The following is a 57,671-nucleotide window of genomic DNA, read 5'->3' as shown; positions in this document are numbered from 1 at the left end:
AGACACTTGATTTCTCAAAGCAGGCAATAAATACACTCTACAATGCAAACACAAAAAAGGTTGTAGAACAACTCTTTGTCAATTACAAGCCTCAAGTCATTGCATCTAGTACGAGCACAAGTGATTCTAAAACGATGATATGGTATTGGGTCATTTTACTAGCTGCTGTTCCCTTGATTGTTTTAGCGATTTTCTTAGGACAAAAAAATGCCCAAAGGAGGTTAAGAAAGAAAAATGAGCGAACGCATTGATATAAGTATTGAGTTAAATGGGCAACAGTTGGATTTCTGTATTCCCACAGAAATAACGATGGGGCGTTTTACAGAACTCATGCATCAAGTGCTTAAGGGTGGAGTAATGCCCCAAAATTGGACGCTTAAATTGAAGGATAAAAACATAAAAGTTGATGATACTGATTTGATAAAAGAATTGCCAATAGGGAGTGGGGATGTTTTTTGCATTCTTCCCACACAAGAAAGGCAGGAGAATTTGAATGAAAATATCTAACAGTAAAACTAGTCTTGAGTTTGAAAGAAATAAAGATTTTTTTCAAGTACGCTTAGAAAGTACGCAATTTAAGGAAGCCGTACTTAAAGAACTTTCTGACAAAGTTATTGTCAATGAAGACAATGAGACATGGGTACTTTCTTACCCTGTTCCTGAAGCTGCTAAAAGTCTTGCATCTGCTACTCGACTTGCAAAGACGCGTCTTGAAAGATTAAAATTGGCACAAAAACTTGCTACACTTTCTGGTCTGGAAAATCAATTCAAAATTCCTTTTCTTCATCCAGAAAATATACTATTGATGGGAGAAACACTATTTGTTGTTCATTTTGGTTTGCATAAGCTTCTTGCCCCATTTGATATGACTCCAGTGGACTTTTTAAAATCGTATAAAGCCCTTATTTTTTACATATTTAATTCTAAAGTACCATTTGAGTCACTTGTTTCTGGCTCCCTGGCAATGAATGATAAGTTCAGTCAAACCATTAATAGTTTTGAGAGCACCCAGGAAATAGCTGAATTTATTGATGAGGAGTTACAAAAAGAAACAGAAAAAATCAATCGAAATATCGCTTTTGTATCCAAGGGACGCTATCGTTTCTTTAAATACTTTGGAACTTTGGCGATTATTCTTGCACTTGTTTTAGGTTGGTTTACTTACTATTATTACAGTAACAGTCAAAAGCAAAATGCAATTATTACTGCGCAGACTGATTTCTTGACAAATAACTATGACAAAACGCAGACCGATTTGCAAAACTATTCTCCTAGTAAACTGCCAAAATCAGCACGTTATATACTAGCTGTAAGTTCTGTCAATTTATCAGATTTAACAACGACGCAGAAACAAGCTATATTAAATAATATTTCAACCAAATCGGATGATAATACCTTAAATTACTGGGTTTATAGTGGTCGTGGAGATTTTAAACAAGCCTTGAACCTTGCACAAAATTTAGGTGATGTTCAGTTGACATTATTAGCATATACTAATCTTTACGAGACGACCAAGCTTAATACCACAATGGATGGTGCGAAGAAACAACAACTTTTGGATGAGTACAATAAGAAAATTCAGGAGCTAACAAAAAATCTTGGAAAATAGGAGGTACTTATGAGCAGTAAAGGTTTTGAAATCGGAGAAGAGATAAAAGAACAAAATTTCTTTATTGATAATAGACTTGATGCGAGCCAGCTCTTCTTTGTAATTTATCTTTTAGGAGAGAAGCTCCATACCATTAGTTTGTCAGAGGAACGTCCGTCTATTAGGTATGAAGGGTCACTCTTTGGTGTGATTGGTGGTACACTGTTTATCAATGGTACGACCGTTACTACAGGATACTCTAAAGTGGGAGAACTTGAAGTCTTAGTAGTTTCTCCGCAAACTGCTGAGACAATGTTTTTCTTAATTAACAAAGAGGATTATTTTGTTCTGGGATCAGACACAATTGCAAGTATACAAACCCAAGGAAATGCGCAAGTGGTCATTCACGAGGACACCTTTATAATTGATGACAATGAAGAATTTGTTTATTTCAACAATGCTCCAATCAAGGGGCATCATTATGTTAAAGGAGTTCAAATAGGGGATCAAATATTAACCCATGATTTTTTGCTTGAAAAGCGTAAAGAACAATGGAAATTAACTACATTTTCAGAAACTGTTGTTTTTAACCAGGAGAGCTTTTTAAGACAGCTTCCCGCGGTTGAATTTCCAAAGGATTTTCCTAAATACAGACGTAGTCCGCGGCTTCGTTTAGAGCCTCCTTCTGATAAATTTAAGATTCAGAAAATCGGAGAAGCTCAAAAGCCAAGTAAAAATGGAATTTTAAGAGCAATTGTTCCGCCGCTTGGTATGCTTGCTGCGACGGGGGTTACAAGTGTTCTTTCTGGACGTAATCCTATCATGATGTTAGGAATGGGCTCCATGAGTGTTATAACGGCTACTTTCACAGTTTCTCAGTATATAAGTGAGAAGAAGGAGCATAAGATTGAGGATCAAAAGCGAAAGGAAGACTACGAGCAATACCTTATCAAGGCGGTAGCTGAAATTTCTGATAAATATGATGAAGAAACAGAAGTATTGCATTTTAGAAATCCCTCACCTGAAAAGTTAGCTGAAATGATTGAAACTTACAATTCTCGAATTTATGAGAGGATGGCAAGTGACAAAGATTTCTTAGTGGTTACGCTCGGCACTGGAAATCAAGCATCTAATTTATCTGTTGATTCGGATATTAATGATCGAGATAATGATGAGAAGTCACTGCGTGTTAAGCACCTTGTTGAACACTTTTCGACGCAACGAGAAGTACCAATAACTCTTAATTTGAGCACGCAAACTTTGGGATTGGTTGGAACCTATCCTGTACTAAAAACCGCAGTTGCTAATTTATTACTACAAGTGGCTTTCTTCCATTCTTATAGAGATGTCAATTTCTTGAGTCTTGTGCCAGAGAAAAGTTATCGAAAAGATTGGATACAATGGCGACTTCTCCCTCATTTCAAAATTCAAGAATTGAATATGCGTGGTATTGTTCATAATGCCCATACACGTGATCTTCTCTTAAATTCTTTCTATCAGATTTTGAACAAGCGTAAACAAGTACTAAAAGACGCAGGGAAAGAAAAACCAAAATTTGTACCACATTATATTTTTACGATTTTTGACGACTCTTACCTATCAGGTCATGGTATTAACGAATTTTTGGCAGAGGATATGAGTGAGCTTGGAGTGACAGTTATCTGGTGTAAGGAAGATCAAAAACTTCTTACTGAAACAGTTACTGCACTTGTAGAATACAAAAACCAAAGTGCAGGCGAAATCATTAATGATAATAAAATCTATGTGGCCAAATCTTTCGAACCATACGGAGATGTACCATTACTTGAAAAGAGCCTTCGTAAGCTCACTAATTTAGAGCACGTTGAAGTAGAGAAAAATGCGATTCCCGAAAGTTTAAGTTTGCTTGACCAATACGAAGTTAAAAAGGTTGAGGAATTGGATATCCAGGAGCGCTGGGCAAGCGCTGAGCCTAATAAGTCAATTAAATCTCTTATTGGTTGGCGTGGAAAATCGGAATATATGTATTGGGATTTGCATGAGAGGGTTCATGGACCACATGCTTTGGTGGGTGGTACTACAGGTTCTGGTAAGTCTGAATTCTTAACAACTTACCTAATCGGACTTGCTATTAACTTCTCTCCAGAAGATATTGGAATGCTCATCATTGACTGGAAGGGTGGAGGTATCGCTAATACCTTGGATAAACTCCCACATTTCATGGGATCTATTACAAACTTGGATGGAGCAGGAACTGCCAGAGCATTAGCAAGTATCAAGGCTGAAATGGATAAGCGTATGAAAGAATTCGCTAAGTTCGGAGTGAATAACATAAACGGCTATATGAGTCTTTATAAGAGCCGCTTAAATCCTAAACCTGATACGAAATATCCTGAAAAACCGATTCCACATTTGATTTTGGTCTCTGATGAATTTGCGGAGTTAAAATCAAATGTTCCCGAGTTCTTAGATGAGTTGACTTCTGTGGCACGTATCGGACGTTCTCTTGGAGTACATTTGATTTTAGCAACTCAAAAGCCAAGTGGCGTTGTCAATGACCAAATAGAAGCCAACTCAACGAGTAAAATTGCTCTTAAGATGGCAAGTGAGCAAGATTCTAATGAACTTTTAAAAACACATGATGCAGCACATATAACGCAGCCGGGACGTGGATATATAAAGGTTGGTGAAAACGAGGTCTATGAGCTTTTTCAAAGTGGTTATGCAGGAGTTCCTTATGATCCAGATGACACTACGGTAGAAACTGTCGATGAGCGTATTTATCAAATTAACGGTATTGGTCAAACGGAACTGGTTTACGATCCAGGCGAGGAAGTGGTTCAAGGACATGACACAAGTGACTTACCTACACAACTTGAAGCTGTTATTTCGGAAGTCAATCGTGTGTTTGAGGCATCAAACTTAACACTTCCGGCTAAACCTTGGTTACCTAATTTGGAAAGTAAGATTCCAACACCAGAGGTAACTCAAACAGCAGAACTCAATACAAAAATTCCATTGGGTCTCCTTGATATTCCAAGCAAGCAGACTCAAGAGAACTATACTTTTGATATTACGGATTCTAGTCATACGGCTATCTTTTCAAGTCCGGGCTATGGTAAATCAACTGTACTTCAAACAATTGTCATGAATTTGGCAAGGCAAAATACACCTGAGCAGATTCAGTTCAATCTTATTGATTTTGGGAATAATGGCTTATTGCCACTCAAGGAATTGCCGCATGTAGCAGATATCGTGATGTTGGAAGAGGTAGAAAAGCTTCAAAAAATGATGGAACGAATTTCTTCTATATTATTCTATCGAAAGAGCTTGTTTAAGAAAGTAGGAGTTGCATCCCTTTCTCAGTATGAGGCAAAAACAAAAGAAAAGCTTCCTATCATTATCACTATATTAGACAGTTATGATGGCTTAGGGCAACAAGACCGTAGGAAAGAAGATATTGATAATTTACTCATTCAACTATTGCGTGAAGGGGCAGCCCTAGGACTATACCTTATCATGACCGTAGGACGAGTAGGCGCAGTGCGCATGAGCATGATGTCAAATATCAAAACTAAGATGGTGCTTTATCTAAATGATGAGTCTGAAGTGGTTGCAGTGATGGGACGAGAGAGAGTGACTCAAGAAGAAATTGTTGGACGTGGGCAAGTGATGCTGGATATTCCAACAGCAATTCAATTTTATTTGCCAACTCACGATGGGAATGATGTTAAACTTCTTGAAGCTATTGAAAATGATGTGATTAAAATGGATAAAGCGTGGACCGGAAAACGCCCTAAAAAGATTCCAATGACACCTGAAGAATTAAGCTTGGAGATTTTTGAGGAATATTCAGAGGTTATGCAGTGGCAAAGAGAACAAAAGATACCAATGGGAATGTCTTATCAAACAACAGAAATTCTTGGAATTGTACCAAGTGCTCAGCCGTATTTCTTGTTTGCACCAATGGATGATGATCAGATGTTACTTTTCCAAGCCCTTTTATTGAAACAAATTGCTAAAATCAAGACAGGTGTCTTGTTGGTTGATTTTAATGAAAGTTTTGAGGAAGTACTTGCTCATCACTCTTTAACGGAAAATGTCACACTCATTACAGATAAAAATGATGCTAAAGATGTCATTGCAGGTATGGTTGGTTATGTGAAGCTTGCAAAAAAGCATGAAAATGGCGAGCCGATGCTTCTTGTGATTAGCAATCTTCAAGATTTTATTCAAAAGACAAACCTTCCTGCCAGTGATTTTGTTTTAGCCTTGAAAAATGTTTACAAAGCAGGCTTAGATGTGTTGATTTTTGCTCCGCATGAATATATAGCGAAGAGTTTTGACGAAGTACCAAAAGCTATTAGACAATTGAAATTTACAGGAATGATTGGTTCAAGAGCTTATGATACTCCTCTAATCAAAGGTACAAGCAGTTCTAGAGAACCTGAGCTTTCAATTCAAGATGCTTACTTTGTGTTAAGAGGTGGCTCTAGTTTTGATAAGATGAAATTGCCGGAGCTTACGAAAGGAGAAAATAATGACTAAAAGTTCACCAGTATTATTACCCCTAGGGACGGCAGTAAGAATAAAAGACGATGATAGTATCTATATTATCATTTCAAGAGGCTTTCAAAAAAGGGGAGAGGAGACCATTGCGGGCTATCGCGGTGTTCCTCACCCTTTTGGAGAAAATAGCAAATATAAGACACTTGTGATTTCAAGCAAATCCATTACGGAAGTGGTTCAACGAGGTTATGAGGACAAGCTAGATGAAAAGTTTATAGATGAACAGCTAAAAAAAGCCCTTGACGCTCCGACAGCCTCTAAAAAAAAAGAGCCTGTAAAAGAGCCTGTCAAAATCGTGGAAACTGCTATGCCAAAGGCTGAAGCGGAAGTAAAGAAGGTTCCTAAAAGTACTCCAGTAAAAAAGGAGCCTGAAAATCCTTATGATCCATTTTATAAACTCAAACATAAAGGAAAGGAAGTTAAAAAATGATGGAAGAAAAAAGTTTTTTACCACTTGGAAGTATTGTAATTCTTAAAGGTGCAATCAAAAAATTGATGATTGTCAGCAGAGCAAATGTAGTCAATAACAATTATTTTGATTATGGTGCAATACTTTATCCTGAAGGGATGATTGATGAAAATGTAGCTTACTTTAATGGCAAAGACATCTTGAAGGTGGTTTCAGAAGCATATACAGATGATGATGATGCCTTGATGGTTGAGCAACTATGTCAAGCTAAAGAAGAGTACTTAGCGTCTAGCGTAGAAATTAAAGAAAATGTTTCAGCACCAGAAACAGCCGCAGCAGAGGAAGGAAACTTTGACGATGATCCTTTTGCAGCTGTGAGAGATATGGAGGATGACGATGAGTGATTCAGAAAAATATAATAAAGTCATACGCCTAAAGGGTTATGTTAATCGACTTTCGAATTTGTTAGATGATACTTATGGCTTGGATTTTACGCAATTCAAAACAGCTGGAACAACGAATTGGTCGGGAAAAGTAAAAAAAAGTCAGTTTGACGATGAATATAAAAAAGCTAGTGACGAATTAGCAAGGACAGCACCAGAAGTTGAAGAAGCGATTTCAACATGTAAGAGTAAGATGTACAGTTTAGCTTGGTCCATTGATGATAAATGGATGAAGACAAAAGCCCTTGCCATTACAGCTTTTTAGGAGGGGGAAAGATATGGGAAACGAGGTATCAGTTAATACTAACAAACATAAAACTCAAGTTATGAAGGTTGGAAAAATTGCATCGAAGGTAGCAGGAGTTAGAAATGGTTTAGACAACAAATATGATCACCTTAAAGTTGATAAAATACATACCATTTTCAAAATTTACGATGATCTCACAAAATTGGTGAGTTCTTATGGAGAAATGGCAGCACATGACTTAAAGGAGTTTCGCCAATTGGGTGTCAATATTGAAAATACTGATAATCAGGGGGCAAAACGATGAGTAATAGTGAACTATATTATGAGGAACTGACCGACCTTTCTGTTCGAATTGCACTAGGAATTAAAAATAGGACAGAGCCCCTTGATGAATTGAGTCAGGCAATGACTCAATTAAGCCAAACTAATGCCATAAAAGGCAACGCAGCTAATGCAATGAAAGCTTATATTAACGAAGTACATATGACCTTGATTCAAACCCTTGAGCTTCTCCTTAACAATTATGAAATGGCACTTGGAAAGTATGTTAAAGGTTATTTAGAAGTGGATAGTGACGAGAGTTTCAAGCTCATTAAAGAGGATTTTGATGCCCATGAGAATAATCTAAGCTCACACCAATCTGATTTTACTTCTATTGGCAATAAGTTAAAAGCTATTTCAGATGAAGCAGAGGATATTATATCCCTAAGAGGAGCAGGCAGCAAACGTCTCTTCAATGTTGCTAAAGGTATGAAAGACATGGAAAAAACGGTGAGCGATCTCAATGATAAATGGAATAAATACGAAAGTTCATATAAAGACTTTGATAATGTTCAAGATTTAATTGCACAGACAACATCTCTCTTGAAGAGTACGCTTTCGGTTCCACGTGGATATTCTTATAGTCCGGGAAGCTTTAGCAAGCTTATAAGTAAGGATTTTGTGAATGCTTTTAAGGTTAATGCCAAGTATGTACAAGATAATCAGAAAGACTTTAAGGCTAATTGGGATAGAATTGGTAAGAACTATAAAGTTGACCAGGATCGAATGGAAGAGGCGGCAAAGGAGAAAGCCAAGAAAGGACTTATTTGGGATGCACTGGAAGTTTGTGCAGGAGTAGTCCTTGTCGCCACAGGAGTTGGATCGGAATTTGGTGTTATGCTTATTGTTGGAGGTGTTAATGGTGCTATCAATCATGCTTCAATAGCAACAACTGGTAATAGTTTTAACATATTGGGAAGCTTGACAAATGGAGCTGAGCAATGGTATAACAAGAATATTGGGGAGCCTTTAGTAAAAACGGGAAATCCTGCTTTGCAGTTTGCAGCTGGTTGTGGCGATGCTGCTATTCAATTTGTTGGAGCAAAGTATCAGCTCGACGTATATGACATAGGTGACACAGTTCATACTTTATGGACTAATCCTGAAGCACAAGCACAATTCAAAGCAGGAGTTGGAAACTATTGGAACAAACTTAGTAGTGGAAATGCTTATACTATAGGACAAACAACTGGGACGGTTTTAAGTTTCGTTGTTAATCCAGGAGATATAGGAGCTGCGGCTGGTAAGGCAAGCAAGGCGGAAAGTTTGCTTGGTAAAGTAGGTACGTTCTCGAAATCCATCGCTGTTTCAAGTGTAGAAAATGCTAAGAATATAGCTACTTCACCATGGAGAACCGTTGATAACCTTGGTAGTAAAGTTGCAGATTTGCGTACAGTATTTAGTGAAGGTAAGGGCGCTATAGGTGATTTAACAAATTCAGTCGTTGTTTCAAGTGCAAAAAATGCGGAGAATATAATTAATTTAACAGGAAGAACACTTGGTAATCTTAGGAGTAAGTTTGCAGATTTGAGTACAGCACTTAGTCAAGGTAATGGTATCAGATATGCATTTCAGGTTGCAGGCGATGATGGCTCAATTTTCAGCAAAATAAGTAAGCAAAATATAGAACATGTAGATGCAGACAAAATATGTCAAGATAGGTATGCACAATGGATTAAAGGTAAGATGTCTGAGGTGGAGACAGAAGTTGAGACTATTCCACCAGAAAAGTTATTGGGAATAGAACATGACCCAATACCTCATCCTAGAAGTGCTTTAAACGAAAAAATTCCTAGAAGCAAAGGGGCACATACTAATAGACCTGGACATCGATTAACGAAAGAAGAGAAGCGATTAGCTAATCAGCATTTAAATGATCTTATTGCTAGAAGAAATGGGGATAGTGCTGCAGCTAATAGATTATCAAAATATAGAGAACATCCATTATTTGATAAAAGAACTACTGGAGGAGATAATTTTGCAGGATGGACTTCACTAGACCTTTCAGCTACTAACAATTCATCAAACATAATGAGATTACTTTATAAGGAAGATGAAAATGTCATAGAGTGGAAAATAATTCAGCAACATTAATAAGGAGTGAAGAATTAAGTGAATATAATAGAAGTTATAATAAATTATACAGTTAATAATTATTCTGAAGAAGAGTGGTGTATTTATGATTCATTAAAATCAGTAAGAGAATATAGTCGTTTCGAGTGTATAGAGGGGGAATCAATTAGTAAGTTAGTTAATCTATTGCCTATGGTAAAGGATAGTTTAACTAAAAGAATACTTATTGAAATTATAGTAAATTATTTATATTGTAAATATGATGAAGGGGAAGAAGTATTATTATTTGATGATAATGAAAAATTACTTGATAAATATATAGATGCACTTGCTGAAGATGAAATTAGTATTAATATTCAGGATGCACAGGATTGCCTTAAGTGTTTTATTGCCTTAGGCATAGAAAAAAATAAAATAATCCATCAATTATTGAAAAAATTAGATAAAAAAATTGCAATAAAAATACTTATATTTTTGATAGATTATGATGATGAAAAGATACTACAAGAATTTAGTGAAATATGTGAAGATGTTAAAACTGCACATAGGATATATGATCGTTTAAATATTTTATCGACATTTATACTAATAGTTCATCCTTTGTGTTCAAAATATGAAAGTATATATTGTGTGTCGACTCAGTATTCAGATCTTATTAACGCAATTGACGATTGGGGATGGAATACACCAGGTGGTGCTAACTATCTAATTGAGGAAAAAGTATTTACTGAAAAAGAGGGAAGAATTTTAGAACACTTAGGTGAGCTGTTATGTAAAAATGTAGATATAAATTCAAAAGAGATAAGAAATTTATATTATGAATTCTTTGAAAATAAAGATCCTTATGATGTTATGTTCACTTTACCGTAAATGATGGAATCTTAATTAATATTTGTACTGAGGTAAATACAGTTGACGAAGAAGGAAAATTTATTATGCAAGAATATAAAAGTGCTGATATTGCTCCATATACTTCAAATGAATAAAAAGGATTTCTAATTGTAATAATGCAGTGAGAAGATCAAATGAACTAGCTGAAAATTGAGTAGGCTAGTTCATTGCTTTTTATAGTAGTAAATCAAGGAGATATAGGTGCTGCGGCTGGTAAGGCAAGCAAGGCGGAAAGTTTGCTTGGTAAAGTAGGTACGTTCTCGAAATCCATCGCTGTTTCAAGTGTAGAAAATGCTAAGAATATAGCTACTTTGCCATGGAGAACCGTTGATAACATTGGTAGTAAAGTTGCAGATTTGCGTACAGTATTTAGTGAAGGTAAGGGCGCTATAGGTGATTTAACAAAATCCGTTGTTGTTTCAAGTGCAAAAAATGCAGAGAATATAATTAATTTAACAGGAAGAACGCTTGATGATGTTAAAAAAGCAGCAGGATTTGTAAATGGAAAGCTGTTACCAGCGTCAGGAGAAGCAATAAAAGATTTTGGCAAGGTATTAAAAAATACAGGAAAAGATTTAAAAGGATTAACTCGTCAAGTAGAAGTTGAAATGCCCGGTGTAGGTCGAGTTAGTGTAGGACCTAATATAGAGTTTAGTGAAGTAGTGAAGAATTTTAAAAATGGAGTTGGAGATATTAAGGATAACTTTGTGAAGGCCGTTAAGAGCGAAGATAAGGTGATGGGTAATCCTAGTGGAGAGGGTAATTACTCTACGGAAGAGTGGTATAATTATTTGAAAGAAAAATATGGGGAAGATAATGTTTATTTATGTACTGATGAAAAATCATTAATAAATTCTGTATCTGAAAAACTAGATAGTTTTAGAAAAAATATAAATGGTGATGTTTATGGAAAAACTGCTGTTGCATATGGTGAAAATTTGGACACAGTATCTATGGCAACATCAAATAGTCATCAGTATAATCCAACTATATTAACTGATGGTGAAAAATTTGATAAAAATATGTATAATAAAATACTTAAAGAGTATGGAGATGAATCAGTTGCTTATTCGAAATATTATGAGCATACATTAACAGAAGATTATATAAAAACATTGCCAGATGAATATTTCACAAGTAAAGGTCTTGTAAAAGATGATGTTATTTCTGAAATGAAGAAATTGACAGATGCTATTGAAAATACTAAGAATGAGGCTAGAATAGCTGGTAAATTTAGCAAATTAACTGGAGAACCTTCTTTTAAAGATTGGAATGTAGAGAATTGTGCAGAAGTATGGAGTACTAGAAAAGCAATACTAAATGGTGCTAAATTTGATGATATAAGTTTCAAATGTGTAGAAACTGGTTCAGGGAATTATGCTAAACCATGCGAAAATTGTAAAAGAACATTTAGAAATTTAAATAATGTAGGAAAGGTGAAATAATATGTTAGAAGAAAGAGTAAAAAAGATATTGAAAAGATCAGGGTGGATTGAAAACCAAAAGATAGATATAACAAATCAGGTTAAAATGCTTGAAAGTGAAGGGTATGAAGTATTTGAGGCTGCAAGAAAATTTATGGAAGAGTTTGGTGAAGTCCATATTATAGCTAAATATATAGATTCTTTTGGAGACGAAGATTATGATGAACATTCAACATGTTATGAAGATATGAAATATTATTATGAACATAATGCAAATTATGATGAAAAAGTTGGAGAACGAACAATTCCTGTATGTAAATTATATCAAGGTGAATATATTGTATGTATTTCTGAATCTGGCAAATTCTTTGTTAGTGAGGGAATGTGGGCAGAAGATAGTGACAACTTTTGGAATGGACTGTTAGGTGAATATAAAAGTGGTTTTTTAAACTGGATAGATTATAAGGCAGGAAAAAAGTTTCAGCGCTGTTCCAAATATAAAAATGAAGAATATTTCTAAATTATAATAAATAGAACAGTCATTAGGTTGAGTCCTAATGACTGTTTTTGATAAGTCAGAGGCTATTTTAGATGAGATTGATATTAAAATACTGGAGAAATATAATTCATAAAAATGCAGAAACTCACTACATAAGAAAGACTAATATAAATTTGTAGTAAAGTTAATAAACATTATAGGTTAACTTACTACATTATATTAATAATGCAGTGATAAATGAAATGAATCAGCTGAATTTAAGTAGGCTGATTCATTATTTTTTAGTATTAACATACGCTATAAATACATTTTTTAAAAGAACTACATTAAAAAGCAACAATAATACCTAAGAAAACAGAGATTTAAAGAACTGTGAATGAGAGTGGCATTTAAACTTAAAAAGTGTCGAATAAAGCCTAAAGATACTGATTTAATAGGTATTGATAAACAATTAAAATCTTTTTAACAGTTGTACAAGTATAAGCATATGATAAAGGACTCCCTGGTTAATTATAACAGACATCTTTAGGATTCAGTAAAACGAACATAGAAGATATGCGTAGCCTGATAAGCTAGGAAGATCTGGGTTCGATAATTCTACTTAAAAGTTAATGAAATTGGGAACATATAACTGATATAATTATAAATAATCAATTAATAAATGGATATAATTGTTATAGGACAAACAACTGGAGTTGTTTCAAGTGCAAAAAATGCTAAGAGTGTATTGACTAAAATAAAAGGAACAGTAAGTGACTTTGGGACTGCTTCAGCTGCATTCGCAAAAGCTTTTGGAAAAACTTACGTGGAGGAAAGTTGAAAATTTGTTTAAATTGCCAGCAAACATTTAAAGAATTTTTACATTCAGGAAGATGTATTAGTGATTAGGTAGGTGATATTTAATGAAAGAAAAAACTATTGAGATATTGAAAAAATCCGGGTGGCATCCAAATAGAAAGATTGATATAACAGATTTAGTTGTATATTATGAAAAAAGAGGATTTGAAATATTTCCAGAAGCAAAAAAGTTTTTGGAGGAATTTGGAATGATAGATGTGTACTGTCCAATCAATCCTAGAATACCAGAGGAAGATATTAAAAAATATCATTTCAATAGATATGATTTATATACTACTAATATGATAAAAAGTTTGAATGGTATGTTATCAAGAGATTGTATTAGCGAGTATGAAGAAGAATATGTTGAAGAAAAATTAGTTGTTGTTGGATCATTAAATGGGAACCAATATTTAATGATTTCTGAATCAGGAAAAATGTTTACCGAACATGGATTTTTTGGTAATAATGCGGAAGAATTTTGGGATAGAATTCTTAACTATGATATTGTGACAAATTGGATGCAATGGGATGGATTTATTTAATAATTAAGAATTAATAGGTAATAAGTAAGTATTGATTGTAAAATTAAAAGATACTTATTTAAATTATAAGTACTAATCTAAATAGATTGGTACTTTTTTAGAATAATAAAATAATAATAGACGTTGAAAATAGTCAAATCTACCACTAAAAGATAATAAAACAGGCTCTATCCCAGATGGTGTCAGAAGCTCAGGATATTTTACCAGAAAAGTTATTGATAGTAGTGTTGCAAATGGAATAAGTAAAATTTGTTCAACTGCGGATTTAGGAGATTTAAACTTAAAAGGTGAAGCCGGAAGTGGTATTTGGAAATATAACCCAACAATAAAAGATTATACAGGAGTTGATCCTAGAAAGTTTTGTAAAACACCTGAGGATTACACTAAATATTATAGAAGTTTATTATCTGATGAGCATTTAGAAAGTTTACCTGATAGCTTTTGGGTTGGAAAAAATAAAGAGTTTGTTAAAGAAGATATGGCTAAATTAAGAGCTGATATTGAAAGAGTAAAAAAGGCAGCAGCAGATGAAGGTGAATTTAATCAGTATGGTGAACCAAGCTTTGAATATCGATGGAATGTTGACAATTGTGCAGAAATTTGGAGTTCAAGAGATGCAATATTAAAAGGTGCAAGATATGATGATTTGGTTTATCGTACTGAAAATTTATATGGTGGATTCGCAGAACCATGTGACAATTGCCAAAGGACATTTAAAGGAACTTATAACATTGATAATTAGGGGGTATTAAAATGGAAATATCAAATAAAACAATAGAAGTATTAAAGAAGTCAGGATGGTATGAGGGAAGAAAAATAGATATATCAGAAAATGTAAAATTTCTTGAAGAAAGAGGATTTGAAGTTTTAGAAAGTGCTAAAAGATTTATGGAAGAGTTTGGAGAATTAAAAATAAATGTTGAGAAGAAGAGAAAAGACGGGTCTACAAAAACATCTAAACATACTACTTGCATTAAAGAAACGGTAGGACTTGGAAATAGCTTTAACTTTGGGCTGGAGGATTATGTGGATGAAAAAGTTATGCTTATAGGTTCGCTTTATGATTTTAATATATATCTATATATATCAGAGTCAGGAAGGATATTTGATTCAACAGCGTGGGTAGGAGATAGTGTTTGGGAAGCCTTTGATAACATTATTAATGAAAAAGGAACAATAGTTTGGGGCAAATTTAAAGAGTAAAAACATTATATTTAATGCAAAGCTATGTGTAAAATTAATGTAGTATAAACGATTGTAAGGTTATATTGGTATATTAAAAGAACAAATTAATATGACAAATTTTCAATCTAGAGAAAATATATTTTGTTTGATAATAGTCTCAAGTTAAAGTGAGGCTATTATTTTTAGTGCGCCCAGCATGGGAGGAAACTTGGCAGTGAAAATCTGCTGTGGGTTTGATGGTATGAGAGGAGAAAAATAAAATAAATATTTTCCTCATACTCCATTGGTTTTTAGCTATAAGTGTACTTTAAGCATTATTGATAAAGAATGCTTGTGTTGTTATAATATAATGGAAAAAAATTAAGATACAAAAAAGTAAGACAAAGGAAGATTTAAATGAGTAAATTGATAAAGTGTAAAGCATGTGGTAAAGAAATAGCAAAGAGAAGCATATGTTCTAATTGCGGTAAAGATCATAGGAATTTTTTTGTAAGACATAAGATATTGACAGTGCTAGCATTATTAAGTATGGTGATTGTTGGACTCCTTACAAATGCTTACACGTTAGGACAATCGGTTCCGGTTATATTAGTAATCTTAGCAGCCCTTGGTTACTTTGTTGATATGGTAAAACCTAATAAAGTCAGAGTGTCAGATAAATCTACTTCAACTATTAATGCTGATAGTTCTAAGTTAAAATAGACAACTTTATAATCAAAAAAGAGGGTCTAATAACCCTTCATTATAATTCCGCTAACTTCTATACATACCTCTTTTCAAAATAGAAACCCAAACTATTCTATTAAGGATTTCATGAATTAACTGCAAGATAATGTATAGTAATTAATAGTTGGTTACAATAGTAAAGATACAGTTATATGACTGTATCTTTACTGATTTTTAATGGTTAAATACTTTTACACATCATAGCATGGACTTTTCTATAATTAAAATAAGCTGAACCATGCAAAGCGAATTACAGCTCTCATAAACAAGACTGTAAACAAAAAATTAAATATTCCAGCTATAAAAAAAACAACTGGAGAGAAGTATTGATTACTATTTAAAAGCATCCTTTTAACCATGAGAAGTTAACCAAGAAGAAGAAATCGGAGATATTGAAAAATATCTATAAATATTTGCAGAAAAATGATAGCTTAGGAGGAGTTTTGCTATATAATAAAAGAACTACTTGTTATAGGAATATTTGGCAACATTGATAATAGAAAAATTTTAAGCTATAATATTGTAACTAGTGAAACTTTTTGAAAAACCAGTGTATAACAGACATTAAAGGAGAATAGAAATGCGAAATAAAACAAAGATGACAAATTCTAAGAGTTTTTCGGAAAAATTTGATAAGAAAATGAAAAAGTCTCGTCTGATTGAATCAGGTGTTATCCTTTTTCTGCTTGTTTGTGTGGCTGGTCTTACGTTTTTGCTGAATAGGAATCTTCATAAACAAGTACAAACAGTACAAACTACAAAGCCGATTATTGCTCTAGTTAATGAAGATCAGCCCCAAACGTTTAATGGCACAAATTATAACTTTGGTGAAACCTTCGTGAACCTTGTGTCGAATGACAATAAGTATAATTGGCAAGTCCTGTCACGCTCGGTAGCAAACAAAGCCTATGCTGATGGTTCTGTTGATGCTGTTATTTATCTTCCACAAAATTTCACGCACAATATTTTAACACTTCAGGCATTAAATCCTCAAAAAGCGGAGCTAGATTATAAAGTACTTGCATCTAAGTCACAGCTGAACAATAAACTCTTGCAAGATAAGATCGTGAATGTGCTTTATGATTTCAATACTTCCATTGTCAAGATGTATTATGCTTCTGTGGCAGGAAATGTCGCAAATGCACAAACGAATATGGGCAATGTTGTTAAGAGTCAAGGCACGCTCCTCTCATCACTTAATGATAATGTGTATGGACCTTTTCAGACAACCAACGAGTCTTATAGTTCAGTTGTTTCCATTGCAAATGGTTTGAAATCTGAAAATGATAGTTGGATTCAAGAACAAAACAGCTTTACCAATTCAGTCGTTAATCTGTTGAACGAAAGTAGTTCTTCATTCAACGGAATGCTACCAAATCTAACCAATTATTTTGATACCCAAAGGAAGATCACTGATATTAACCTTACAAATGCCAATCAGGGTATTACTAATCAAGCAAACTCGGATAAAAGCTACTATTATGACCAGTACACAGCAGCATATAATAAGGCGGTGCAAGCCGTGCAGCAGTTTCATAATACGGATGCTTCTGGCAATGAAACAGGTGTCTATGCAAAATTAAAAAATCAAATTTCGAGTTATAACACTTTGATTAGTGGGGTACATGACAACATTGGTACACAGATTGATAGTTTGACAGGCAAACAAACAACACTATTAAATCTTGAAAAAGATATGTATTTACGATTCTACGGACAAGATATTAGTCCAACACCAGATAAAACTGATTTTACTAGTCTTGAAACAGCAGATAATGCAAGAAGTGCAATGGCTAAAATGATTGCAACTTCCTTTGGCAAAAGAGATAATATCTCGGGAACAGCTTATCCTAAAACGATAAACAATCTCTTGAGTAATTTGTCAGTAAATGTGGGGGACTATGATACTCTCTTAGCTACACTAGTGAAGAATGGTTCTTTGACGCCACAACAAAAGGATACCTATGAAGCTAAGTTGGGGGTTCTAAAAAATTATGCTACAGCATTTGGAATCAAAACAGCTACTGCAGATTTTAGTGCTGCTCCAACGGTAAATAATAGTAATGAGAATTTTACAAAACAAATTACAATTACCGTACCCAAAGCTACTGAATATACTTTAAAACTTCAGGCTTCAAATGGACTTTCTAACTCAGGGATTTCTATAGTTGGAAAACCTACGGGGACAGGTGCAATAGTTAACCCAGATAATTCTGTGACTTTGGATAATCGAACAACAAGTATAACCGACAGTAAAGGTAATGTCACGACTGCACCGACAACTAGTCCGATGACTTACGTTGTTACATATAAAGTGGATTTAGGACAAGCAGCAAGTGGAACGGTAACAGCGAGCGTTGATAATGGTTCAGGTGGTACAGATTCGTCTGTTGAAAATTTTGGTCTTATTCCTGCAAATGCAATTTCTGAATATGCAGGAGGCAGTCAGTTTGGCTATATCTCGACCTTACTCAATAATATTGATACTGCAAGTAGTCTGATTACTTTCCTTTATGGAGCACCAGGGGCAACTTATTCTGATATAAAAAGCTGTACTAAGGTTTCTGACTTTCAAGAAGCAAGTCAACAATCTATTTTCAAGATGTATGGTAATATGGACGTCACTCAAATTATGAGTCGATTGAGCGATGATGATGTGAAGCAATTCATGAATTATGGAAAAGCCAACATTAAAAATGTTACGGATACTCTGACAACGTTGAATTCAAATATTGCAAGTATTCAAAAAGAGAAAGCAACCTTGAGCGATAATTTGCCAAGTAATTACTTTAGTCAAGTGTCAAGTGATTTGCAGGCTTGGTATAATCAAACAATGGATACGCTGAATGCAGAATACAAAGCGTGGACAACAAATAATACAATATTACTTCAAGAAAAACCTTGGAAGGAATATAACCAAAACGATCTTGTTCTTTGTTATGATAAAGAAGGTGGGGATTCACTTTATAGCACTATTTCTGACATGGTGAATTCAACTGCGAAACAAGCTGAAGATACGGCGGCAAGTGCACAAATCATCAAGAGTAATGCAGCTGAGTTCGATCAAATGGTGGATACGGTCACCAAGACACAGAATGATGCAAAGAAGGTCATTGATAATACGAATAATCTGTTAAGTACAGGGAACGATGACTTCAAAAATAGTCAAAACTACTATAAAAACTTTGCAGCTACTTTATCTAACACAAGGACAGATGGTGTAAAGGCGGATAATATCTTTAATTTCTTTGCTAAGCCATTGTCCACAAAAGATATTACCCCAAAATTAGCTAATATTACTAAGGACTTTGATTGGCGATGGGTTGTTATCTTCGTGATAGGACTCCTTGTTGGTGCCTTAGGTAAGACTTGGATACGACATAAGCCAAAGTTTGAAGAAAAATAAACAAAGGATGGGAAAATGACTCCCATCCTTATATTTTTTATCTCTCTTATAAGAATAATTTCTACATAATCTCATTAAATGCAAATAGGCACAGTAGCAGCATGACTTTACATATTATTGAAGAAATGCTATACTGTAGTAAAAAAATTTTGTTACCATATTGAGGAAGTGATAAAACTATATGACTAGCATTTTAACAATTGGAGAAAAAATAAAGAAATTAAGAAGTGAATATAAATTAAATCAAGATGATATTGTAGGTACAGAACTCACACGTAATTTAATTAGTCAGATAGAACATGGAAAAGCCAACTTAACAAGAAGTACAGCAGAACTTATTATTAGAAATACAAAAGATATATTAGAAAAAAGAGGTGAAACTCTAGATGAGGGTATAAATGTAGAGTACCTTTTGGAAACAGAAGAATCCCAAGCTAAAAAGGTGATCGCCTCATACATACAGGACCTTAAGGAAATCAGTGTGTACAAGGATAATCGTTTTAATGTTTTGCTTGAAAAAATAGAGAATTTATTATCGTAAATGGGAATTGCCAGATTTAAAGATTCAAATATGCGAGATTGCAGGGGATTACTACACAAATGTAAATAATCACCTCAAGGCGTATATATATTATGAAAATGTAAAATATTTAATTGGATGTCAAACTGATATGAGAAGAGTAATTTCTATATTCCGTAAGCTTTCCGCAGTATATTGTCATACGGGTAATTTTGCTGAGGGAATACGTGTTTGCAAATACGCACTTGGAAGATTTACTGAAATGGAGGATAAATATAAATGTATATTTACCTTCAACATGAGTCTATATTATAACTATCTTGGGGAATATGGGAAGGCGTTAAATGCAATTACTGGTTTTGAATCTGTAATAAAAGCTACATATGAAGACAGATATTATAAAGTATTGTTATTAAAAGCGGATTGTTATTATGGGGCAGAGCGTTATGCTGAATCTTTAAGTATTTACAATAAGTTGATAAGTATTACTTTAAAAGATGATTTTAATAATTTATGTGTTTACTATAATAACATGACGCAGGTTTATTTACGTATGGGTAAAAGAGATATGGCTGTAAATTGTATAAATACAGTTATAAATAATCTTCATAATATTTCTGATGATTTTGAAGCTTTACCACAAATATATGCTGAATTAGGTAAAAGTTATCTTATGATGGCTGATAATGATAAAAGCATTAAGTATTTGACAATAGCTTTAAAGCTATCAAAGGATTTCAAATACTATAGTGTAACGAAAGATATACTCAATGAACTTTCCAAGATAAAAGGGAATAGTAACAAACTAAAACTTAAGGATGAATTTATTATATTAACTGAAAATATGGGTAGATCCTATGATAGTCTTAATCATAGTTTGGTATTCAATATAATACAATATTATACTAGGTTGGGTGATGTCGCATCGATTAATGAACTTTGTGAGTATTGTAAGGAAAGGAAGGTTGGGTAATATGAACTCGAGGGTAAAAAAATTATTGTTTTTGGTACTTTGTTCCTTTATTATTATAGGTTATTTATCTGTTAATCACATTTCGGTATTAGCCAGTTATCCTGGTTGGAGTTGGTAGTTAATTTAAATGAAAGTACTGATTACATATATCGGTACTTTTTACGTTTACCATTAAGCAGGCATAGTTTACCTATTTACAAAGAGTTTGACTTTTGGTAAGCTATAAGCTTTACTGCGAAAATATTCATGAATGACTTTATACTTCATTTGTATTTACTTACAATAATTACAGTAATATAATAAATTACGTTGTGAGTGTCCTTCCTAACCCTCTAAAACGGTATTGAGAATTAATTGGGTTACTATAGTTATTCCTTGACACTCACAAATAAATTCTATCAAATATTATATAAAAAAGTTATAGCATTTTAACAGCATCAGGGAATATTAAAAATAATCTAGGATAATGAAATATTTAGTGATGAGGTATGAAAAATGTATAATAAAAAAGCACTGATGTCTTTAATTATTATTTTCATAGTGATTTTCTCTGGATGTAATTATAGTAAAAAAGCAAATATATTAAATCCAAATAATAAACAAAAATCTAATAATACTTTTAAAAATAATTCAATAGACCAATTTTTAAGCAAACAAAAATTTGATATTTCACAGGATATAAATAAGAAAATACTATATGTATATCTTGGAAAAGAAAAAATTAAAAAGTATACAGTAACTAATAATAGTTTTGTAAATATAAATGTTGATACAAATAAAATGTTTGTTATATCATTACATGAAAGTAGTATTATTTGTGCTAAGTGGAGATTACAAAATAGTATGGATAATTCAAACGTTGAGCTTTTAAAGAATAAAAGAATGAATATTCCATTTAAAAATTCTAATGATTTAGTTGGAATAGATTATACTAGAAGAAATTTTTATTTTACGACATTAAAAAAGGGGTTTCAAGCTATTACGTTTAAGTATGTTAATAGGAATGCATCAGTTTCAGAATGTTTTACAGTGACAATTAATCTTAATATAAATTGAATACTTAGTTGTAATATTGGCAATTAGAAAATAATATAGAGGAATTATTTATTCTTTCTCATTTCCTCTAATATTAGAAATGTTGATACGGCTACCACACTAGCTAGAAACAATACTGAAAATGTTATTATGTATGAACGTGCATTTTCAACAGAATCTCCATCGAAAAATTCACCTAGATTAGCAGAAATAATTGCACCACTTAAAAAGACTAAGAAACCTATTAAGAATGATTTTATATGTTTTGAATTCATTAAAAGCCTCCTTGGTTGGTAAAATATAGTGAAAAACTTGTGTATGAATTATAACACAAAATAGCCTTTTTTTCTACATAGTTATATTGCAATAGAATAAGCCAGAAGTAAAATAAGAGGACTTAAAACAAAAGTGTTCATAACGATAAGTTAAAGCGTTATGAGCACTTTTTATTTTAATTAATAAAATTCATAAGGATAATTCAATTAAATAGAGGATATATTAACAAAAGAACTACATAAAGAATATAAAAGCAGAGGAGATGATTAATATAGCAGTAGATAATAGTATAAAAATAACTATAGAAACCACTGTTAATGCTCCTATAGATATGGTGTGGGAGGCTTGGACAGAACCAGAACATATAAAGAGTTGGAATCATGCCTCCGATGATTGGCACACTACAGAAGCTAAAAATGATTTAAGAGTGGGAGGAAGGTTTGTTTCTAAAATGGAAGCAAAGGATGGCAGCTTTGGGTTTGATTTTGGCGGAACATATAATAAAGTAAGGTTATATGAGTTTATTTCCTACATAATGGATGATGATAGGAGTGTTGAAATTACTTTTAAGCCAGAGAAAGATAAAACCTATATAGTTGAAAGCTTTGAAGCAGAAAAAAGTAATCCTATTGACCTGCAGCAAAAAGGTTGGCAAGCGATTTTAGATAATTTTAAAAAATATGTTGAGGAAAATAAGTTAAGAGGAAGGGAGAAATAATGGCAATACAAGCGTATATAAATTTCGATGGAAACTGTCGTGAAGCTGTTGAATTTTATGCTGAAGTTTTTGAAACAAAGAAACCTAAAATTATGGTATATGGTGATATGCCTCCTAAAGAAGGGGCTAAATTTAATGAAGAAACAAAAAATTTAGTACTTAATGCTGCGCTTGAAGTAAAAGGAAGCACTATAATGTTTTCTGATATTGTTCCAGGTATGAAGTTAGTTGTTGGAAATAATATAAGCCTTGTAGTTATAATCAATGATATTGATGAACTTAAGTTGATTTTTAATAGGTTAAAGGAAAAAGGCACTGTATTGATGGAGCTTCAAGAAACTTTTTGGAGCAAGTGTTATGGATATGTAGTAGATAAGTTTGGAATAGAGTGGCAATTAAGCTATGAAGAATAAAATTAGGGACATGAGTAATAAGAGGGGTGAAAACGTTGACAAATAACGACAAAAATTTTGTTAAGTTAAGCCAAGTAATTAAAATGTATTAGTTATTTTATATAAAAGACGATAAATCTCCTATGGGCAATTAAAAATTAGGAGGAAAAATACATGAAGAGGATTTTTTACCCCGGAATTAGGCTTATGAATAAGTTAAAGTATTCTAAAAAATTTTTGTTGATTTTCATGGTATTTTTGGTACCACTTGTTGCAATACTCACTTTTCTTATTAATCAGCTTAATAATGATGTTACAGTAAGTGATAAGCAAATTAAAGGACTAAACTATATTAATGAAACAACCCTTTTATTAAAGCATGTACAGCAGCACAGAGGCTTAACTCTGATGTTCATAAATGGAAACGTAACAGTTAAGGATAAGATAATTGCAAAAGAGGCAGAGGTAAAAAGTGACATAACAGCTATAAATAAATTAAATGAAGAATATAAAACTAAAATTGATGTTAATGATGAATGGAACAACATAAAAAATGATTGGTCTTTACTGAAAATAGAAGATACGAAATACAAAGGCAAAGAGGTTATTGACAAGCATATTGTTTTAATAAACAAAATAATGCAGCTTAATTATGATATTTCAGATAGGTCAAATTTAGTACTAGAGAAAAAGATAGATAGATTTTATTTGGTAGATACGATAGTAAATAGACTACCGATGGTAGCTGAAAACATGGGATTAGCAAGAGGTGTGGGAGCAGGTGCAGCAGCTAAAAAATCAATAACAAGTGAAGAAAAATCTAAACTTCTATATTTATCTCAAGCTGCAACAAATAATTTGAATTCTTCCATAAGAGGTATGGATATAGTATATAAAACCATGCCTGAATTAAAGGAAAAGTTGAGTTCAGAGACAACAAAGGTATTTGGTAGTTCAAAAAGTTTAATTAATATAATAAATAATGAATTATTAAATAAAAGTGAAATAACTATAGATTCAGAAGAATATTACAATACGGCTACTAAGACTGTAGAAGATATATACTCATTAATAGGAAATGAATCTTCTGAGCTAATGAATGCATTAAAGTTAGATAATAGTTTTGCTAGAAATGTACGAACTTTTGTATTATTGATTTCGGTTTTAACAATGCTTGTGTTAATTTATCTATTTATATCCTTCTATCAAGGTATAAAAGGAACAATAAAATTAATCGAAGAAGGTACAAGCAGAATTGCAGAAGGAAAGTTAGATGAAGGTATAGTACATGATACTAAGGATGAAACAGGTCTTATAGTAAACGCATTAAATAATATGCTAAAGTCTTTTTCTTCTATGATTATGGCAAGTAAAGATGTTTCTAGTGAGGTTATTAATTCAACACAAACTTTAGCTAAGACCACAGAAGAAACAGCTAATGCTGCAAATGATGTTGCAAATTCAATTCAAAATGTTGCAGAAGGAGCAGATTCACAGCTGCAAATTTCAAAAGATGCCTTTGAAGCAATTGAGAAGATGTCAAAGGATATAGAGTATATTGCAGAACAATCAAATAAAGTTCTATTTGCTTCAAATGAAATGAACGAGTTTGCTATAAAGGGTAATGAATCTGTGCTTGAAACAGTTAGCATGATGAATAATATAAATAATTCTGTTAAGGAATCTAATTCTACTATTTATAGTTTAGGAGAGAAATCAAAAAATATAGGACAAATTATCGATACAATTACAGATATAGCAAATGAAACTAATTTATTAGCGCTAAACGCATCAATAGAAGCAGCAAGGGCAGGGGAAGCAGGTAAGGGTTTTTCTGTTGTTGCTGATGAAGTAAGAAAGTTAGCTGAACAGTCGTCTTCTTCGGCAAATAAAATTTCAGAAATAATACATTTGATACAACAGGAAAGTGCTGATTCAATAAGTAAGATGGATGTTGTTACAAAGAATGTTAATGAAGGCTTAAAGGTAGTAGGTGAGGCAGGAGAAGATTTTAAAAAGATACTAGAAGCTATAAGAAGTATAACAGATCAAATAAAAGGTGTGACAGGAGTATCAGAAACTATATTTAGTCATTCTGAGAAAGTAACCACTACAGTTAAGGAAGTAAGACGAATAGCTGGAGATTTTTCAACTAGTGCACAAGAAGTAGCAACAGCTTCACAAGAAGAGCTTGCAGCAATGGAACAAGTGTCTTCCTTAGCTAGTGTACTTAACAAAAAAGCCGATGAATTAGAGCTTCTTATAGAAAAATTTAAAGTTTAGATAAATGCTAAAAGTAAACATATATTAACATGGAATTAACCTTAAGCATCATTTTGTTAAAACGGATGTAACATTTAGGCTATATAATAATAAGTGAAATGAGCCTAGTTAATTTTGTTGATTTATAAGTGTAAAGTTATTGTTGTTTCTCCTTTGATGAATTTATGAAGACATATCTTGGTAGCTTCCGTCTCATAAATTCAGCAGCATCAAGAATAGAGAAGAAATCAAGGTAAGAGTAATCTTACACATGATTTTCCTATATCTAGTGCTGCATTTTTTTATGCATTAATATAGCTTTTTATCATTGATATCAGTTCTTTAATTAGAGTTTCTTTGTTCAAATTAGTGTCTGTTGAGAATGTAATTACGTGAACTGTATTTTCAATTGTAGTATATATAAGAAATAGAGCTTCATTAAAATTAAGATTTTTAAATTCATTTTTGTAAGGTTCAACTAGTTTCTTAAAAGAATCAAACTTTACCTTCTCATAACCCACAATTAATTTCTTTATATCATCATCAGCTAACTCCATTATGTTGACTTCCCTATGAAATTCAGGATGGTATTCATGAGCCTTAAGCGCAATTTTTATGGATTCATACAAAAAATCATCGAGGTTAGAGATAGTGCCGTTTATATTTGAAAATGATATTTTTGATATGTTATCATAGTAATCTTTTAAAACCTCTATAAAAAGTTGTTTTTTATCCTTAAAGTAAGAATAAAAGCTTCCTATTGCAACCTCAGCTCTTGAAGCAATTTCATTAGAACTTGTGCCAGTGTAACCTTTCTCTGAAAAAAGTTCAAAAGCTGCGTTTATTATTTTACTTTTAGTCTGTTTTCCACGTGTTTGTTTAGGATTTCTCAATTTAAATTATCCTCCAATTGTTAGGTTTCTATGCGAATATTTTATCATTAAGGTATATCATAGTCAATATAATGTGAGCTTGTATTCATATTATATTGACTGAATGGAAAGAGAAGAGTATACTTAAAATATGAATATGAGCTCGTATTTTAAATGGGAGGATGATTATATGATAACAACTAAGTTAAAGTTAAGTGTAACCAATGACTACCTTTTGAGGATAAATGAAAATAGATATGTTTTGATTGATACAGGATACAAAGAGGATTGGAAGCTTTTTCTCAAAAGACTAAAGGAAAATGGTATTAAAATTAATGAAATTTCATATGTAATATTAACGCATCATCATGATGATCACGTAGGATTTTTAAATAAATTGGTAAGTGAGAATAAAGATATTAGGGTTGTTATGTCGGATAAAACAAACGAACTTATTAAAGTAGGGGAAAATGATCAAACACACGGAGGAGGACTTATAAATAAAAGAATAGAGTTTTTAATTAGATATAAGAATATGTATGTTTCAAAGGTTTTGGGAGTAAAGAAAGAAAATAATCTTAAGTTTCCACCATATGAAAGTAGAAATAACGATATTATTTTTACAGGAGAGGTTACTTTAAGGGAGCTTGGCATAGATTTGCCTGGAAAGATTATTGAAACTCCAGGACATACTATTGATTCAATTTCTATATTATTTGAAGATGGAGATTGTTTTGTAGGGGATGCAGCTGCCAATATGCTTAAACTCTGTGGTACTAAGAATTGTGTTATTTTTATCATGGATAAGAAACAGTACTATGAAAGTTGGGACAAAATGATAAAAGTGGGAGTTAAAAAGGTATATCCGGCTCATGGAGGAGAGTTTTCTGTAGGTAGATTAAAGAAAAATATTTGGCGAAATTTATAGAGGGGGAGTTTTTATGAATTTTGAGGGGATTATAATTGCGGCAATTTCATTTTTTATTATAGGAATATTTCATCCTATTGTAATTAAATTGGAGTATTATCTAACAAAAAATATATGGCCATTGTTTTTGATTTTAGGGATTATTTTTATAATAATATCTCTATTTCAAAAGCAAACTGTAGCAGCTGCAATAATGGGCATAATTGGGGCTACTTGTATATGGAGTATTAAAGAGATATTTGAGCAGGAGAAGAGAGTACAAAAGGGATGGTTTCCTAAAAATCCTAGAAAAAAGTAAGGAAAAAGGATTAACAGAATAGAAAGAATACGTATGGCATAGTTAAGTAAAGGTATTCTTATAGTAATAAAACTATGTCATTTTTAAAGAACTTGAATGAGAAATTAATAGTTAGTAAAATGTAGTTACAGTACCAAATTAAAGGAGGAATTTAGAATGTTAGGGAAATATAAATTACAAGCAATATTAGCTGCCACTGCGTTGTTATTTAACGTTTTATTTGTTAACGTTAACGGGAAAATTGTTAGAGCTGCTGATACTAGTAATGTACCTCAAAATGTTATCGTTCCTGATTTAGGTTATTCAGATAGTTCTATTACGTTAATATGGGACAAACCAACTGACTACTCGAAGGTTGTAAGTTATGATGTGTACGTAAATAATTCTTTAGCTGCTAATACAAAGAAGCTAAATTATACGGTTACAAATTTAAAGCCTAATACAGCGTATTCATTTAAGGTTAGAGCTAAGTATTCAGATAGTACAGAGTCTGAAGATAGTTCAGTAATAACACAAAGCACTACACCAACCTCTCAAATTTTTGATGTAACCAAATATGGAGCAGTGGGAGATGGAAAAACTTTAAATACTGATAAGATTCAAGCTGCAATAAATGCTTGTACAGACGGAGGCACTGTTGTAATTCCACAGGGAACTTTCCTATCAGGAGCAATTTATTTAAAGAGTAATATGTCACTTAGAATAGATGGAACACTTCTTGGCAGCGATAATGTTAATGATTATGCATTTACAAGTAAGAGGTTTCCATATTATACTACGAGCAACTATATGGGTTTAATAAATGCCTATACAACTAACTATGGAAGTATTTCTAACGTTAAAATATACGGAAATGGCACAGTGAGCGGAGGAACCTATACAAGTGGAAAACTCACTAAGCTAGGACAAGCTCAAACAAACTTAAAGGGAGATAAGGCAAGAGGCGATTTAATAACAGCAAAAGGGGTAACAGGTCTTTATCTTGGTGGAGTTAATATAGTAAATCCATCAGAGCACTCTATATTTATAAGCTATAGTAAAAATGTAACAGTAGATGGGATTTCAGTTAAAACCTATGGTATACACAACGCAGATGGTATAGATATAGCTAATACTAGTGTAGCAAACATATTCAATAGCTATTTTGATAACGGAGACGACTGTATAAACCTTAATGCTGGATATGGGGCTGATGCAGTAAAAGAGAATATTCCTGATAATAATATAAGAATATTTAATTCTAATACTGGACGTGGACACGGAGGAGTAGTTTTTGGTAGTTATACTGGAGCCTGGATTCAAAATGTTTCAGTTGAAGACTGCGATTTCAATGGAACTAATATAGGACTTAGGTTTAAAACAAGTAAAGAGATAGGCGGAGGAGCTAGAAATATAACAGTAAGAGATGTTACTATGGAGAACATTGTAAATGATGCAATATCTTTTGATAGCAATTACGGTCTTACAGATGTTGATAATCCTGCACCAGTACCTGGATATTTTCATGATGTAACTTTATCTAATATAATGTGTAAAAAAGCTGGAGGCTACGGAATATGGGTTAATGCTCTTCCATCACAATATAATGCAAACTTAAGTTTAAACAATATTACATTAAATTATTGTAAAAAGGGAGCATCTATAAATTATCTTCAAGATAGTACTTTTACAGGAGTTAAATTTGTTAACAGTGGCAATACACCATGGGCAAGCTCAAATACCACTAATGTTAAATACATTAATTGTACACCTCAGCCCTAGTAAAAATTAGCTTTTCAAGCTGTATATCGCATAAAAAATAGAGTTTTAGCACCAAGTGCTAAAACTCTATTTTACTATTTACCGAATTGCTGAAATATTGATTTTACATTAGGTACAACATAACCACTGCCGCCTTTTCCTTTTACATTTTCGTACATTTCAAGTACTAAAAGCTTTGGATTGCTTGGATTTACAGCTATAAACCATCCATTTTCTGTTCCTGTAGTATCTGTTTGAGATTTCTTTATCTCTGCGGTTCCAGTTTTACCTGCAAGAGGTAAATCAGGCATGTATGCACCATGGCCTGTACCTTCTGGATTAGAAACAACTTGTGTAAGATCATTTATTATGGTATTTATAGTATCAGGTTTAAAAGCATCCTTTATTAAAACCTTGCTTTGAGTTCCCTTATCAGAATTTAAATAAGGCGCAACTATATTTCCATTGTTTACAAATGCGGTATAAATTGAAGCAAGCTGTACTGGATTCATAAGAACTTCGCCTTGTCCGTAGCCTGAATCTGCTAGTTGAATATCATCTTTTATTGAACCGTTTGAGGTTATTTTTGAGGTTTCAAGTCCATATTCGAAAGGCAGATTTTGTCCAATACCAAGCTTCTTTGTTTCTGATAAAAAGGCGTCCTTTCCAATAGCAAGAGCTGTTTTAGCAAAGTATATATTATCTGAGTGCACAAGAGCATTTACAAGATTAGCAGGTTCTGAGTAAGCTTCATCCCTTGTGACAAAATAATTTCCCCAACTGCTGTTTTCCTGCCATTTTAATCCTGAGATTTTTTTATCTTCATCTATATTTAATTTTCCAGCATCAAGGGCAATAGCTGCTGTTATTGGTTTAAAGGTTGAACCAGGTGCAAAGGTAGTCTTAAAGCGATTTAAAAGAGGTTTATTAGCGTCATTTTGAAGTGCGTTCCACTTATCACTAGGCATACCTAAAACAAAATCATTAGGGTTATAAGAAGGAGCACTTACAAGAGCGAGAACTGCTCCAGTTTTTGGATTTAATGCAACAGAAGCTCCGGAATCAGCTTTGTATTCATCGTACAATGAACTTTGTATATTAGTATCTATAGTTAAGTTAACATCTTTTCCGTTCTTAGGAGCTTTTTTAGCTATGGTTTTAATTTTTTTATCATAATTACTATCAATGTAAATTTCAGCTCCATCAGTTGCTTTTAACTGCTTCTCATATATTTTTTCAAGACCAGCTTTTCCAATTACATTGTCTCTGCTATAACCTTTAGTTTTGAGCTTTTTTAATTCATCTGCACTTATGTTTTGAACATAGCCTGTCAGCATTGCAGCTTTTTCTTTCAGAGGATAAACTCTAGCAGGTGTTTTAGTAATCATTATCCCTGGTATTTTTAAGAGGTTTGACATCTTGTCCGTATCATCTGTAGATAATTTGGCAATTGATATAAACATATCTGGCTGAACATAAGAGGCTGAAAGCTTTTTACTTATGCTGTTAACATCTACTTGTAAAATATCTGCAATCTGCTTTTTTGAAGCTTCAGTATCTCCAGTAAATTTATTAGGAACTATACCAACATTCTCTATATATCCATTTTGAGCTAGATATGAACCATTTGTACCTTTGATTTCTCCTCTTTTAGCAGGAGTTTTCTCAATTCTTATTTTATATCCTTTTTTTAAATCAGGATGAATCATTTCGCTGCTCCAATTTAAATACCAAGTATTATTGGATTCTTTAAAAGAAGCAGTGTCATTAAAGGTTACTTTGCCCGCAACTGTGTTCATTGTGACCTTAAAGGGGATAGGTACATTTCCCTTGGAATCTTTCTTATAGGAGCTTGGATACTCTGGCATAACAGAGATTTTGTTTAATTCGATACCATCGTAAATATTCTCGTATCTTGATACAAAATCTTTTTGAGAAATAGATTTTTTACTATCTGTACTCAAGATACTATACATGGTTTTATAGTCATTTTTATTCCAAGCATTTATGTATTTTTCAAAAGAGGCTTTTGGAGTGTCAGAAGAACTGCATCCAAATGTAAATGAAATTGTTAAAAGAAGGGTTAAAAGCAACAAGTATTTTCTTTTCATAATTTATCTCCTTGATAATTAAATATTTTTTATATTGATAAAAAGCTTTTCATAGGTATACGGTACTTAATATAAATGTATAGTTTATATACAATAATTATAGTATTATATTTTAAAATTGGGAATAAAAACTTGTTTTGTTATTTAATAAACCTGAAAGATATATGTAAGAGCTTCTTAATTTGCACAGAGATAATATATTTCCTGGGAAACAAGAATAGTTTTTAATAATTAAATGAAATATCAAGGGAAGATAAAGTGGAATTTTATCTTCTCTTTTTTGCGTAAAAGCTTGAAAACATTATCATTTGAAATCTTTATACTTTCTTAACACCTGCTCTTAAAATCTTAACTCAAATTTTATATATATGGTGTTAAGATGAAGGCATAAGCGATAAGAGGAGGGATAGATATGCTTGATGTTATTTTTCTAGTATTAATAGTTCTAGGCTTTTTATTTTTAAGGTATTTTATAAACTGGTGTGAAGGAACCATAAATAAGAAGTAGTTTTTAAGGGGGATTCAATATGATACTTTTAGCTATTATAATCATTTTTCTATTTATATATTTGTGCTATGCATTATTTAATCCTGAAAAATTTTAGGTAACGAGGAGGTTAAGATATGGAAATATTACAAATAGCAATTATTCTTATTGTGTTCGTACTTCTTTGTATACCTATAGGAAGATATATGTACAAGGTTTCAGAGCACAAAAAAACTTTATTAGATCCAGTATTAGATAAGATTGATGGCTTTATATATAAGCTTTCAGGTATACAAAAAGAAGAGGAAATGAACTGGAAGCAATATATTTTTGCACTTTTAATGTGTAATGCAGTTCCAGCAATTATAGGGTATATAATTTTAAGAATTCAAGCAGTAGGTATTTTTAATCCTAATCATGTAAAGGGAATGGAACAAGGACTCACCTTTAACACAATAATAAGCTTTTTAACTAATACAAATCTGCAAGATTATGCAGGAGAAACTGGAGCCTCTTATTTATCGCAAATGATAGTAATTACATTTTTTATGTTCTTTGCTGCTGCAACAGGAATAGCAGTTGCATTAGCATTTATAAGAGCACTTTCAGGCAAGAAGAAATTAGGAAACTTCTATGTTGATCTTGTAAGAATTACAACAAGAATATTACTTCCTCTATCTATAATTGTCGCTATATTTTATATTGGACAGGGAGTACCACAAACACTTTCGGCAAATAAGACAGTTACGACAATAGAAGGAAAGCTTCAAAATATTCCACTTGGTCCAGTTGCAAGCCTTGAAGCAATAAAGCTTATTGGAACAAATGGGGGAGGCTTTTTTAGTGCTAATTCATCTCATCCTTTTGAAAATCCAACACCGCTTACCAATTCAGTGCAGATAATAACCCTGCTTTTACTAGCAGGATCAATGGTAGTATGTTTTGGACACATGATAAAAAAGAAAAAACAGGCAGTAGCCATATTTGCAGCTATGATGGTACTACTTTTAGCAGGAGCAGCTATATGTTTTTCCGCTGAGAAAGCAGGAAATCCAGCACTCTCACGTATAGGCTTAAGTCAGAGCATGGGAAACCTGGAGGGGAAAGAAGAGAGGTTTGGAATAGCAGGGTCTAGTTTATTTACCACAGTCACAACGGATACCTCCTGTGGAGCGGTTAATAATATGCACGATTCGCTAACACCAATTGGAGGAGCTGTACCTCTTATAAATATGATGCTAAATGTAATTTTTGGAGGCGTTGGAGTTGGCTTTATGAACATGATAATGTACGCCATTTTAACAGTTTTCCTCTGCGGACTTATGGTAGGAAGAACTCCAGAGTTTTTGAATAAGAAAATTGAAGGCAAAGAAATAAAGCTAGTAGCTTTTGCTATAATTGTGCATCCATTTTTAATATTAATGTCTTCAGCTTTGGCGCTTACAACAAAACAGGGACTAGCAGGAATATCGAATCCAGGTTTTCACGGACTTACACAAGTTTTATATCAATTTACCAGTTCAGCAGCTAATAATGGTTCTGGATTTGAAGGGCTTATAGATAACACGATGTTTTGGAATGTCTCAGCAGGTGTGGTTATGTTTCTAGGAAGATATTTATCTATAATAATACTTTTAGCAGTAGCAAGTTCTTTTGCGGCTAAAAGAGCAGTACCGGCAACGCAAGGAACCTTTAAAACCGACAACACTATTTTTACTGTAACGTTAATAGTTATTATAGTTATAATTGGAGCACTTACATTTCTTCCAGCAGTTGCACTTGGACCTATTTCAGAGTATCTAACGCTATAAAGCATAAGGGGTGAGGTCATTATGAAAAGTAAAAAGTCAAAATTTATTACAAAGGATATATTAAAGGAAGCCATAATTGAGTCTTTTAAAAAATTAAACCCTAAATATATGATGAAAAATCCGGTTATGTTTGTGGTTGAGGTTGGATTCTTCGTTACAATTTTATTAACCATTTTTCCAAGTATATTTGGAGATAAGGGACACAATTTAAGAGTATATAACTTAATTGTAACAATCATTTTATTTATAACGGTGCTATTTGCTAATTTTGCAGAGTCTGTAGCTGAAGGACGCGGAAAAGCTCAAGCAGATGCACTTAAAAAGACCCGTAAGGATACAATAGCAAAGCTCATAGGAAAAGATGGTAGTATAAAAACTATAAATGCAAATGAGCTTAAAAAGGGTGATGTAGTTCTTGTAGAAAATGGAGATGTAATACCAAACGACGGTGAAGTGGTTGACGGAGTTGCATCTGTAGATGAATCAGCAATAACAGGAGAATCAGCACCTGTTATGAAGGAGCCAGGAGGAGATTTTGCATCAGTTACAGGAGGAACAAAGGTTGTAAGCGATTGGTTAAAGGTTGAAATAACAGCAACACCAGGAGAATCCTTCCTTGATAAAATGATTAATCTTGTAGAAGGTGCTTCAAGGCAAAAAACTCCTAATGAAATTGCACTTAATACAATACTTGTTAGTCTTACTTTGATATTTTTAATTGTCTTGGTTGCACTTTACCCTATGGCAACATACACAGGTGTAAAGATTCCTATGTCAACCTTGATAGCACTTTTAGTTTGTCTTATTCCAACAACCATAGGAGGACTTTTATCAGCAATAGGTATAGCAGGAATGGATAGAGTTACAAGATTTAATGTAATAGCAATGTCAGGAAAAGCAGTAGAGGCTTGTGGTGATGTTGATACAATGATTCTTGATAAAACAGGAACTATAACCTATGGAAATAGACTAGCAGCTGATTTTATAACGGTTGGAGGTGCAGATAAACAAAAATTAATAGATTACTCCGTTATGTGTTCTTTAAAAGATGATACCCCTGAGGGTAAGTCAATAGTTGAACTTGGAAAACAGTTAGGTATAACAATAGATACTAAAAAATATGAGAGTATAGAATTTGAAGAGTTTACAGCTCAAACAAGAATGAGCGGAATAAAGCTAGAAAATGGAACTGCAGTTAAAAAAGGAGCATATGATGCCATAAAGAAAAGAGTACAGGAGTTAAAAGGAGTTATTCCTAAAGATTTAGATGAAGCTGTAAACAAGGTAGCAAAGCTTGGAGGAACGCCACTTGTAGTATGTGTTGATAATAAAATTTATGGAGTTATATATCTTAAGGATACAGTAAAGCCAGGCTTAGTTGAGAGATTTGAAAGGCTTAGGGAAATAGGTATAAAGACAATAATGTGTACAGGGGATAATCCTTTAACAGCCGCAACTATAGCAAAGGAAGCTGGTGTGGATGGATTTATAGCTGAGTGTAAACCTGAAGATAAGATAGAAGCTATAAAAAAGGAACAGGACGAAGGAAAACTTGTTGCAATGACAGGTGATGGAACTAACGATGCACCAGCACTTGCTCAGGCAGATGTTGGTCTTGCAATGAATAGTGGAACAACCGCAGCTAAAGAGGCTGCTAACATGGTAGATTTGGATTCGGATCCTACAAAAGTGCTTGAGGTTGTAGAAATCGGAAAGCAACTTTTAATAACAAGAGGGGCGCTTACTACCTTTAGTATAGCAAATGATGTTGCTAAATATTTTGCTATAATACCAGCTATATTTACAATAGCAATACCAAAAATGCAGCTAATGAATATAATGCACCTGTCTACTCCTTATAGTGCAATACTATCGGCACTTATATTTAATGCGATAATAATACCGGCATTAATACCTATTGCAATGAAGGGTGTAAAGTACAGACCTATGAAATCAGAAGCTCTTCTTTTAAGAAATATGATTGTATTTGGTTTTGGTGGAATTATAGTTCCGTTTGTTGGAATTAAGATAATTGATATGATAATAACCCCAATGGTTAGAATCCTTAATTTAGGATAGAAGGAGGCATGGTTTAATTGATGAAATATTTTAAAAGTGCTCTTAGATTAGGTATTGTTTTAATAATAATATGTGGACTTATATATCCACTTTTTATAACGGCAGTAGGGCAGACAGTTTTTCATAATAAAGCAAATGGAAGCATAGTTACCTTTAAGGGTAAGGAGGTTGGCTCTGCTCTTTTAGGACAAAACTTTACGGATAAAAGATTTTTTAGAGGAAGAGTTTCTTCTGTAAATTATAATACCTACACTAAAAATGACTCAAATAAGGATGAAGTGGCCTCTGGTTCACAGAACCTAGCTCCATCCAATAAGGATTTAAAAAATAGGGTTAAAAAGGATATAGATGATTTCTTAAAAACTCATCCAGGAGTGAAGAAGGATGAGATACCTACAGATCTTTTAACTAGCTCGGGCTCTGGATTAGATCCAGATATAAGCCCTAAAGCAGCTGAAATTCAAGTGCCTTCTGTATCAAAGGCAACAGGCATAAGCCAAAGTAAACTTAAACAAATAATAAAAAAATGTACAGAAGGTAGGACTTTGGGAGTACTTGGAGAGGAAAGAGTAAATGTTCTTAAGGTTAATCTTGAGGTAGCTTCAATGCTAAAGAATAGTAAAATAGGTGAGTAATAATGAGAAAATTCACTTTTGTAGTTGTTTTATTGTTTATAGTAGGTTCAATTAGCTATTATTTATTTAGAAGTTTAAGGGAATATAGATTCAATCCTTATTCAGGAAAGTATTTATCAAAAAGAGGAAATGTGATTTTAATATTGAATAATAATGATGACAACTGTACTATTATAAATAATGAATATAGAGATGTTTTCTCTACAAAAGCAAAGTATCTTGTAGTAGATAATAGGATAAAAATAAGGATTGATAATAAATATAATTATGTAGGTAAAAGTGTTATTAAAGGCATTTTCAAGGGGAACTCATTAAAGCTGGGGAATGATATTTATTATAAAAAGTAGTGTAATCTATGGGTAAGCTGTCATAATAGTTGAGCGGTTTACCCATATTAAAATGGGGGAATTTATATGGATATCAACTACGAAAGACCTGATCCATATTATCTTTTAAACAAAATAGATAAGGAAGAAAAAAATAAGAATAGAGGCAAATTAAAAATCTTTTTTGGCTATGCAGCGGGTGTAGGTAAAACCTATGCAATGCTTAGAGCTGCTCACTATATGAAAGAACTTGGAAAGGATATAGTTATAGGGTATATAGAGCCTCACGCAAGGATGGATACAATGTCACTTACAAAGGGGCTTCCACAGATACCAGTAAAAAATATAGATTATAAAGGAGTTATACTAAGGGAATTTGATGTAGATAAAGCGCTTTTAAGAAAGCCTGAAATAATTCTTGTAGATGAATTAGCGCATACTAATGCAAAAAGTCAAAGGAATAAAAAAAGATGGAAGGATATAGAGGAGCTTTTGGATGCAGGAATTGATGTGTACACCACTTTAAATGTTCAGCATATAGAAAGCTTAAATGATATAGTTGCAAATATAACTCATGTTTCAGTAAGAGAAACTATTCCAGACAAGGTATTTGATGATGCAGATAAGGTTGAATTAATAGATATAGAACCAGATGAGCTTTTAAAGAGATTTACAGACGGTAAGATATATAGGAAAGAGCAGGTTAAAAGGGCATTCAATAATTTTTTTACTAAGAATAATTTATATGCATTAAGAGAAATTGCCCTTAGAAGAACTGCGGATAGAGTTAATTTTGAAATAGAAATTGCAAGATTATCAAAGGGTCAAATTACAGTAATGGCAACCTCAGATCAAATACTTGCGTGTATAGGAACCTCACCATCTTCGGCAAGAATAATAAGAACTGCTGCAAGGATGGCAGAATCCTACCATTCAAAGTGGATAGCACTTTATGTTGATACTGGTAGAAGCTTAGGTAAAGCAGATAAGGAAACCCTCAATGCAAATTTTAATCTGGTGGAGCTTTTAGGTGGGGAACTTGTTACTGTTCATGGAGAAAATGTTGCAGACCAAATAATAAGATATGCAGAGCTTAGAAACACTACTAAAATAGTAATAGGAAAAAATCATAAAAGAACAGGAACTCTCCTGCATTTTTATGCTAAGGATGTAGTAGATAAGCTTATGGATTCAAATTCTTATATAGATGTCTATATGATACCGAATTCATCTTATTATAGAGATCACAAAAATAGTATTTTATCAAAAATAAGTATTCAGCATAAAGGATCAGTTAAGGATGTATTAAAAGCAATAATAATTATGGCAATTACTACAGATATAGCTGAACTTTTTAGTTACATGGGCTTTAAGGATGTCAATGTTATAATGATATTTATACTTGGTGTAATAATTGTATATATGGCAACTAAAGGGCAAATTATGGGGATAATATCATCCATAGCAGCTGTATTAGTGTTCAATTATAGATTTACTGAACCTAAAAATTCTTTTATAGTTTATGATAAAAGCTATCTTGTTACCTTTCCAATAATGATGATTGTTGCATTCATAATTGGAAGTCTTACTAATAAGGTGCAAAAGGAAGCTCAAGATTCTAATATGAGGGAAAAAAGGACTCAAACTTTGTATATAGTAAGTGGTAAGCTATTGAGTGCTGTTGGAACCTCCGAGGTTGTGTCCATAGGTATAAAGTATATATCAAGATTAGTTAATAGAAATGTAATATGCTATTTGGCAGACACTAGTAATAAGCTTTCAACACCATTTGTATATAAAAAGGATAAAGGAGCCAAGGAAGAAATCATCATGAGTAAGGATGAAAATGCTGCTGCCTACTGGACCTTTTTAAATGGAAAAGAATCTGGATGTGGAACAAGTACTTTTTATAGAGCAAAAGGGTACTACATTCCTATAAAAATTAAAAATAAAGTACTTGGAGTAATAGGTGTATCGTGTCCAAGTGGTCCTTTAAGACCTCAAAAAAAGGCTGTGGTTGATACAGTTACAGGTCAAATAGCTATTGCCCTCGATAGAGAGATACTTTCAAAGGAACAAGAAAAATCTAAAGTTGAAATAGAGCGTGAAAGGCTTAGAAGCAATCTCTTAAGATCAATCTCACATGATTTAAGAAGTCCACTTGCAGGTATAAAGGGAGCGGCAAGTACTATACTTGAAAATGGAGAACTTATAGATGAAAAGAGAAAACAGGAGCTTATAAATGGAATATATGAAGATACTGAATGGCTTATAAGATTAATTGAGAATTTGCTTAGTATGACAAAGTTTGATGAGGGGAATACAAAAATAAAAAAAGATGTGGAGTTAGTGGAAGAGGTTGTTTCCGAAGCAGTGCAAAGAAGCTCTAAATACTTCAAAAATCATAAGATAAAAGTAAGTGTGCCAGAAGATGTTATAATGGTATCGATGGATGGAAGCTTAATTGAACAAGTTATAATAAATCTTTTAGATAATGCTTCAAAGTTCTCACCTAAAGGTTCTACTATAGAAATTAAGGTTTACGAAAAAAAGAAGGATGTTGTTTTTGAAATAATAGATGAAGGACAGGGTATTTCAGAGGATATACTTCCTAATATATTTGATAGATTTTTTACAAATGGAAGCAAAATATCAGATTCAAGGAGAGGAGTAGGACTTGGACTGGCTATTTGTAAGTCTATAGTAGAAGCTCATGGAGGAAAAATAGAGGCTGTTAACAAAGGTAGTGGAGGAGCTATCTTTAAGTTCAATATTCCTAAAGAGTTATAGTGGAGGCGTTAAGATGGATAATAAACCTTATATTCTCGTTGTAGAAGATGATAAACCTATACGAAATTTTATAACTACAGCACTTTCAACACAAGGCTATAAATATAGCGAAACAGATAAGGGAAATGAGGCTATTGCACTTTCTATGGCTAATAGTCCGGATTTAATAGTGTTAGATTTAGGTCTTCCTGATATCGATGGTATTGAAGTTATAGGAAAAATAAGGGAATGGTCTAAGGTGCCCATAATAATTGTTTCAGCAAGGGAAAATGAGCGTCAAAAGGTTGAAGCACTTGACAAGGGGGCAGATGACTATATTACAAAGCCTTTTGGTATAGGAGAACTTCTTGCTAGGATAAGGGTATCGTTAAGACATGTAAATGCAGGAAAGGCAAAAGATAAGTCTATTGATTTTTTTAAAGTAAAGAATTTATCTGTGGACTTTGAGAAAAGACGAGTTTCTGTTAATGGGAAAGAAGTTCATTTAACGCCAATAGAGTATAAAATAATGTTCTTACTATGTAAATATTCAGGAAGAGTTTTAACTCATAATTTTATAATAAACGAAATATGGGGAGCATCAGTAGGCAATGAAAACCAGTCCCTTAGGGTATTCATGGCTAACCTAAGAAGAAAAATAGAGAAGGATCCAGCTCAGCCTGAGTATATCTATACAGAGGTTGGAGTTGGCTATAGATTGATTGATGAATAAAGTGCATGAATAAGGATTTTGCAAAACTGATTTTAGTTCGGCAAAATCTTTATTTATTAAAAATCAAAATAAATCATAGTTAATATAAGATGTATATAAATTATTTACATGTAAAATAATAATAAATAGGAATTTTTGTGATAAGTATAGAGTTGAAGTGCATTCATATAATAATAAGAGCTTATTGCCTAAGGGAAGCTTAAGCAATAAGCTGTAAAAATTTTAGAGACTAGATAAGTATTTGGCTGTTCCAATTGCTATTTTTGGATTTTTGCTTGGATCCATCCATTTTAAAATTTGTACAAGAGATGTTTCTGGAATTCCTACACATCCAGGAGTTCCACCTCCATTTCGTGGTGCTATGTGAAAAAATATGGCTGACCCATTTCCAATAATTTTATTAGTTCCATAATTATAATTGATTGCTGCTGCATATTTGTATGATGAAGTTGTATAAAGATTTTGGTAGTTTCCATGACCAAAGCGGGTTTCAGGAGAACCTTTATAGGTTACCCAAGTGTTATATTCCTTTATAGTACGTGAAGAAGACCAATAATCACCAGGATGTGTTCTTTTATATTCCATCTTAGTGCCTGGATTTGGAGCACTTCCAAATTCAAACAGAAAGCCAAAGATTCCCTCAGGGGTCTTAAGATCTCCTTCTTTTTTATTTAAACTGATACCTTTGACGCCAACAACACCTTTTGTGGTTAGTTTTAAACGCCAGGTATTAGAATTATCTTTTTCATAGGTGAAAAGTTTCATAGCTGTACTAGATTCATTAGGGGTTTCAACGATAATAGCTTGACCGCTATCTTTTAATGGGAGTTTATCTATAAGTCTTGTTTTATTTGTATATAATCTTTGGGATTTACTTGTATTCTGGGCAGAAGCTGTAGCAGCTACAACTTGTGTTTTTGATTGAGTATCTTTAACTTCAGTTTTTTCATTTTCTTTTTTTGTCGGTTTAGGTTTTTGTGCTTTATGTTTAGAAGTAGATAAATTAGTTGCTGTAATATTTCTAGATTTATGATATGATGAAATGAAAATCGAGCCTGTAAATATAATGCAAAGACCTATAATAATAGAAATGGCTCTTTTATTGAAAGATAATGTTTCTATGATAGATTTCATAAAATTACGTTTCAAAATACTTCACCTCGCAAATTGATTTCATTCATAGATATTAACATAAAAAGTAATAAATTACAATATTTAGCATAAAAATAATTAAGGAGGGGTTCTGTGTTAAAGAAAAGAACAAAAATAAATATTCCAATTATAATAATAGTCCTTTTAATTGTATGGATACTATATTCTATAAGACCAGTTGAACAAATATCACTACCACAAAACAAGGGAAGTATAAATCATCAGATTACACAATTAAATCCTAAGATGAGTATTACAAATAACAGAATAAATACAAGTGTAACTTTAGGCCAAGATGATTTAAATAATATCTTATACAGTTATGTAAAGAATCAAATTAAATTAACAGGGTTAAAAACCACTGTTGATAATAATCAAATAAAAATTTATGCAAATACAAATATAATTGATTTTATTCCAACTCAGGTTATATTTAATTTTGTTCCTTCAATGGAGGACGAAAGCATTAAATTTACACTAAAGAGTGTTTATGTAGGTAGAATTTTAGTTCCCAAAAGCTATTATCCGGATATACTAAAAAGGATTAATTCCGATTATATAAGTATAGAAGATAACAGCATTAGTGTAAAAAAAGAATCCATATCGCCTTTAAAGATAAGCGGATATAAAGCTGATAATGGGAAAGTTGATTTGAGTTTGTATTATTTAACAAAATAGGAGACTAAAATAATTAGATACATATAAAGAATTATCTTACATGCTAGTGAAATAGGTAGCTGCTATAAATTAAGTCTTATTAGATACGCCTTAATTTATAGCGGATTATTTTTAAAAATTAATGTTGGACTTTTAATATAACTATGATAACATAAAATTGAACTGTAAAAATGGTAATTCAATATTCATATAAAGTTTAAAAATCGTTTATTTCAGTGAAAAAATTAATCTGTATTATAAATAGGAGGGGGAATATATTTCTAGTAAAATATTTAACAATGTATATGTTATATGGGCAGGGTAATTAAAAAGAAAAGAGGTTTAAATCTATGAATATAGCATTTTTTTTAACTCCTAAGAACGAGGTTATATATGAAAAAATAACTTCTACTATGAGACAAGCACTAGAGAGGATGGAATATCATAGATATACGGCAATTCCTATATTAGATGATAATGGGAAATATATAGGAACTTTAACAGAAGGCGATTTATTGTGGAAATTAAAAAATACTCCGGAGATTGATTTTCAAACGACAAATAAGGTTTCAATTAAGGATATACCGAGACACATGAATAATAGACCTGTGCATATAGATTCTGATATTGAGGATCTTATATCAAAATCTGTAAGTCAAAATTTTGTTCCTGTTGTTGATGATAATAATGTATTTATAGGCATAATAAAAAGAAGCGATATTATGAATTATTGCTATTCTGAGATGTTTAAAAATATAAAAAAAGAGGCATAACGTAAGTGAAGTAAAGATATATAATTGATATCTTTACTTCATTTTTGTATTAAAACTATATAAGAAAAAATATACATAGTATATATACTTTATAAAACAACTTTATAAAGGCTTTTGTGGGGATATAGTATATGGTACAATATGAAGGTAAAGTAAAATACTAGTGATTAAGGTTGGTGCGATATGTTTGATATAGACCAGAATTCCAATAAGGGTAAAATTTTAAACTTGTTATATAGAAAAAGAGAGCTTACTAAACTTGATATATCAAATGAGATTGGTGTAAGTGTTCCAACAGTAATATCCAATGTGAATGAACTTATAAGAGAAGGCTTTGTAGAAGAATCAGGAGTAGCAAGCTCTACAGGGGGAAGGAAACCTATAATAGTGAGCTTTATTCCAAATAGTAGATATGCTTTTGGTGTAGATATAAATCCATATATGGCAAGAGTAGTTTTAACTAATCTTGACTTAGAAATTAAGTATGATGTTGAGTTTTTAATAGAAGAGCTTAAGGATATTAAATCTATAATGAAAAGGATATCGCTTATAGTTAAAGAGGCTCTGGAGTTTACAAAGATTGATGAGAAGAAGGTACTTGGAATTGGATTCTCACTTCAAGGAACAGTTGATGAGGAAAATCTAGTACTCAAAAGAGCTATCAATATAGGAGTTAAGGACTGGGATTTTAAATTGTTTGAAAACCTATTTCAATTTCCTCTATTTATTGAAAACGAAGCAAACGCTGCAGCACTTGCAGAGCTAAAAATAGGTATAGCAAAAGAGGAGAGAAATCTTGTCTATATATCAGTTTCAAGCGGATTAGGTACTGGAATAGTGATTGAGGGACAGCTTTATAAGGGAAAGAACAAGAGAGCTGGAGAAATGGGTCATATGACCTTAGTTCCTCATGGAAAACTGTGCAGATGTGGGAGAAAAGGGTGCTGGGAAATGTATGCATCTCAAAAAGCTCTTTTAGATGAATTTAATGAATTAAGTGATGTAAAGGTTACTAAGTTAGAGCAGTTTTTTAATCTAATAATGATAAAAAATAAAGTTGCAGAGAAATGTCTAAATAATTACTTAAACAATCTTGCATCAGGTATACAAAATATAGTTCTAATTTTTGACCCTCATTATATAGTTCTAGGGGGAGAAATAAGTGGATATTCTGATGTTTATTTAGATAGTCTTAAGGATAAAATTTTCGATGAAAATGAGTTTTATAATAGAGGTGATTTTAAGCTATTCCCATCTAGGCTTAAAAGGAATTCCTCAATTTTAGGAGCGGCTTTATTGCCTATACAAAAAGCATTTTTAATTGAACAAGATGTAATTTGAAATTAGTAAACACAGGTAAATATAAATAGTATTGTATTTTAATAGATGATAGAAAAAGCATAGGAGACTTATTGAGGAAAGTCTTCTTAAAATCATTTATGTAAACGATTTAATTTAACTAGTGAAATAGGGGGTAAAAAATAATGGGATGGCTCAAAAAATTATGTTTATTTTCTATTATAACTTGTATAATTTTTAGTACTGTAGGGTGCGTTTCTATAAAAAATGATGATTATGATGTTGATTTTTTTGTAGAAAAATTTGAAATGCTTAATACTTTTCAAGATATAGCTTCAGATTTTGAAAAAGAAACGGGATATAAAGTGAAGGTTGAGTCGCCATCAAAAGCTGCAACTATAATAAATGATAGGGTTAGAAATGATGTTGCACCGGATATATTTCAAGTTTATCCAGGACAAACCGCTTATAATATATTCCAAAGGGAAGGAAAACTTAGAGATGTAACAAGTCTTTCTTGTGTTAAGAATATAGACAAGAGTGCGTTAGATATGTATGAAGTAAAGGACAAACTTAGAAAAAAGCACTATTATACGCTCCCTTTAAGCTTTTCATGTGAAGCTTTGTATTATAACGAAACTTTGTTTCACAAGTATGGATACGATAAACCAGAGCTTTATGGAAAGAGCCAAAAGGATGAAGATAAAAATGGTCAATATTTGCCAAGAACCTGGCAGGACATGGAGAAGTTAGCGAGTAAGGTTAATCAGGATAAAAAAGGAGGAGTAAATAAACTTTCCTTATTTGCTTTAAGTGGGTCAGATCCATATTTAATTCATGGTATGCATGAAGCTTTGTGGCAGCAGGTGCTTGGAAGCACTGATAGCGCAAATAGGTATTTTCTAAATTCTCCTAAAGGTGAGGTTGGAAAATATGAACTTAAGATTTCAGGAAAAGAATTATCAATGAATGAAGCCAATGGCTATGATTCAGCATTTAATAAGGTATCTGATATATTAACTTTTGTTGCAGATAATTCACAAAGCAATTATGGCACAGCAAAAGCAGCAGATGCAATAACAGCATTGGTTAAAGAACAAGGACTTATCTTTCCAGCAGGAACTTTTTCACTTCCTTTAATAAGGCAGGCAAAGCCTAAAGATAAAATAAAAACTATGCCATTTCCAGGTACTACAGATGACAATCAAGCCATAATTTCTACAGCAGATTTATCATTATCGGTAAGTAATCACGTTAAAAACATGAAAGCTGTAGAAGCATTCTTGAATTATTTAACAAGCCCAAAGGTATTTCAAAAATATTATGATGTTGATGGAAATAAAACCTCTGTAAAAGGAGTAAAGACTAAAGGGAGAACACCAGAACTAGAAGGAATAGAAAAACTTTATACTGATCCAAAGCATCATGTACCATGGATACATCAGTATTGGAAGCAGGGTGAAAGTCCAATACAGACATTAACTATAAATTTCATGATAACAAAGAACAAAAATGATTTATATAACAGTTTAAATCAATATTTTGATGTTGAAAAAAGAATGGCAGATGAGAATTAAATTTGGGAGGGGAAATTATGAATTCTTCTGTTCAAGAAAGTGGAATTTCTAGGTTTGTAAATAGGTACTGGAGGTTATTATTTGTATTGCCAATGGCTATATTGTATTTAATATTCTTTATGTATCCACTAATTCAAGGGATATTTATTAGTTTTACAAATTGGGATGGGTTATCTAAGGTTAAGCGTTTTATAGGGTTAAAGAACTATATAGGGCTATTTAATGATAACGATTTCTCAAAGAGTATATCTTTTACTGTAGAGCTCACAATTGTGTTGATAGTATTTGAAATTATAATAGGTCTTGGCATTGCGATTCTCCTAGAAAGAAAAATAAAATTTAATAGCTTTTTCAGAACAGCATATTTCTTTCCAGCAGTACTTAGTGGAATGACTGTAAGCTTAATATTTAGTCAAATATTTCAATACGGCATTCCTGAAGTTGGGAATGCATTCAATATAAATCCTTTTAAGCTAAATCCATTATCTAATCACACAGGAGCATTTATTGCAATAGCATTTGTAATGCTTTGGCAGGGAGTAGCGCTTCCAATACTGTTATTCTTAGCAGGTCTTATGAGCGTACCTAGAGATATAATTGAAGCAGCCTCTGTTGATGGTGCGACACCTATGCAGGTATTTTTCAAAATAAAGCTTCCATTTTTACTTCCTACGCTCAGTATAGTATTCATTCTAGCTTTAAAATCTGGGCTTTTAGCATTTGATCAAATTGTTGCTTTAACTTACGGAAGCGTTGATACGCAGTCTATAGGGCTGCTTTTATATAATGATGCAGTAAGCAGCTTCAGGTTTGGATATGCAAATTCAATGGGAACACTACTATTTATTATTATAATAATTCTTTCATTGGTTCAAATAAAAGTTTCAAGTAGATATGAGGTGGAACAGTGATGAAAAGTATTGTGGAAAATAATAAATCAAAAGCAAATATATTAACTTATATTGTATTGGCACTAGGAGCGGTTTTCTTTATATTTTTGCCTATCTATTTAACTCTAATAGGTTCTTTTAAAACAGGAGCAGATACTATCGCAGATTTTTTTAGTTTTCCAAGATCTTTTTTTAGTGAAAATTATATAACAGTTTTTAATTCTGGATTCTTTGGATATTTTTTAAATACCATTGAGATAACAGTGTTCTCAGTTATCTTAATTTTATTAATTGTTCCTTTAGGCTCCTATGCGATAGTTAGAAGTAAAAATAGTAAACTTTTTAAGACTATATATATGTTCTGCTTACTTGGATTGTTTGTGCCTTTCCAAGTGTTTATGCTTCCGCTAACAACAGTTGCAGCCCATTTACATGCTATGAATAAAATAGGACTGATGTTTATATATGCTTCTTTGTCTATTCCTCAAACTATGTTTTTGTATATAGGATATATGAAGGCAAATCTTCCACTAGAGCTTGAGGAGGCAGCATCAATAGATGGATGTGGAAGATTAAAGACCTATTTAAAAATAGTGTTTCCACTTTTAAAACCTATAAATGCCACAATAATAATTTTGAATGCACTTTGGATATGGAATGACTTTCTACTGCCATTTTTGATACTTGGAGGAGATAATGGAAATTGGACACTTACTCTTTTTCAATACAATTACGTGGCAGCAAATCAAATGAATTATGGTCCAATGTTTGCACTGTATATATCATCAATAGTTCCAATAATAATTGTATATATAATATTTCAACGTAGAATTATTGGTGGAATGGTGGAAGGTTCAATAAAGTAAGATTATGATATATTAAATTTATTTTTGCAGCAGGTAATATTTTATTATCTGCTGTTTTTTTATGTATATGTTTTCATATGGTTGACTAATCAACTATATTGTGATAATTTATTTTATGGAAGGAGAGAATATGGAGATAGATTTAAACAATTTAGTAAGACTAACTAATAGCTTATATAGATGTAATCAGGTTTTTCTTGATAAAAGGCTGAGAGAACTAGAACTAACAGTAGGAACATATCCCTATTTACTTAGATTAAGTCATGTTGAAGGAATAAGTCAAAATGATATAAGTAGAGAGTTAAGTGTTGATAAAGCCATGTCTGCAAGAAGTATAAAAAAGCTTATAGAAATTGGATACATAACTAAGGTAGAAAATAAAGATGATATAAGAGCATATAAGCTTTATTTGACAGACAAAGGTAGGGAAGTAATACCTAAAATTTTTAAGGTAATAGGTGAATTACTTGATATTTTGCTTGAAGGAAGTAGCCAAGAAGAAATAGAGACGGGAATAAAGTTTTTAGAAAAAGTTTTAAATAATGCAAAAGAAAACAGAAAGAAATGTTGTGAAAGGGTGAAAAAAGCGTGAATACAGCGCAAAATGAATTATATAAAAAAAGATGGATAATTTTAATCACAGTACTATCTGCAACACTTATGGCAACACTCGATGGAAGCATTGTAAATGTAGCACTTCCTAATATGACTTTGAAGCTTCATGTTAGTGGAGCATCAATTCAGTGGGTTGTTACAAGCTTTCTTATAACAGTAGCAGCAACGATTTTAATATTTGGAAGACTTGGGGATATAATAGGTAAAACGAAGGTATTTAAGTTTGGAGTAATTCTTTTTACTTTGGGATCTCTTTTATGCGGTTTTACAAGTTCTCTTGTAGTACTTGTAGTAGCTAGAGTAATACAGGCAATAGGAGCAGCAGCAACTATGGCAACTAACCAAGGAATTATAACTCAAACCTTTCCACCAAATGAAAGAGGAAGAGCCCTAGGCTTACTTGGAACTTTTGTAGCATTAGGAGCAATGATAGGACCGCCACTTGGAGGACTTATAATATCTCTCGCAAGTTGGGAGTATATATTCTTAATAAATATACCAATAGGAATAGTAGTTTTTATATTATGTATTAAAGTTTTTCCTAAAACAAATGATAAGTTAGATGAAAAATTAGATACTACTGGAGCGGTTTTATTTACAGTATTTACAGTATTATTATTTGGAGCTTTAGTTCAAGGTGAAACAGTAGGATACAGCAATATATATATTATTTTAGCATTTATAGTTTCTTTCTTAGCTCTTGCAGCATTTTTGATTATAGAAATAAAAAAGAAGCAACCTTTATTGGATTTAAGTATATTTTCAAACAGTTTATTCTCAGTTAGTGTTATATGTGCGTTTACATCATTTACAGCTATTAGTGCTTCAAATATAATACTTCCATTTTATTTTCAAGATACGTTAAAATTTTCTGCTGCTATGACTGGAATTTTTATGGTGGTTTCTCCTGTAGTGTTATCTATAGTGGCACCTTTTAGCGGATATCTTTCAGATAAAATAGGTTCTGAAATTTTAACACTAATAGGATTATTTTTAACAAGTGTTGGATTATTTCTTATAAGTACTTTGACAGCAGCATCACCAGTAGCACTTTTAATGACATATATAGTAATAATGACAATAGGAAATGGAATGTTTCAAGCGCCTAACAATAGTTTAGTTATGTCTACGGTACCTCGTAACAAACTTGGAATTGCAGGAAGCGTTAATGCTCTAATAAGAAATTTAGGCTTTGTTGTTGGTACATCTTTTGCAACACTTCTTCTATATAATAGAATGAGCAGTAAAATGGGTCACAGAGTAGTTGATTATATAAAAGGTAGAGACGATGTGTTTATGTATGGAATGAAATGGGTGTACATCGCTGCAGGTGTGTTCTGTTTAATGGGAGTTATAATAACAGCTTTTAGATTTTATAATAGTAAAAAAAAATCAAAAAGTGATTTAGACAAGTTAAAAGATAAGGCAGTATAAATTTGATTTTATTTTGTATAATTGATAAAATGGTTAAAAGTATTTAATTAAATGCTTTTAACCATTTTTTATTTGGAGGTATATTATGCTTGAAGAAAAAATTGCGGTTATCGCTAATTATATGTGGGAAAAGTCTATTAAAAATATAAAAAATGCTTTGTCAGAAGCAGAAATCAGTAATTTTAATATGAATGACTACTATTACTTAACTATGATTCACGAGCTTAAAAATCCTAAAATGAGTGAGGCCGCAGATAAACTTAAACTAACAAAACCTGCAATATCAGCTCTAGTTAAAAGGCTTTCAAGAAGCGAGCTTATTACAAAGGTGCAATCCAAGGAAGATAAAAGGATTTACTATTTAAAGCTTACAGATAAAGCTTTGCAAATAATTGAGGGAGATAATAGGATTTATGAAAGAATAGCAGATACCATAACTAAAAAACTAGACAGTAAGCAAATTACTGAACTGGATAGTTTACTTGAAAATGTAATTGAAAATATGGGAGATGAACTTTAATGAGTTGGATTTACTTGATTTTAGCTATAATATTTGAGGTTTCTGGAACAACTTTTATGAAGCAGTCTAAAGGATTTAGTGATTTTAAATATGCTATTGTAATGATGGTTTTCTATATCCTAAGTTTGAGTATGCTTACACTTGCACTAAAGAAGATAGATATAGGAGTTGCATATGCTATATGGTCTGCTGTAGGCATAGTTTTAATAGTTACAATAGGAATTTTAGTATTTAAAGAGCCAGTTAATATTAGTAAAATATTATGTATCTTACTAATAATAGTAGGAGTAGTTGGATTGAATTTAACTTCGAAAGTACATTGATAAAATGATGAAATTTAATGGCCCATTTTAATATATTGACAAAAGCATAGCAAAAACATATACTAAATATATATGATTACTAGGAAAATATTTGTATGTGGGGGAAGATTATTATGCAGAAGTCAGTTGAAATAAAAAGTAAAAGCTTAACATTAAGAGGTGTACTGCATATGCCACTTGAGGCTAGAGAAAAATTGCCTATTGTTGTAATATACCATGGGTTTTGCGGAAATAAAATGGGGCCTCATTTCATATTTGTGAAGTTAGCAAGGGAATTAGAAAAGTTGGGGATAGCTACTATAAGATTTGACTTTGCAGGAACAGGTGAAAGTGATGGAGAATTTGTTGATATGACCTTTAGTAATGAGGTTTATGATGCTAATGTAATTTTAGATTATGTGAAAACACTTGAGTTTGTTGATAAAGATAGGATATCAATACTTGGCTTCAGTATGGGAGGAGCGATAGCAAGTGTTATTGCAGGGGATAGAAAAGATGAAATAAATACTCTATGCTTATGGGCACCAGCTGGAAATATGGAGCAGATTATATTGTCTGATACGTACATTGGAGATAAGTATGATGAGATTATGGAAAAGGGAATCTATGATGTAGAAGGATTATTACTGGGAAAGAAATTTTTAGAGGATATTAAAAAGGTGAATATATTTGATAGAGCGTCAGCTTATAACAAGCAATCTCTAATAATTCATGGAACTTCTGATGAAATAGTTCCACTTAGTACCTCTGAAAGGTACCTAGAAATGTATGGAGAAAATACTTCTCTTGAACTTGTAGAAGGTGCAAACCATATATTCGAAAAAAATTCCTGGGAAAATAGGGTTATTGATCTTACAAAAAAATATTTTAGTGGTAAGTTAGTGAAATTTTAAGACTTAATTCTAGTGGATATGTTATATTTTAAGGAAAGATAAGAAACTTGGGAGGTAAAAATGAGCAATATATTAGTAGTGTTTTATTCTTTTTCTAATACAACAAAAAAATTAGCAGGGGAAATAGCAGAACAAACTGGAGGAGATATTAGGGAATTAGTTCCTGAAAAAGCATATTCCTTTAATTACAATACAGCAACAAAGGAAGTAAGGAATGAAGTTGAGAGAGGATACTGTCCTAAATTACTATCTGGAAATGAATCAGTTGAACCATATGAGTACATTTTTTTAGGAACACCTAATTGGTTTAAATCATTTGCTCCGCCTATATTAAGTTTTTTAAGAAATGCTGACCTTCAAGGAAAAACTATTATTCCATTTTGTACTCACGGTGGTGGAGGGATTGGACAAATCAAAATAAACATTGAAAAAGAATGTCCCAAATCAACAGTTCTTTCTGGATTTGCAGCAATGAGTGATTTTGATAAACAGCAAGTTACAAATTGGCTTCAAGGAATTGGTTTATTCTAATATAATTGAAAACGTAAATAATGGGTAAAATAGTTATAAGGAAGCTTTATAAAAAGTATTCCTTTTTTTTATGCAATTTCACATATTTTTCACACGTTTTTTTTAAATGCATATGATAAAATTTTATTTAACAATAATAAATTGGGGTGATGATTTTGGGCAAGAGAATATATTTAGTTGAGGATGAACAGAGTTTAAATATTTTACTTGATAAATATCTTACAAAGGAAGGGTACAGTGTAACTACATTTGCTGACGGTAATTCTGCTAAAGAGAGAATAAAAGATATGCCTGATTTATGGATACTAGATATAATGCTTCCAGATATAGATGGATATGAGCTTATTAAGAGCATTAAGCAAAATAATAAGGCTACTCCTGTGATATTTATGTCTGCAAGAAACGAAGAATTGGATAGAGTAGTTGGACTAGAGCTTGGAAGTGATGATTATTTATCCAAACCTTTTTTGCCAAGAGAACTAGTTATAAGAACAAATAAGCTTATGGAAAGATTGTATGGAGATAAAGATCAAGAAAATCAAGATGATATAAAAATTGGAGAATATACAATAAGTAAGAAACAAAGGTTGGTTTTTTTTAGAAATGAAGAGCTGCAGCTTACAAACAAAGAATTTGAACTTTTAAGTTATCTTTCAGACAATAAAAATAATGTTATTTCAAGGGAGCAAATATTAGTAAATGTTTGGGGAGATGACTATTTTGGTTCAGACAGAGTTGTAGATGATACTATACGAAGGCTAAGAAAAAAGATAAATAAACTAACCATAGAAACAGTATACGGCTATGGTTATAAATTGGTGGTAAGACAGTGAAAATATTTAAGATAAAGACCATAACTATGAGAATATGGATGACCTTTACGGTTATGATTCTCATAATAGTTTGCAGCATTTCACTATTGTATATATCAGCATTTAGAGCTTTCGATGAAAATGAAAAAATACAGGATTTAAAAACTGCCCATGATATGCTTCTTAAAAATAGTAGTACGGATAAACCTTTAAGATTTGATAAATTAAGAAACTTAGAGAGAAGTCAAAGCTTTATAGTAACAGTTAAGGCTGATGAATATGAGATGCAAAATGTGAATCAAAATCCGGTAGGTGGAGGTCCCATGATGCATGACAGTGATATGAGAAAGTGGATGATTGAGTACTTATCTAAGGCTGGAAATTCGGATAAGGAGTTCAAGGAGTATTACAAAGGCATAAAGGTGCTTTTTATTATAAGTCATGCTAGCGTGGGATATGGAAAAAATACATATCTTATAACTTATATGCCATACTTTGTAGATAACAATATATTATATCAAGTTGGTATAGTTGGAATCGTATTTATAATAATAGGCTTTTTTACTGCAAAAATTGTAGCTGGACACATATCTAAGCCGCTTAAGGAGCTAGAAAGTTATACGAAAAAAATAGCAAATAAGGATTGGAAAGAGCCTATTCAAGTTAGAAGCGATGATGAAATAGGAAGTCTTGCTAACTCAATGAATATTATGCAGAAACAATTAAAGTATGCGGATGAGAATGAAAAAATGTTTCTTCAAAGTATATCCCATGATTTAAAAACACCAGTTATGGTTATAATGAGTCATGCCGAGGCTATTATTGATGGTATTTATATTGATTCTGTTGAGAGGACAGCAGAGATAATAAAAGATGAGGCTATTAGGCTAGAAAAGAAAATCAAGCAAATGTTGTATTTAAATACACTCGACTATGTACTAGAGAATAACGTTGAAAATGAAATAGTGAATTTAAGAGATCTTCTTTACAAAATGGTGGATAGGTTTAAGGTTTTTAATTGTGATATTAAACCAGATATCATCTCAAACACTATTAATGTTTTTGGAAATCAAGAAAAAATAGAGGTGGCTATAGAAAATATACTAGAAAACTCCCTTAGATATGCGAAGAGAGAGATAATATTGAGACTTAAGAGAGAAGATAATTCTGCAATAATAGAAATATACAATGATGGAGAGCATATACCAGAAAAAAGCATAGAGAAGATATTTGATAATCTATACAAGGATAAGAAAGGAAAGTTTGGTCTCGGACTTGCAATATCAAAAAAGATAGTTAACTTTTATGGAGGAGAGATTAGAGCAGTTAATAGAGAAGTTGGAGTTAGTTTCTTAATAAAATGTCCAGTCTACAATAGTACAGACCTATTATAAATCACATAAAAATCACATAGATATTCCATATTGTAACTGTATTTTTCTAGTATAATTCAATCAAGAAACTAGGAGAGGTGAAGTGTTATGGGATACAGAATAATTTATAGTGTGGTTGTACCCATATTTAATGAAGAGCTTGTTATTCTTGAAAGTTATAAGAGGCTCAAAGAAGTTATGGATATGACAAATGAAGAATATGAGCTAGTGTTTGTCAATGATGGGAGCATAGATTCAACAAGGAAAAAGGTAGAGTTAATTTGTGAGAAGGATGATAGAGTTAAGCTTGTTAACTTTTCTAGAAACTTCGGGCATCAAGCGGCTATAACAGCAGGAATGAATGTAGCAATCGGACATGCAATTGTGGTAATTGATGCAGATCTCCAAGATCCACCAGAAGTTATACTGCAAATGATTGAGAAGTGGAAACAAGGATATGAAGTGGTATACGGGAAAAGAGCTAAAAGAGAAGGTGAAACCTTTTTTAAGAAATTTACTTCGAGTATGTACTATAGAGTTCTGAGAGGTATGACCAATGTAGATGTTCCTGTAGATGTTGGAGACTTTAGGCTTATTGATAGAAAAGTATGTGATGCACTAGCTTCACTACCTGAAAAGAGTAGATATGTTAGAGGATTGGTGAGTTGGGTTGGATTTAAGCAAACCTATGTAGAGTTTGTAAGACATGAAAGATTTGCTGGAGAAACAAAATATCCGTTAAACAAAATGATTAAGCTAGCACTAGATGGAATAACCTCACTTTCATACAAACCGCTTGGTATTATAACTTATGTAGGATCTCTTTTTTCGATTATAGGTGTAATTGCTTCTATAATTGTAATTACAAAAAATTTAATATCTGGAACTCATATTTTGAGTTTAGGATTAATCTTATCTTTAAACATTATTATGTTTGGTATTGCTTTTCTAAGTCATGGTATAATGGGACAATATGTTGCAAGAATTTTTGAAGAGACCAAAGAGAGGCCGGTTTATATAATAGATAATATAGTAAATTACAAACAGCAGGCTATTCAAAGAAAAAAAGTAAATTAAGAAGTATGTAAATAAGGTAATCTAGGCATAAGATTACCTTATTTTTTATTTCTATTTAGAGCAATTTGTACAAGGAGAGGATTGTTTAAAAGATAGATGTTCAATAGTAAAAGTTGATGCAGTTATATCATATTCGTCTTTTTTGCTGTTATTAAACTGAACCTTATTATCATAAAAAGTTATATTTAGAGGTATAACCTCTAGAGATTTATTGTCTATTATACTTAGTCTTAAACCAGGTTCATAGACTGTTTTTTTACCATCGACTGAAGTTATAGTCACTTTATCAGAGGAAGTTACTAAAGACTTTAAATCTCCGCATTCATAGAAATTCACGGAGTTTAAATCTCCATTTATTCCACTAGCATTTGAGTCGTAGGCAGTTATTTTTCCAATAGGAGTTTGCAGTAATAATGGTTTGTTTGGTTCAAAAGATTTTAAACATCCGTTCTCATAAAGGGATAAACCTATTCGAACCTCAGCCTTGCCAATGGGTGTATCTATAATAGGAGTATTTTTAGGCCAAAAGGTAATACTTTTTAAATTACCACTATTATAAAAATATACGTTTATTATTTTTTTATTAAAGGAGCCTACCTTTAAATTGAAACTTGTATCTTCAGCAAGACTATATTCATCTTGTTCTGACCAGTAACCTCCGAGCTTACCGTTAAGGGGAAAAACACGTTTTAAAGCACCATTCTCATAAAAAGTTATAAGTTCCGAGGGTAATTTACCAATAGGAGTATTTATAGTAGTTTGATTTTGTAAATAAATACTTTTGAGTTTTCCACTTTTATAAAAGGAAACAGAGTCTATATACTTACGTCTTTCGTAAGAACTATCGTATTGAGGAATAAGAGTTCCGTAATTTGTTGGTAGCTCATTTTTTTTATCTAATATAAAGCTTTTTATATTTCCATTATCATAAAGTTCTTTATGGATTATGCCTTTTAAGAGACTGTAATTTTTAATTATGGTTTCCATAAAAAATGCCTCCTATTTTATAAAATTATTAATATATTTCAAATTAATTCTATAAAATATCAAGGCAAATGTCAAATAATTATTAAATTATTAACTAAGTTTTTCTGAAGTTAAAGTAAAACTCTTTGGTATACCTTTATCAAAATTATCACAAGATAAGTTTGGTTCTTCGTCTAATTTTTTTATTTTAAAACCACCTTCGGCAACAGAAGTAACTATTTCACCTAAAGTCCATTTTCTTAAAAGCACCTTTTCAGGCTCTTTGTTATCAATAAGATATTTTGAAAAGGCGGCATCTTTTTCTTCTAAGGAGGTATCAAAGTAATCACCTGTAACCTTATGCTTTCTAACCTTTGCAGTTGAGCCTCTAGATGTGATTAATTTGGTGGATACCGGATGAAAATCTCTAAGAACAAATAAGCCTCCTTCTTTAAGAAGTCTATTTATTGTTTTTATAAATGGCTTTAGGTCAATAAAGTAATGAATTATACCCATTTCTGCAAAAACTATATCATAGTCAGCTGTTAGCTTATCCTCTGGAAGTTTTAATATATCACTTAAAATATAATCTATTTTAACATCCGCTTCTTTAGCTAAATCAAGAGCGTAATCCATATTTCCCTTTGAAAAATCAACAACGGTTACATCTGCACCTAATAGTGCAAGGGCAACGGCTTTACTACCATTTGAACCCATAATGTTCATTATTTTTTTCCCTTTTACATCTCCAAGTTTTTCGTGCAAGACGGATAAAATTTTTGAAGGGTCCTTAGATATCTTTTTTGCAGCAGTATCTGGAGTTCCAAAGCGTTTAACCCATGCAGAGTATGTTTCTTTATTCCATGCATCTTCATTTATATTAGAATTGTTATCATAATCGTTCATAATAAGTTTAAAGCCTCCATTAATGATTTAAAATATTCGAATAGATTTATTATATAATAAAAATAAGCCCCTTGAAAATAGGGACATTTTAAAACTCAATATACTTTATAAAAGGGTATTTTTGAATCATTGAAAGAAAATCCGAGGTGTCATAGGTTTGAGGAACCTTTAATACAAAGCTCATATTGATAAGTTTTGGTTTATCGAAGTTATTATCATTGCCATCTTTAATTTTAAAGCTTAATATAACAATATCCTTACTAGTAAATATATTACGAATCTTATCTACAACATTTGGTTCATTTATTACCTTGATATTTAATTCTTCAGTTCTTGGTGTTGAAAGCCAAGAAAAGTTTCTGTGTAAAATAGTCTGACCTAATAATATTATAAAAGAAGACAAGAGACCTATGAGATAAAGGCCAGAGCCTATAGCAAGACCAACACCGGCGGTAGCCCATACTCCAGCAGCTGTAGTTAAACCTTTTACAGATTGTCTCCTCATAAAAATCATACCTGCGCCTAAAAAGCCTATGCCACTTACTACTTGTGCAGCAACACGAGAAGGATCTATAGATATATTTTTTATTCCAATTTGATCTTGAAAACCATATTTTGATACTACCATAATTAATGCGGAACTTAAGCAAACTATAAAGTGAGTACGTATACCAGCTTCCTTCATTCTGTTTTTTCTTTCATAGCCTATTAGCCCTCCGCATAGACCTGCAATTATTATTCTTAGAAAGTAATTTAATTCTAAGTTGTAATCAAACATCCAAAATCGCCTCCCAAAATAAATAGTATATAAGATAATTATATGTTTATTACAACAAATGGTAGATGGTGAGTAATTTATGTGTAAAATATAAAGAAACCAATTTAAGTGGATCAAATTGG

Annotated in this window: 56 protein-coding genes (1 of these 56 only partly in view); 49 read left to right on the top strand and 7 right to left on the bottom strand. The window is 32.1% G+C overall.

What is annotated here, in order from left to right; genetic code table 11:
* The 21 genes from essA to CA_RS18990 all read left to right on the top strand — a co-directional run.
* Positions 1 to 251, top strand: the final stretch of a protein-coding gene (gene essA, locus CA_RS19085) for a type VII secretion protein EssA (RefSeq protein WP_010966972.1). 292 nt of this gene lie to the left of the window's left edge; only the last 251 of its 543 coding nucleotides appear in the window; its start codon lies beyond the left edge, outside the window; it ends in the stop codon at positions 249 to 251.
* Positions 235 to 507, top strand: a complete 273-nt coding sequence (locus CA_RS19080; protein WP_010966971.1) for an EsaB/YukD family protein — start codon at positions 235 to 237, stop codon at positions 505 to 507. Before essA ends, CA_RS19080 begins: the two co-directional genes overlap by 17 nt.
* On the top strand, positions 494 to 1,609 hold the full coding sequence (gene essB / locus CA_RS19075) for a type VII secretion protein EssB (RefSeq protein ID WP_010966970.1): 1,116 nt from the start codon (positions 494 to 496) through the stop codon (positions 1,607 to 1,609). Before CA_RS19080 ends, essB begins: the two co-directional genes overlap by 14 nt.
* 9 nt (positions 1,610 to 1,618) lie before the next feature.
* Positions 1,619 to 6,115: a type VII secretion protein EssC gene (gene essC / locus CA_RS19070; protein WP_010966969.1), complete on the top strand. Its 4,497-nt coding sequence runs from the start codon at positions 1,619 to 1,621 to the stop codon at positions 6,113 to 6,115.
* Positions 6,108 to 6,566 carry a DUF4176 domain-containing protein gene (locus CA_RS19065; protein ID WP_010966968.1) on the top strand — a complete coding sequence of 153 codons (459 nt, stop codon included), beginning with the start codon at positions 6,108 to 6,110 and terminating at the stop codon, positions 6,564 to 6,566. Before essC ends, CA_RS19065 begins: the two co-directional genes overlap by 8 nt.
* On the top strand, positions 6,563 to 6,949 hold the full coding sequence (locus tag CA_RS19060; RefSeq protein WP_010966967.1) for a DUF4176 domain-containing protein: 387 nt from the start codon (positions 6,563 to 6,565) through the stop codon (positions 6,947 to 6,949). Before CA_RS19065 ends, CA_RS19060 begins: the two co-directional genes overlap by 4 nt.
* Complete coding sequence (locus CA_RS19055; RefSeq protein ID WP_010966966.1) at positions 6,942 to 7,253, top strand: hypothetical protein; 312 nt, start codon at positions 6,942 to 6,944, stop codon at positions 7,251 to 7,253. Before CA_RS19060 ends, CA_RS19055 begins: the two co-directional genes overlap by 8 nt.
* A 13-nt stretch (positions 7,254 to 7,266) precedes the next feature.
* Complete coding sequence (locus CA_RS19050) at positions 7,267 to 7,539, top strand: hypothetical protein (RefSeq protein WP_010966965.1); 273 nt, start codon at positions 7,267 to 7,269, stop codon at positions 7,537 to 7,539.
* Positions 7,536 to 9,650, top strand: coding sequence for a T7SS effector LXG polymorphic toxin (locus tag CA_RS19045; protein ID WP_010966964.1), 2,115 nt, complete (start codon positions 7,536 to 7,538; stop codon positions 9,648 to 9,650). Before CA_RS19050 ends, CA_RS19045 begins: the two co-directional genes overlap by 4 nt.
* Before the next feature lie 18 nt (positions 9,651 to 9,668).
* Positions 9,669 to 10,499, top strand: a complete 831-nt coding sequence (locus tag CA_RS19040) for a hypothetical protein (protein ID WP_010966963.1) — start codon at positions 9,669 to 9,671, stop codon at positions 10,497 to 10,499.
* Between the two features lie 188 nt (positions 10,500 to 10,687).
* Positions 10,688 to 11,965: a hypothetical protein gene (locus tag CA_RS19035; protein ID WP_010966962.1), complete on the top strand. Its 1,278-nt coding sequence runs from the start codon at positions 10,688 to 10,690 to the stop codon at positions 11,963 to 11,965.
* 1 nt (position 11,966) lies between these two features.
* Positions 11,967 to 12,464, top strand: coding sequence for an SUKH-3 domain-containing protein (locus CA_RS19030; protein ID WP_010966961.1), 498 nt, complete (start codon positions 11,967 to 11,969; stop codon positions 12,462 to 12,464).
* Between the two features lie 640 nt (positions 12,465 to 13,104).
* Entirely contained in the window at positions 13,105 to 13,263 is a 159-nt protein-coding gene (locus CA_RS19025; protein ID WP_013913635.1) for a hypothetical protein, read from the top strand.
* A gap of 82 nt (positions 13,264 to 13,345) precedes the next feature.
* Entirely contained in the window at positions 13,346 to 13,825 is a 480-nt protein-coding gene (locus CA_RS19020; protein ID WP_010966960.1) for an SUKH-3 domain-containing protein, read from the top strand.
* A gap of 478 nt (positions 13,826 to 14,303) precedes the next feature.
* Positions 14,304 to 14,567, top strand: coding sequence for a hypothetical protein (locus CA_RS19015; RefSeq protein ID WP_013913634.1), 264 nt, complete (start codon positions 14,304 to 14,306; stop codon positions 14,565 to 14,567).
* An 11-nt stretch (positions 14,568 to 14,578) separates the two neighbouring features.
* On the top strand, positions 14,579 to 15,028 hold the full coding sequence (locus CA_RS19010; RefSeq protein WP_010966959.1) for an SUKH-3 domain-containing protein: 450 nt from the start codon (positions 14,579 to 14,581) through the stop codon (positions 15,026 to 15,028).
* Positions 15,029 to 15,406: 378 nt separating this feature from the next.
* Positions 15,407 to 15,712 carry a hypothetical protein gene (locus CA_RS19005; protein ID WP_010966958.1) on the top strand — a complete coding sequence of 102 codons (306 nt, stop codon included), beginning with the start codon at positions 15,407 to 15,409 and terminating at the stop codon, positions 15,710 to 15,712.
* Positions 15,713 to 16,316: 604 nt separating this feature from the next.
* Positions 16,317 to 19,142 (top strand): type VII secretion protein EsaA, encoded by a 2,826-nt coding sequence (gene esaA / locus CA_RS19000; RefSeq protein WP_010966957.1) that lies wholly within the window; start codon positions 16,317 to 16,319, stop codon positions 19,140 to 19,142.
* 181 nt (positions 19,143 to 19,323) lie between these two features.
* Positions 19,324 to 19,683, top strand: a complete 360-nt coding sequence (locus tag CA_RS20300; RefSeq protein ID WP_010966956.1) for a helix-turn-helix domain-containing protein — start codon at positions 19,324 to 19,326, stop codon at positions 19,681 to 19,683.
* Between the two features lie 130 nt (positions 19,684 to 19,813).
* The gene (locus CA_RS20295; protein ID WP_010966955.1) at positions 19,814 to 20,635 is read left to right on the top strand and encodes a tetratricopeptide repeat protein; all 822 of its coding nucleotides are present in this window, start codon (positions 19,814 to 19,816) and stop codon (positions 20,633 to 20,635) included.
* Positions 20,636 to 21,130: 495 nt separating this feature from the next.
* Entirely contained in the window at positions 21,131 to 21,691 is a 561-nt protein-coding gene (locus tag CA_RS18990; protein ID WP_010966953.1) for a protease inhibitor I42 family protein, read from the top strand.
* 44 nt (positions 21,692 to 21,735) lie between these two features.
* Here CA_RS18990 and CA_RS18985 read toward each other — a convergent pair whose 3' ends face one another.
* Entirely contained in the window at positions 21,736 to 21,945 is a 210-nt protein-coding gene (locus CA_RS18985; RefSeq protein ID WP_013913632.1) for a hypothetical protein, read from the bottom strand.
* Between the two features lie 263 nt (positions 21,946 to 22,208).
* Here CA_RS18985 and CA_RS18980 point away from each other — a divergent pair, with 263 nt between their 5' ends.
* The 3 genes from CA_RS18980 (at position 22,209) to CA_RS18970 (ending at position 25,339) form a co-directional block, all read left to right on the top strand.
* Entirely contained in the window at positions 22,209 to 22,664 is a 456-nt protein-coding gene (locus tag CA_RS18980) for an SRPBCC family protein (protein ID WP_010966951.1), read from the top strand.
* Positions 22,664 to 23,077, top strand: coding sequence for a VOC family protein (locus CA_RS18975; RefSeq protein ID WP_010966950.1), 414 nt, complete (start codon positions 22,664 to 22,666; stop codon positions 23,075 to 23,077). Before CA_RS18980 ends, CA_RS18975 begins: the two co-directional genes overlap by 1 nt.
* 153 nt (positions 23,078 to 23,230) lie before the next feature.
* Positions 23,231 to 25,339, top strand: coding sequence for a methyl-accepting chemotaxis protein (locus CA_RS18970; RefSeq protein WP_010966949.1), 2,109 nt, complete (start codon positions 23,231 to 23,233; stop codon positions 25,337 to 25,339).
* A 281-nt stretch (positions 25,340 to 25,620) separates the two neighbouring features.
* Here CA_RS18970 and CA_RS18965 read toward each other — a convergent pair whose 3' ends face one another.
* The gene (locus CA_RS18965; protein WP_010966948.1) at positions 25,621 to 26,211 is read right to left on the bottom strand and encodes a TetR/AcrR family transcriptional regulator; all 591 of its coding nucleotides are present in this window, start codon (positions 26,209 to 26,211) and stop codon (positions 25,621 to 25,623) included.
* A gap of 169 nt (positions 26,212 to 26,380) precedes the next feature.
* On the opposite strand from CA_RS18965, the gene CA_RS18960 reads away from it, so the two are divergent.
* The 3 genes from CA_RS18960 (at position 26,381) to CA_RS18950 (ending at position 29,177) form a co-directional block, all read left to right on the top strand.
* Positions 26,381 to 27,118, top strand: coding sequence for an MBL fold metallo-hydrolase (locus tag CA_RS18960; protein WP_010966947.1), 738 nt, complete (start codon positions 26,381 to 26,383; stop codon positions 27,116 to 27,118).
* Between the two features lie 13 nt (positions 27,119 to 27,131).
* Positions 27,132 to 27,416 (top strand): DUF4491 family protein, encoded by a 285-nt coding sequence (locus CA_RS18955; RefSeq protein ID WP_010966946.1) that lies wholly within the window; start codon positions 27,132 to 27,134, stop codon positions 27,414 to 27,416.
* A gap of 156 nt (positions 27,417 to 27,572) precedes the next feature.
* Complete coding sequence (locus tag CA_RS18950; protein WP_010966945.1) at positions 27,573 to 29,177, top strand: glycosyl hydrolase family 28 protein; 1,605 nt, start codon at positions 27,573 to 27,575, stop codon at positions 29,175 to 29,177.
* Between the two features lie 74 nt (positions 29,178 to 29,251).
* Here the strand turns inward: CA_RS18950 and CA_RS18945 are convergent, their stop codons facing one another.
* Positions 29,252 to 31,267 (bottom strand): penicillin-binding protein 2, encoded by a 2,016-nt coding sequence (locus tag CA_RS18945; RefSeq protein ID WP_010966944.1) that lies wholly within the window; start codon positions 31,265 to 31,267, stop codon positions 29,252 to 29,254.
* Between the two features lie 527 nt (positions 31,268 to 31,794).
* Here CA_RS18945 and kdpF point away from each other — a divergent pair.
* The 7 genes from kdpF to CA_RS18910 all read left to right on the top strand — a co-directional run bounded on the left by kdpF (position 31,795) and on the right by CA_RS18910 (position 40,107).
* Positions 31,795 to 31,872, top strand: a complete 78-nt coding sequence (gene kdpF / locus CA_RS20485) for a K(+)-transporting ATPase subunit F (protein WP_077833587.1) — start codon at positions 31,795 to 31,797, stop codon at positions 31,870 to 31,872.
* A gap of 19 nt (positions 31,873 to 31,891) precedes the next feature.
* Positions 31,892 to 33,565 (top strand): potassium-transporting ATPase subunit KdpA, encoded by a 1,674-nt coding sequence (gene kdpA / locus CA_RS18935; protein ID WP_010966943.1) that lies wholly within the window; start codon positions 31,892 to 31,894, stop codon positions 33,563 to 33,565.
* A 21-nt stretch (positions 33,566 to 33,586) separates the two neighbouring features.
* Complete coding sequence (kdpB, locus tag CA_RS18930; protein ID WP_010966942.1) at positions 33,587 to 35,644, top strand: potassium-transporting ATPase subunit KdpB; 2,058 nt, start codon at positions 33,587 to 33,589, stop codon at positions 35,642 to 35,644.
* 20 nt (positions 35,645 to 35,664) lie between these two features.
* Positions 35,665 to 36,279 (top strand): K(+)-transporting ATPase subunit C, encoded by a 615-nt coding sequence (locus tag CA_RS18925; RefSeq protein WP_043943629.1) that lies wholly within the window; start codon positions 35,665 to 35,667, stop codon positions 36,277 to 36,279.
* 2 nt (positions 36,280 to 36,281) lie between these two features.
* Positions 36,282 to 36,626, top strand: a complete 345-nt coding sequence (locus CA_RS18920; RefSeq protein ID WP_010966940.1) for a hypothetical protein — start codon at positions 36,282 to 36,284, stop codon at positions 36,624 to 36,626.
* A gap of 66 nt (positions 36,627 to 36,692) precedes the next feature.
* A complete protein-coding gene (locus CA_RS18915; RefSeq protein WP_010966939.1) occupies positions 36,693 to 39,395 on the top strand; it encodes a sensor histidine kinase in 2,703 nt (900 codons plus the stop codon).
* A 13-nt stretch (positions 39,396 to 39,408) separates the two neighbouring features.
* Positions 39,409 to 40,107, top strand: a complete 699-nt coding sequence (locus tag CA_RS18910; RefSeq protein WP_010966938.1) for a response regulator — start codon at positions 39,409 to 39,411, stop codon at positions 40,105 to 40,107.
* Between the two features lie 222 nt (positions 40,108 to 40,329).
* Here CA_RS18910 and CA_RS18905 read toward each other — a convergent pair whose 3' ends face one another.
* Positions 40,330 to 41,256 (bottom strand): L,D-transpeptidase family protein, encoded by a 927-nt coding sequence (locus tag CA_RS18905; protein WP_010966937.1) that lies wholly within the window; start codon positions 41,254 to 41,256, stop codon positions 40,330 to 40,332.
* Between the two features lie 96 nt (positions 41,257 to 41,352).
* Between CA_RS18905 and CA_RS18900 the strand changes: the two genes are divergently transcribed.
* The 15 genes from CA_RS18900 to CA_RS18830 all read left to right on the top strand — a co-directional run bounded on the left by CA_RS18900 (position 41,353) and on the right by CA_RS18830 (position 54,899).
* On the top strand, positions 41,353 to 41,937 hold the full coding sequence (locus CA_RS18900) for a hypothetical protein (RefSeq protein ID WP_010966936.1): 585 nt from the start codon (positions 41,353 to 41,355) through the stop codon (positions 41,935 to 41,937).
* A 329-nt stretch (positions 41,938 to 42,266) separates the two neighbouring features.
* The gene (locus CA_RS18895; RefSeq protein ID WP_010966935.1) at positions 42,267 to 42,689 is read left to right on the top strand and encodes a CBS domain-containing protein; all 423 of its coding nucleotides are present in this window, start codon (positions 42,267 to 42,269) and stop codon (positions 42,687 to 42,689) included.
* A gap of 183 nt (positions 42,690 to 42,872) precedes the next feature.
* The gene (locus tag CA_RS18890) at positions 42,873 to 44,030 is read left to right on the top strand and encodes an ROK family transcriptional regulator (RefSeq protein WP_010966934.1); all 1,158 of its coding nucleotides are present in this window, start codon (positions 42,873 to 42,875) and stop codon (positions 44,028 to 44,030) included.
* Positions 44,031 to 44,173: 143 nt separating this feature from the next.
* Positions 44,174 to 45,565: an ABC transporter substrate-binding protein gene (locus CA_RS18885; protein WP_010966933.1), complete on the top strand. Its 1,392-nt coding sequence runs from the start codon at positions 44,174 to 44,176 to the stop codon at positions 45,563 to 45,565.
* Between the two features lie 17 nt (positions 45,566 to 45,582).
* Positions 45,583 to 46,476 (top strand): carbohydrate ABC transporter permease, encoded by an 894-nt coding sequence (locus CA_RS18880; protein WP_010966932.1) that lies wholly within the window; start codon positions 45,583 to 45,585, stop codon positions 46,474 to 46,476.
* Positions 46,476 to 47,321, top strand: coding sequence for a carbohydrate ABC transporter permease (locus CA_RS18875; RefSeq protein ID WP_010966931.1), 846 nt, complete (start codon positions 46,476 to 46,478; stop codon positions 47,319 to 47,321). The genes CA_RS18880 and CA_RS18875 overlap by 1 nt, the downstream gene beginning before the upstream one ends.
* Before the next feature lie 130 nt (positions 47,322 to 47,451).
* Entirely contained in the window at positions 47,452 to 47,913 is a 462-nt protein-coding gene (locus CA_RS18870) for a MarR family winged helix-turn-helix transcriptional regulator (RefSeq protein ID WP_010966930.1), read from the top strand.
* Positions 47,910 to 49,370, top strand: coding sequence for an MFS transporter (locus CA_RS18865; protein WP_010966929.1), 1,461 nt, complete (start codon positions 47,910 to 47,912; stop codon positions 49,368 to 49,370). Before CA_RS18870 ends, CA_RS18865 begins: the two co-directional genes overlap by 4 nt.
* Positions 49,371 to 49,455: 85 nt before the next feature.
* Complete coding sequence (locus CA_RS18860) at positions 49,456 to 49,890, top strand: MarR family winged helix-turn-helix transcriptional regulator (RefSeq protein ID WP_013913631.1); 435 nt, start codon at positions 49,456 to 49,458, stop codon at positions 49,888 to 49,890.
* Complete coding sequence (locus CA_RS18855) at positions 49,890 to 50,213, top strand: DMT family transporter (protein ID WP_010966928.1); 324 nt, start codon at positions 49,890 to 49,892, stop codon at positions 50,211 to 50,213. Before CA_RS18860 ends, CA_RS18855 begins: the two co-directional genes overlap by 1 nt.
* Positions 50,214 to 50,326: 113 nt before the next feature.
* Positions 50,327 to 51,106 carry an alpha/beta hydrolase gene (locus tag CA_RS18850; RefSeq protein ID WP_014519087.1) on the top strand — a complete coding sequence of 260 codons (780 nt, stop codon included), beginning with the start codon at positions 50,327 to 50,329 and terminating at the stop codon, positions 51,104 to 51,106.
* A gap of 60 nt (positions 51,107 to 51,166) precedes the next feature.
* The gene (locus CA_RS18845) at positions 51,167 to 51,637 is read left to right on the top strand and encodes a flavodoxin (protein WP_010966926.1); all 471 of its coding nucleotides are present in this window, start codon (positions 51,167 to 51,169) and stop codon (positions 51,635 to 51,637) included.
* A gap of 155 nt (positions 51,638 to 51,792) precedes the next feature.
* Entirely contained in the window at positions 51,793 to 52,470 is a 678-nt protein-coding gene (locus tag CA_RS18840) for a response regulator transcription factor (protein ID WP_010966925.1), read from the top strand.
* Positions 52,467 to 53,843 (top strand): HAMP domain-containing sensor histidine kinase, encoded by a 1,377-nt coding sequence (locus CA_RS18835; RefSeq protein WP_010966924.1) that lies wholly within the window; start codon positions 52,467 to 52,469, stop codon positions 53,841 to 53,843. Before CA_RS18840 ends, CA_RS18835 begins: the two co-directional genes overlap by 4 nt.
* Before the next feature lie 87 nt (positions 53,844 to 53,930).
* Entirely contained in the window at positions 53,931 to 54,899 is a 969-nt protein-coding gene (locus CA_RS18830) for a glycosyltransferase family 2 protein (protein WP_010966923.1), read from the top strand.
* 51 nt (positions 54,900 to 54,950) lie between these two features.
* On the opposite strand, the gene CA_RS18825 is transcribed toward CA_RS18830, so the two are convergent.
* From CA_RS18825 to CA_RS18815, 3 genes are all read right to left on the bottom strand, one after another.
* Positions 54,951 to 55,886 (bottom strand): hypothetical protein, encoded by a 936-nt coding sequence (locus tag CA_RS18825; RefSeq protein ID WP_010966922.1) that lies wholly within the window; start codon positions 55,884 to 55,886, stop codon positions 54,951 to 54,953.
* 90 nt (positions 55,887 to 55,976) lie between these two features.
* Entirely contained in the window at positions 55,977 to 56,771 is a 795-nt protein-coding gene (locus tag CA_RS18820; protein ID WP_010966921.1) for a class I SAM-dependent methyltransferase, read from the bottom strand.
* 88 nt (positions 56,772 to 56,859) lie between these two features.
* Positions 56,860 to 57,549 carry an MgtC/SapB family protein gene (locus tag CA_RS18815; RefSeq protein ID WP_010966920.1) on the bottom strand — a complete coding sequence of 230 codons (690 nt, stop codon included), beginning with the start codon at positions 57,547 to 57,549 and terminating at the stop codon, positions 56,860 to 56,862.
* Positions 57,550 to 57,671 lie beyond the last annotated feature (122 nt).

This window comes from Clostridium acetobutylicum ATCC 824 (assembly GCF_000008765.1).
GTDB lineage: Bacteria > Bacillota > Clostridia > Clostridiales > Clostridiaceae > Clostridium_S > Clostridium_S acetobutylicum.
The sequence above is the reverse complement of the archived record's forward strand: the minus strand, read 5'-3'. Positions and strand labels throughout refer to the sequence as shown.

Excerpts from the sequence above, each read along its gene's own strand:
- CA_RS19080 (WP_010966971.1), top strand. The coding sequence starts at position 235 with ATGAGCGAACGCATTGATATAAGTATTGAGTTAAATGGGCAACAGTTG.
- essB (WP_010966970.1), top strand. The coding sequence starts at position 494 with ATGAAAATATCTAACAGTAAAACTAGTCTTGAGTTTGAAAGAAATAAA.
- essC (WP_010966969.1), top strand. The coding sequence starts at position 1,619 with ATGAGCAGTAAAGGTTTTGAAATCGGAGAAGAGATAAAAGAACAAAAT.
- CA_RS19065 (WP_010966968.1), top strand. The coding sequence starts at position 6,108 with ATGACTAAAAGTTCACCAGTATTATTACCCCTAGGGACGGCAGTAAGA.
- CA_RS19060 (WP_010966967.1), top strand. The coding sequence starts at position 6,563 with ATGATGGAAGAAAAAAGTTTTTTACCACTTGGAAGTATTGTAATTCTT.
- CA_RS19055 (WP_010966966.1), top strand. The coding sequence starts at position 6,942 with ATGAGTGATTCAGAAAAATATAATAAAGTCATACGCCTAAAGGGTTAT.
- CA_RS19050 (WP_010966965.1), top strand. The coding sequence starts at position 7,267 with ATGGGAAACGAGGTATCAGTTAATACTAACAAACATAAAACTCAAGTT.
- CA_RS19045 (WP_010966964.1), top strand. The coding sequence starts at position 7,536 with ATGAGTAATAGTGAACTATATTATGAGGAACTGACCGACCTTTCTGTT.
- CA_RS19030 (WP_010966961.1), top strand. The coding sequence starts at position 11,967 with ATGTTAGAAGAAAGAGTAAAAAAGATATTGAAAAGATCAGGGTGGATT.
- CA_RS19025 (WP_013913635.1), top strand. The coding sequence starts at position 13,105 with ATGGATATAATTGTTATAGGACAAACAACTGGAGTTGTTTCAAGTGCA.
- CA_RS19020 (WP_010966960.1), top strand. The coding sequence starts at position 13,346 with ATGAAAGAAAAAACTATTGAGATATTGAAAAAATCCGGGTGGCATCCA.
- CA_RS19015 (WP_013913634.1), top strand. The coding sequence starts at position 14,304 with ATGGCTAAATTAAGAGCTGATATTGAAAGAGTAAAAAAGGCAGCAGCA.
- CA_RS19010 (WP_010966959.1), top strand. The coding sequence starts at position 14,579 with ATGGAAATATCAAATAAAACAATAGAAGTATTAAAGAAGTCAGGATGG.
- CA_RS19005 (WP_010966958.1), top strand. The coding sequence starts at position 15,407 with ATGAGTAAATTGATAAAGTGTAAAGCATGTGGTAAAGAAATAGCAAAG.
- esaA (WP_010966957.1), top strand. The coding sequence starts at position 16,317 with ATGCGAAATAAAACAAAGATGACAAATTCTAAGAGTTTTTCGGAAAAA.
- CA_RS20300 (WP_010966956.1), top strand. The coding sequence starts at position 19,324 with ATGACTAGCATTTTAACAATTGGAGAAAAAATAAAGAAATTAAGAAGT.
- CA_RS20295 (WP_010966955.1), top strand. The coding sequence starts at position 19,814 with ATGAGAAGAGTAATTTCTATATTCCGTAAGCTTTCCGCAGTATATTGT.
- CA_RS18990 (WP_010966953.1), top strand. The coding sequence starts at position 21,131 with ATGTATAATAAAAAAGCACTGATGTCTTTAATTATTATTTTCATAGTG.
- CA_RS18985 (WP_013913632.1), bottom strand. The coding sequence starts at position 21,945 with ATGAATTCAAAACATATAAAATCATTCTTAATAGGTTTCTTAGTCTTT.
- CA_RS18980 (WP_010966951.1), top strand. The coding sequence starts at position 22,209 with ATGATTAATATAGCAGTAGATAATAGTATAAAAATAACTATAGAAACC.
- CA_RS18975 (WP_010966950.1), top strand. The coding sequence starts at position 22,664 with ATGGCAATACAAGCGTATATAAATTTCGATGGAAACTGTCGTGAAGCT.
- CA_RS18970 (WP_010966949.1), top strand. The coding sequence starts at position 23,231 with ATGAAGAGGATTTTTTACCCCGGAATTAGGCTTATGAATAAGTTAAAG.
- CA_RS18960 (WP_010966947.1), top strand. The coding sequence starts at position 26,381 with ATGATAACAACTAAGTTAAAGTTAAGTGTAACCAATGACTACCTTTTG.
- CA_RS18955 (WP_010966946.1), top strand. The coding sequence starts at position 27,132 with ATGAATTTTGAGGGGATTATAATTGCGGCAATTTCATTTTTTATTATA.
- CA_RS18950 (WP_010966945.1), top strand. The coding sequence starts at position 27,573 with ATGTTAGGGAAATATAAATTACAAGCAATATTAGCTGCCACTGCGTTG.
- CA_RS18945 (WP_010966944.1), bottom strand. The coding sequence starts at position 31,267 with ATGAAAAGAAAATACTTGTTGCTTTTAACCCTTCTTTTAACAATTTCA.
- kdpF (WP_077833587.1), top strand. The coding sequence starts at position 31,795 with ATGATACTTTTAGCTATTATAATCATTTTTCTATTTATATATTTGTGC.
- kdpA (WP_010966943.1), top strand. The coding sequence starts at position 31,892 with ATGGAAATATTACAAATAGCAATTATTCTTATTGTGTTCGTACTTCTT.
- kdpB (WP_010966942.1), top strand. The coding sequence starts at position 33,587 with ATGAAAAGTAAAAAGTCAAAATTTATTACAAAGGATATATTAAAGGAA.
- CA_RS18925 (WP_043943629.1), top strand. The coding sequence starts at position 35,665 with ATGAAATATTTTAAAAGTGCTCTTAGATTAGGTATTGTTTTAATAATA.
- CA_RS18920 (WP_010966940.1), top strand. The coding sequence starts at position 36,282 with ATGAGAAAATTCACTTTTGTAGTTGTTTTATTGTTTATAGTAGGTTCA.
- CA_RS18915 (WP_010966939.1), top strand. The coding sequence starts at position 36,693 with ATGGATATCAACTACGAAAGACCTGATCCATATTATCTTTTAAACAAA.
- CA_RS18910 (WP_010966938.1), top strand. The coding sequence starts at position 39,409 with ATGGATAATAAACCTTATATTCTCGTTGTAGAAGATGATAAACCTATA.
- CA_RS18895 (WP_010966935.1), top strand. The coding sequence starts at position 42,267 with ATGAATATAGCATTTTTTTTAACTCCTAAGAACGAGGTTATATATGAA.
- CA_RS18890 (WP_010966934.1), top strand. The coding sequence starts at position 42,873 with ATGTTTGATATAGACCAGAATTCCAATAAGGGTAAAATTTTAAACTTG.
- CA_RS18885 (WP_010966933.1), top strand. The coding sequence starts at position 44,174 with ATGGGATGGCTCAAAAAATTATGTTTATTTTCTATTATAACTTGTATA.
- CA_RS18880 (WP_010966932.1), top strand. The coding sequence starts at position 45,583 with ATGAATTCTTCTGTTCAAGAAAGTGGAATTTCTAGGTTTGTAAATAGG.
- CA_RS18875 (WP_010966931.1), top strand. The coding sequence starts at position 46,476 with ATGAAAAGTATTGTGGAAAATAATAAATCAAAAGCAAATATATTAACT.
- CA_RS18870 (WP_010966930.1), top strand. The coding sequence starts at position 47,452 with ATGGAGATAGATTTAAACAATTTAGTAAGACTAACTAATAGCTTATAT.
- CA_RS18860 (WP_013913631.1), top strand. The coding sequence starts at position 49,456 with ATGCTTGAAGAAAAAATTGCGGTTATCGCTAATTATATGTGGGAAAAG.
- CA_RS18855 (WP_010966928.1), top strand. The coding sequence starts at position 49,890 with ATGAGTTGGATTTACTTGATTTTAGCTATAATATTTGAGGTTTCTGGA.
- CA_RS18850 (WP_014519087.1), top strand. The coding sequence starts at position 50,327 with ATGCAGAAGTCAGTTGAAATAAAAAGTAAAAGCTTAACATTAAGAGGT.
- CA_RS18845 (WP_010966926.1), top strand. The coding sequence starts at position 51,167 with ATGAGCAATATATTAGTAGTGTTTTATTCTTTTTCTAATACAACAAAA.
- CA_RS18830 (WP_010966923.1), top strand. The coding sequence starts at position 53,931 with ATGGGATACAGAATAATTTATAGTGTGGTTGTACCCATATTTAATGAA.
- CA_RS18825 (WP_010966922.1), bottom strand. The coding sequence starts at position 55,886 with ATGGAAACCATAATTAAAAATTACAGTCTCTTAAAAGGCATAATCCAT.
- CA_RS18820 (WP_010966921.1), bottom strand. The coding sequence starts at position 56,771 with ATGAACGATTATGATAACAATTCTAATATAAATGAAGATGCATGGAAT.
- CA_RS18815 (WP_010966920.1), bottom strand. The coding sequence starts at position 57,549 with ATGTTTGATTACAACTTAGAATTAAATTACTTTCTAAGAATAATAATT.